Raw genomic sequence first — 56,726 nt, forward strand, 5'->3', positions numbered from 1 at the left:
AGCTGACAAGGGGAGCCGTCGACGCCGGTCGGCCCGTGCTGCACTGCGGTTCACGGATCGAGGTAGTTCGGCGTTGTCCGGCGCCGTTCGCGCTTGTCCGTGTCAGGCGCTGATGTCATGAACAGGGCCGCCCGAGGGGCCTTGGGGCTTGGGCTTCCGCCGTTCCTGCTGCCGGCCGACGGCTCCCCCGCCGAAGGCCACAGCGACCAGACCGAAAATCGCCCCGCCCCGCAGGATCATGCTGGATGCAAAGATCGCCTTGACCCCAAGGTCGATGACCACGGCGATGCCCCCAGTACGAACAACCGGTCCCGCCAAGGCGCACGCTGCTCTTTCGGCATCAAGTCCTCCTCGCGCGCACCTTACTCGACGTCGGCGGGCGACTCTGGCCGGGAGCGCCTAGGTGCCAGGCACAATTCCCGCGCCAGTGTCCCGAGTCGCCCGCCCCGTCCACAGCCACCACTGGGACAGGTCGAGTCCGTCCCGGACGAACAGCGCGTCGTAGCCCAGCTCGGCGGCCAGCTGTGCCTTGGTTCCGGAGCCGACCGTGCCGAAGACTCGCGCGGCGCCGTACGCTCACGCCATCCGCGCCGTGGCCGAACCGACTCCACCGGCCGCCGCGTGGATCAGGACCGTCTCGCCCTCGCACAGGCGCCCCGCCTGCGTCAGCACTCCGTAGGCCGTCGGATACACGCACGGCACCCCGGCCGCGTGCGCGAGCGGGAGTTCACCGACCGGCCGGAACGAAGTCCGTGCCGGGGACGGCGAACTCCGCATATCCGCCGAACGCCGGAAGGTGGGCGGCAACCCGTTCGCCGACCACCGGTTGCGTCACCCCGCTGCCGAGCGCCGCCACCGGGCCGACGACCTCGAGCCCGGGCACGTCATATCCGCCGGGACCGTCGGGATCGCCGAACTCACCCCGGCGATGCTGCACCTCGGCGAAGTTCACCCCGGCGTACGCAACCTCGATCAGCACCTGCCCCGGGCCCGGCCGCGGGGTCGGCACCTGGATCTCCTCCAGGACTCCCGGTCCGCCGTTCGCCTTCACAATCCCCCTGACGATCCGAAACTCTCCTGCGACAACAGCACCACGCGCCCCGCCACGCTGGTGTCCGCCTCCCGACCCCGTGCGCAGTCCGCCCAACGGCGCTCGCTCCGCGCAGAATGAAGCCCTCACATGGCAACCATGTTGTCTCCCCGAGGAGATGGAGACCCCGCCATGGTTCGGATGTCACGTATGGCGCTCACGCTGACCGTCGTGATCGCCGCGTTCGTCGCCTTTCTGGCCGCCGTGGTGACCGCAGTCCTGTCGCGGCTGGACGGCAGCCAATGGCCGGCCGCGGTCCTGCATGGCGGTGCCGCCTTCGGCGGCACACTCACGCTCGGCGTGTTGCTGATCGCCCTGTACCGGTCCGTGTGAGCGGCGGTCCGGTCACGGCCACAGCCTGCTCACGTCCGCGAGCGCCCGGCACACCTCCGTCGCCGCCGCCGGGCCACCGGCCGCAGCGACCAGAGGTGCCAGATTTCCGATGTCGTCAAGGAGTTCAGAGCGGGGCCGGCGGGAACCGGCGGACATGAGCGCCGTCCACTCGGCCCCTGCCGGATACCTTGGTACCTCCGATACGGCAACGGCCAGCCGCACGAGGCACGTGGCACGGTCGTCGGGATCGTTCACGGTCGCCGCCTCGGTCAGTCCCCGGGCAACGAGATCCGGGCGCATCGCGAGGGGCGCCGACTCCGCCAGCGCCGCGAACGCGGCCGCGCGCGTCGCGGCGTTCCACTGCTCGTCGACCCCGTCCACGAGCCGCTGGACGAACTCCTCCAGCGGCGGGCGGACCCAGGGCAGCAGCCGTGCCGTCGACACCAGGTGTCCGTAGTCGGTGAGACCGGGTCGGCCGAGCACGGAGCGCACGATCATGTCGAGCGACTTCTGTCGTTCCTCAGTCCCGAGGTGCGGCAGGAGGGCCACGGCCGCCTCGGCCCGCAGGCCGCTGGCCCGCACCGTGTGGGCCACCATCATCGCCTCGTGTACGACCTCAGGGTCGATGCGCACCAGCTCGGCCAGGGTTTCCGGAATACATCGCCCGTCCTCGTACGTGCCGTCCGCGGCCTTCCGCAGGAGGCGCAGGGCATGGCGGACCCCCCACCGGCCGGCCCATCCGGGCAGGAGGGGTCTCAGGACGGCCAGGCACATCGCCGTCTCCACCGGATCCAGGGGCCCGACCAGGACGGTCGCAGCCGTCCGCAGCACCGACACGGTGGACCGTGGTCCGGGGGCACGACACGCAAGTGCCGCCGTACCACGTGCCCTCGGCACACCGGCGCGGCAGCGGTCGAGAACCCGCCGAGCCCGGGGCAGCAGACCGGTCGGCACCCGCGGTACCAGCGCCGCGCATGCCTCGGCCACGACGGGCGGCAGCTCGGGACCGTCCGGCCGGGGGTCGCTCACCCAGGTGTCGCGGGCGAACGATTCGACGGCCTTCCATGCCGACGCCGCCTGCCCCGGGTCGAGATGGTCCCCAAGGACGGTCAGGACGCGGCACGCCGCTTCCGGATCGGCCCCGCTCGTGGCCATGACCCGGTCCAGTACCAGCGCGGTGTACGCAGAACATGCCTCGGCATCCATGTGGGGGAGGAAGCGGGCGATCGCCATGGAGATCGCGGAGGCGTCGGCGCGCGTCTCCAGGAGCCGGACAGCCCGTGCCAGAGCCTCGTCCGGCAGGTGCCCGGCGATGTCGGAGAGCGCGCGCAGTCTGACGTCGTGTTCCAGCGAATCATCGCCCTCGGCGGCTTCGAGGCGGGCGAGCACGTCCAGTGCTTCGGCCTCGTTCCGGACCTCGCGGGCCACCGAGGCCCGCAGCAGCACGTCGATGCCGCGAGCCTCGGTGTCGAGCGCCCCCTCCCGCCGGATCAGCCACGCGGCCACCCAGGACATCACCCGGCGGGCCAACGCTCTGCCGAACCTGGGGAGTCCGCCGAGCACTGTCGACAGCGCGTGCCGCAACTCGATGTGGGCCATCTCGGGGAAGCTGTCGTACGGGAAGGCGTCCCGGAAACGGTCCGGCGCGGCGATGGCACAGGCGACCGCTGCCACACGCACCTGCCGCGGAGGCACCCTGTTCCCGGCCGCGACCGTGACGGACAGGGGCAGGAAAGCCCGTTCGTACCAGTACCGTCCTGGAGATTCCAGGCTCCACCCCAGCAGAAGGCCGGCGAGTGTGGCCGGTACGAACCGGCTCACAGCGATCCGATGCGACCACAAGGCCACCGCGCGTTCGAAGGCCGACGCACCGCCGGCGCGCGGCACGCGGTGGCGGGTGGCGGCGAAATCGCACAGCCGCTCCCGGGAAGGGCCGTCGGTGTGATCGAGGAGCGTCAGCAGGGCGGCAGCAAGCACCGGAGAGGCGTCAGGTGCAGCCGCCCGGAGCAGCCGCGGAAGTACCGGGGCACGGTGCTCGGGCGCCAGCACCGGATACAGCAGAGCCCAGGCGGTGAGCCGTTCGTCCTCGCTGAGCCGTGCCGTCCGGTCGATCAGCGCCTCTGCCTCCCGCACATGAGCCGGTGCCAGACCGGCGGCATACCGGAGGAGACAGGCGAGCCGCTCGCGGCCCGCCCCGCGGTCAGGGCCGGGCAGTATGCGTTCGACCAATTCCTCGCGCGCCTGGGTACTCAGCAGGGGCAGAGCGACCGAGAGGGCCCGGCGGTCCGCCGCGTCGTTCGAAGCGCATCGCGCGGCGGCCTCGTACAGATCCTCGGCGAGCTCGTGGTCATGCGGGAAGCTACCGACCAACTCGGCCAGCCGAAGGACGCGCACCCGCGGTTCGACGACCTGGGCGACCACCAGGCGAGCCCGTTCGGCGTTCCACACACCGCGGTCGAGCAGCCGGCGCAGCAGCCCTGAAGGGAAGTCGGCGAGAGCACCGGGCAGAGAAGCGAGGACCAGGGCGTACCGGACTTTGGCCCCCACTGCGGCCCGCTCCTGCCCCGGACGGGACGCGGCCAGCGCGCTGCGCAGGGTGGTCGGCAGCGCCGAGGCGTGTTCGTCCTGCTCCAGCCGCTCCAGCAGGGACATTCGCGGTCCCGAACCGCCATCGGTGATCTGCCGGAGCATCCTTACCAGCACAGCGTGGTCGACGCGCCTGCCGGAACGCAGTTCGAGGGCACTCAGCAGTTGTTCGGTACGGAGCCGGTCGAACTGGTTGCTCACTCGTCGTCCCATTCGACGGCGTCGTCGACGAAGTCGAGAAACCGGTTCTCCACCACGTCGATCCCCGCCGTGGTCAGGAGAAAATCGAGAAACGACTTGTGGTAAATGCGGTACCTGGAGCGTCCGTGGACGTCGGGCTGGGCCCGGTTGAGGAATTCCCGCCACGTCTCCACCGCCCCACGGACCCGCTCGACGGGCAGGTCCCACGTCTCGGCAATGGTCTCGGCCGTCGTCTCGTGCAGGACGGCGAAGCCTTGGATCACCGGCCGGTGCACCTCGTCGAACAGCTCCGGATCCCCCGCGCGCATCATCCCCCAGTGCCGGCGGTAGTACTCGCGCAGACCCAGCGGCAGATCGTCGACGTGTCCCCGCCAGGGCAGCCCGCCGCGGGCGATCTCCGGCAGGACCCGGACGGCGTACAGGAAGTTGCCCTCGCTGCGCTCCAGGAACCGCTCCACGAAGTCGTATCCCTCCCGCTCGGCGGACCGCAGGACGGCCGCCATGCGTTCCGCGTTCTCCTCGACGAACGTCTCGACGTAGAGGAGCAGGTCTGCGCGGTTGAACTCGCTGTCGTCCTCGATCTCAATGTGCCGGATCCGGTCCGCGTCAAGTTCGTAGGCATTGCGGCCGCGGGATGTGACGACGACGTACACGTTGTCCGGGAGCTGACGGGGCAGGGAGAGCCGGTTGGCTCCCGGCGCCCCGTCGTCCGCCGCCTCGTCGATGGCGTCCACCACAATGACGAGCGGGGAGTCCTGACGGGCGGCCACCCTGCCCAGCAGGCCCAGCAAGAACAGGCTGTCCCGCCCGGCACGCGGAGGCAGCGACTTGTGGCCCAGGGAGTACCGGACCACGAGCTGGGCGCAGATGTTGCGCAGGAATGCCTCGGTCGTGGACGCGCCGGAGGTGGCGATGTTGAAGTGGTGGAGCCACTTCCCACGGCGCACCAACTCCGCCATCAACGACGTCTTGCCGATGCCTGGTTCACCGGTGATCAGGATGTACCCGGAGGGCAGCGTGGTGTCCCCGACAGCGGACTCGACGGCATCGATGTACCGGCTGCGGCCGACGAACCCTCGCGCCAGCGGTTCGAGGATCCCGTACGCGAAGTCAGCGACCAGGAGATCTTCCGCAATGCCGGCCGGCGGCGCGGCGAACTCGGACCACACTGGCGAACCGGGCGGCGCCGAGGCTGCGAGGCGTGCCTGCTCCAGGGCCGCGTCACGCAGTTCTTCGAGCGGCACGACGTCGGCGCCGGTGGCATCCGCGATGCCCTCCAGGGTGCGCAGTGCGGGGACCTTGGACCCCTCGCCGGTGGATATCAGCCGGGCATTGAGGGCGGCGGACAAGGTATTGCGGCTCACACCGACCTCGCGGGCCACTACCTGAACCTGGTATCGGAGTCCGAACTTCGCGACCACGAGGGCGCGCAGCGTTCTCGACAACAATGCGAGTGGATCGACTTCCTCCGCCACACCGCTCCCCGTCGGCTTGTCGGCGGGCCGACCTTGGTGGCCCGCCTTCACAGGCCGACAGTGTCGCGCAGCCCGGCGCGGCTTGTCCGCCGGAGCCCTGATCCTGGTGAGGAAGCGACGCCGTGAACTCACGGTGGAACGCCACAGTCGACAACCTGCCGGCACGCCCTCCCCCTACCTCCCTTCCGCCGGGGCACCCACCCTGCCCATATGCCTGAACGCACGTTCGCAAGGTTGATGAACTCCCGACGTCTCGCCCGGGACTACGAGACATCGTCGGCCGGCAGCGAGGCGGTGATCCGGTGATCCGGTGGTCACGCAGACAAGCCGGCGTCCGGCACGGCCACGGGCCGTCGGCCGGCACTGAACATCACCGCTGCCTCCAGGAGGATCCACCTGCGACCTGCCAGGCCCGTGGCTCCCTCACCCCGAGCAAGACCATGCCTGACCAGCAGAAATCAACGGATCGCGTTCGGTTGAGCCAGGCCTGCTGAAGTCACATCCATGTCGTCGCCAGCCAGATGGTTACGGCCGCTGCGAGAAGGAGCGTGAGGTTGAGGGCGATCTGTCGGTCTCCGCGGGCCAGGTGAACCCTGGTCGCTCCGACCTGAAGGATCGCGAACCCGATGGCCGCGGCCAGGGCCAACCAGGGCGCGATCCCGGTCAGTGGCGGGAGGATCAGCCCGATCGCGCCGAGTACTTCGAGGAGCCCGATGGCCCTGACGGCCGGCATCGGCGCGCTGTCCACCCAGGCCATCATCGGCCGGAGCTGCTCACGGCTCCGGACCATCTTCACCCCGCCTCCGTAGAGGTAGAACAGAGCAAGCAGACCGGCAACGATCCCATAGGCGACGTTCACAATTTCCTTCCACGGGCGAAGTCGGTGGCGGGCTCAGTGGCGTAGCGGCTCATCGTTCGGATATTCGCCCGTGGGGTCAGCGCCTGGCCGCCGGCCGTCATGTCCCGCAGGTCCCGGAAGTACTGCACGTACAGGTCCGGCGTGAAAGTGCCGAGCATGACGGCCGGCTGGTCGGTCACGTTGGCGAACGTGTGAGGGGCTCCGGGCGGGACCATCACGAGCGTCCCGCGGTCGCGTCGTAGTCGTTCTCTCCGACGGTGAACCGCACGGTGCCGGAGATGATGGAGAAACCCTCGTCGTGCCGGGCATGACGATGCTGCGGCGGTCCGGGCGTGCGCGGTGCGAGGAGGGACTCGGCGATCCCCAGGCAGTGCCCCGTGTTGCTGCCGTCCTCGTTGCTGCCGTCCTCGAGGACGCGCATGCGCGTGGTGCCCAGGAGGATCGTCTCCCCGTCGCCCGGACCGACCACCGATACGGCGGGCTCGGCCGTCGACTCACGGGTCTTTGGTTCGTCAGTCATGCGCCGATTCCACGGCCAGGGCGCAGCGGCTGTCCAAGACCCATTCTGCGACCTCGATACCGTACGGGTATCGTCGCACCATGGAGCTACGCACACTGCGCTATTTCGTGGCGGTCGCCGAGGAGCTCCACTTCGGCCGGGCCGCCGCCCGGCTGCACATGAGTCAGCCCCCGCTGAGCCGGGCGATCAAGCAGTTGGAGACCGAGGTCGACGCCGCACTGTTCGACCGGTCCTCCTCCGGTGTCAGGCTCACTCCGGTGGGGGCGGTGCTGCTCGATGAGGCGCGCGCCCTGCTCGACCAGGCCGACCGGGTACGCGCACGCGTGGCCGCGGCGGCCGACGCCGCGACCATCACCGTCGGCATCCTGGGTGACAGCACCGACCCGGGCGCAACCCGGCTGGCCCGCGCCTACCACCGACGGCACCCGCGCGTCGAGGTCCACGTCCGCGAGACCGACCTGACCGATCCCACCTGCGGGCTGCACGCCGGACTGGTCGACGTCGCCCTGACCCGCGGGCCGTTCGACGAGAGGGGCCTCGTCGTGCACGAGCTGCGTGCCGACCCGGTGGGCGCGCTGCTGCGCGCCGACGACCCGCTGGCCCGGTGCGACAGACTGAAGCCGGCCGACCTGGCCGACCGCCGCTGGTTCCTCTTCCCGGAGGGCACCGACCCCCTCTGGCAGTCGTACTGGAATGGCGGGGAATCCCGCGAGGGTCCAGTGGTGCGTGCCGTCCAGGAATGCCGACAGGCCGTTCTCTGGAACGGCACGGTCGGCATGACTCTCCTGGACCACGATCCGGGAGAGGGGCTCGCTGTGGTACCGCTGATCGACATGCCGCCGAGCCGGGTGGTGGTGGCATGGAATGAGGGGGACACCAATCCGTTGATCCGCTCGTTCCTCCGGACCGCGATCGCCGCCTACCGTAACTGAGCGCCTTGCGCGGCCCGTTGTGCGGCCCGATCGGCGGTCAGCAGGACTCCACGTCGACGGGCGAGACGTAGATCGCGGACAGCACCCCGTCTCCGTCCACCGTGACCGGGACGGGGGCTGTCGTATCGGTCAGCTCCAAGTCGTACGGCAGGGATCCCAGCGGAATGTCTTCGCCGAGGTACACCACCGAAACCGTGCCCTGGCAGCCGTTGCCCCCCGGCGGCGCGGTGTCGGGGACTCGGCCATCCCGCGGGCCGGCTTTGTAGGCTTTGGCGTTGAACAGCGTGTACTGGTACTCATAGCGGGCTGGGGTGACGGCAGTTGCCTCTCTCGTCTTCTCGACATCGACCCAGTAGTGGGCGAGCTTCACCGTGAGTGCCTCGCACGGCCTCTGGGTCGCCTCCGGAGTGAAGTTCAGGCCGGAGGAGTCCAGGATCAAACCCTTGGACTGGTATTCGCCGCTGCCGCTGCGCAATTCCTTCAGATAGCCGGTCAGCTGCGCAACGCTCATGCCCTTGGTCTTCACGCACTCGGTCGCGGCCGTGGTCGGGCTCCGCGTCGGAGTGGCTGAGCCGGGAGCAGCCGTGTAGTGAGCGAGCTCAGACGGGGAAGCCTCGGCTGCCGGCTTGTCCTCAGAACACCCCGAGACTGTGAGCAGCGCCGCTGCGGCGGCAGCCGATATGCAGAACTTACGTGCACTTCGCATGAGTTACCTCGCCTGCTTCGAGACTTCTTCTCCAACCGAGCAGCCCACAGTACGAGTTCGGTGAACAGGTCCACCGGCGACTCGGTGATCTCCGTCTGTCGGTCTCGGCACAGAGCAGCCGACTGAAGTGAGCCGCCGTGGCAGCAGCGGAGGGCGGCGGCGAAGCCGAGTAGGGCCGGACATTTGCATGGATGGCGTTCGTGGTGGTGGTTGAGTCGGCGGTATCAGGTGAACCAGGACATGGCCCGATCGTTCACCCACCTGCGCCGCCCGATTCGCATGGAGCAGTTCCGTTCCCGTCGGCGACTGCCGCAGCCACTCGCCCCACTCCTCATCCCACACCGCCGGCTCCTCCTCGCGGGCTTCCCGTCGCCCGGCCCCGCCAGAGACCCGTTACCAGCGCCGCCCCACCCCACCGCGTCGATCATCGGAAAGGCCAGGGTTCCAGACAGACGCCGTACCGGCGAGCAGGGAGGGCACCTTCGCCAGGACTGGAGGGCAGGGTTGGCAGCTCGTCCGGGCACTGATGCCGGTTGTGCCGTCGCGGTCGAGACGGCGGTTCTCCCGTAACAACCGGCCTGTGGTTCACCGACGTTGAGTGTCCGCGTCGCACAGCAGCGTGGGGAGTCAATTGACCTTGATCTCGTGGGGACTTGAGTGGGGCATAGTTGATCCACAGCGGCTCGACGGCTGCTCACCACCACCTCCCATTCCACTGCTCCAAAGGGGCTGCTTCGTCATGACTTCCCTGCGTGCCCGTTCCGTCCTGATCGCCGCTACCGCCGTGGCGGGGACGCTGTTGATGACGGCATGCCAGAACGGCGACACCGCCCAGGACTCTTCCTCGGACAGTGCGTCGACGGCGCAGGCCGCTGCGGGCAAGGGCGGGGTGAGCGGCACCTTCACACAGGGCACGGTCACCTACCTGGCTCCGGGCAAATACACGGTCACGACCGGCGGTAAGACGCAGCAGTTCTCCCTGGCGGAGGACACGAAGATCTGGGGCGCCGGCAAGATCTGCGGCGATGCCGACGGGCAGGCCGCCGAGCAGTGCACGGAGGCGGAGCTGGAGAAGGCCACGAAGACCGGCGCGGTGCCGGCGGACGTGGTACTGAAGGACGGCATAGCCGTGACCGTCACCGAACGGCCCGCCGACGATTCCGGCACAGGCGCATCCTCCACCACCGGCGGCTCGTCGACCGGCGGTTCGTCCTCTGCTTCGGGCGGTTCGTCCTCCTCTTCGGGCGGTTCGACCTCGTCCGCGAGCGGCGGTTCGAGCAGCGGCGGGAGCGGTTCGTCCGGCGGCGTGAGCGGGACCTGGCTGGGAACGGTTTCGTACCTGGCGCCCGGTAAGTTCACGGTGTCGGACATGAAGGACACCCAGCAGCAGTTCTGGCTGGCCGAGGACACCAAGATCTGGGGTGTGGGCGGGATGTGCGGCGATGCCGACGGGCAGGCCGCCGAACAGTGCACCGAGGCCCAGCTGGAGAAGGCCGCCAAGGCGGGCACCCTGTCCGCCACGGTGAAGATCACCGACGGCATCGCCACCAGCATCACCGAGGAGCCGTAAGCCGTCGATCAGGTGCCTGTCACGGGGTCGCCGACGGCCGGAGCGGGGCGCGAGGCCGTTGGCGATGTCCGGCGGCAGGTGTGCTGGTGGAGGATCGCGCCGTAGAAGTCGCAGGGAAGCTCAGGTCGTCCCGGCAAGGGTCGGCCGGGGAACTGGACAGCATCGCCGCTTGGACCGGCCGTTGGTCGCGCAGCCGGTAGGCGATGACTTCACCCGACGCGGCACGGTGCTTCCTGTCGGCGGTCAGCGCGATCTCCTCATGTTTTCGGGCCCGTTCACCGTGAGGTGGACGGGCCCGTTCGCGCGCTGCGCATGCTCATGCGCGGGTTGCGTGTTCACGCGGCATCCGCGTTACTGCTGGGCGGCCTTCTTTGCGCCGGAGAACGCGGCGAACGCGCCAATGGCGAGAAACAGGAAGGTCATCGCGTCGGCCGTCTCGCTCCAGCCCTCGGTCAGCAGGTCGAAGTGCTCGGTGAACAGCGAGGTCGCGGAGACGTCGAGCTCGTCGGCTCCGATCATCGCGATGCCGACGAGCTGGCCGAGGTAGACCGCGCCCAGCGACAGCACGGCGCTGACCACGGGCAAGACCGGGTTGGTGCCACCGATCTTGCCCGCCGCAAAGCCGATGAGGAAGCCGACGCCGACGGCTGCGTACCCGATCTCGTACTCGGTCGCGCCGACGATCCCGCCGTAGATACCAGCGGTGACCAGGGCTACGACGACGGCGACGACCAGGCCCAGGGCGAGGTTGTTGCGGGCCGGCGCGGCCGCGGGCGCGAACGGGGCCGGGGGCGGTAGGGCGGCACCGGGCTGCTGGGCATAGGGGTTGCCGTCGGTGGGCTGCGGGGCGCCCGGTGCTCCGACGGCGGGCTGCTGGGCGAACGGGTTGCCCTCGGACGGCGGCGGAGCTGACTGGGTCATGACAGGATCCCCCCACGGGACTGATGCGACGAGTGGTGTGGTGTGTGCGCACGATTATGCGGCAAGACGCCGAAGACTAGCAGGCACGGTGACCCTCTTCACCAGGGATTACGCGGGGCATATCGGGTGGGAGTCGGCTGGCGGGACCGCGCCGGAGAGTGCGGGAATCCGTGGGAAATCGGCGCGGCGGTCCGAGCGGAACAAGCTCTTGCCTGCGCGACCGCAGACGGCCCGCCTGCCACATTGTTTCCACAGTTCCAAGTGCCGGGGTGCGGCACGAAAAAAGGGTCTCGAGGGGTCCCCCGAAGCGCCGAGGTCATACTGCACACCGACCGGGCTCGCCCCGAAGGCACCGAAACGAACTCAGTCCGGGCCTGTCCGGGATATTGACGTGCCAGCGACAACGGTGGCTTGATGGACAATACGCAGCATGGGAGCGCTCCCATGCGTGCGTACCGCACTCCCGCTCCCGCCCCACTTCGGGAAGGACACCCGTGCGCAGCAGACGCCACCCCCTCCTCGCCACTTTCCTGGCCGCCCTGCTCGTCTTCGCCGCCGGTTTCGGCCTGGCCGGCGCCCCGTCCGCCGCGGCCGCGACCCCGGTACGGATCATGCCGCTCGGCGACTCCATCACCGGCTCCCCGGGCTGCTGGCGCTCCCTCCTCTGGAACCAGCTACAGAACGCCGGTTACACCGACATCGACTTCGTCGGCACACTGAACGCCCAGAGCTGCGCCCTCACGCACGACGCCGACAACGAAGGCCACGGGGGCTTCCAGGCCACCGCCACCGCCGACCAGAACCTGCTGCCCAGATGGCTCGCGGCGACCCTGCCAGACATCGTTGTCATGCACTTCGGCACCAACGACGTCTGGAGCAGCATCGCGCCGGACACCCTCCTCGCCGCGTACACCAAGCTGGTCAGCCAGATGCGGGCCAGCAACCCGGCTATGAAGGTGCTGGTGGCCCAGCTCATCCCGATCAATCCGAGCAGCTGCGCCGAGTGCGCCGCTCGAACAGTAGCCTTCAACCAGCGCATTCCGGCGTGGGCCCATGGCATCACCACCGCGCAGTCGCCGGTAACCGTCGTCGACCAGTGGACGGGCTTCGACACGGCCACCGACACCTACGACGGCGTCCACCCCAACGCCTCCGGCGACGCCAAGATGGCGGCCCGCTGGTACCCGGCGCTGTCGGCCCTGCTCACCCCGGGTGACCCGGGGGACCCCGGGGACCCCGGGAGCGGTGGCTGCTCGGCGGCCTTCCGGGCGGTGTCAGTGTGGCAGGGCGGCTACCAGGGTGAGGTGACGGTCACCAACACCTCGTCCACGGCGGCGATCTCTTCCTGGGCGGTGACCCTCGTACTCCCGACGGGCAGCCAGCTCACCCAGGTCTGGAACGGCACGCCGACCGGGACGACGGTGCGCAACGCCGGGTGGAACGGCACGATGACGGCTGGGGCGAGCACCACCTTCGGCTTCCTCGCGAGTACCTCGGCTGCGGCGGGCACGCCTTCGGTGACGGCCACGTGTTCGGCGTCTTGAGACCGTCCGGTGGGCAGCGGGATGATCTCGAAGCATCACCGCCACGGTGGCGGTGCCGTGCGCGCCCATCCTGGTATGCGGCGTTGGGGTCCAACGGGGCACGTGCCCCGGGCTCTGAGCGGTCGTTGGATCTCGTTGCAGGTGAGCGGTATCAGCTCGTCGGGTGAGGGATGACGGTCGTGTTCGTTCGCGCGGACGACGGCGAGGAAGGCGTGCGCAAGCATGGCCAGGGTGCCCCAGCGGGACCAGGACGAGCAGCGCCGGACCTGGTGCTCGTCCAAGGCCGCCAAGCCCTTGCCGGACTGGAAAAACTCCTCGACCCGCCACCTTGGTCCAGCGACACGCACCAGGGTGGTCAGCGGCACTGCGGCCGGCGAGTAGCAGCGGTAGTAAGCGAGTTCGCCGGTGCTGCGGTTGCGGCGGTCAGCAACTGCCGGCTCCCGGGCCGGGGGTCGGTGAGGTCGATGACGGCCCAGTCGTAGAAGCGGTGGCCCTTGGCTCCGACCCCTGCGGACAGCTTCTGCCAGGCACTCTTGGGCACCTTCCTGGCCACCGTGTCCGCGCGGAACTTCCCGGCGCCTGTGGTGACTTCGTACGAGCAGGCCACCGCTAGGACGTAGCCGGTGCCGCGTTCCTCCAGCGCGGCGCGCAGCCTCGGGTTGCCGCCGTAGACCTCGTCTCCCGCGACCCATGCGGCCCGGTGGCCGGCGTCCAGGAATCGGGTGACCATGCGGGCGGCCAGCTCTGGCTTGGTCGCGAACTCCGTCTTGTCACCGAGTCCGGCGGCCCGGCAGCGGTCGGGGTCGGAGGTCCAGGAACGCGGAACATAGAGTTCCCGGTCGATCTCCGCGTGCCCTCGCGGGGTCGAGTAGGCGAGGTAAACGGCTACCTGGCTGTTCTCGACGCGTCCGGCGGTGCCGGTGTACTGGTGCTGGACACCGACAGTGTCGGTGCCTTCTTCACGTCGCCGGTCTCGTCGACCACCAGCACCGCCTCGTCGTCGTGCAGATGCTCCACCACGTAGTCACCCACTTCGTCGCGGACCTGGTCGGCGTCGCATTTGGCCCGCCCGAGCAGGTGCTGCATGCCGTCCGGGGTTCTGTCCCCGGCCCACTCGGCGATGGTCCAGCAGTTCTTGCGCGGCAGGTCCGGCAGCAGGCCGAGTACCAACTTCCGGGCTCGGCGCCGGGATTAGACCCGCGTGAACCGTCCCGCTATCCGGCTCATCAGGCCCTCGAACGCCTCCTGCCAGTGGGCAGGGTTTACGCTGTGACCTGCGGCCACCACGTGATCTTCAGTCTTCACACACCGATGATCAACGGTGGCCGCACCCGTCTCCACAGCGCGTCAGGCTCGCGCAGCGTCTGTCTGCCGTCCTGTGTCTGGAGGACTTGTGCAACGTGGCGAAGTCTGGTGGGTCCAGTTCGACGAGCGGAGGTTGGTCGTACTGCTGTCGGAAGACGACGCGTCCGGGATCCGGGTGATGCAGGTCGTCGCTCCGGCGGGCGTCGACATCAGCGGTCTGGGCATCGAAGTGATGGTGGGCGCCGGTGAAGGAGTGCCGTTCGAAGGCGTGCTGCGGCTCGCGTTCCCGCGTCCAGGCTTCACCCCGTGCACGTGGCTGACCACTGTGTCACGGGACGACCTGATAGAGCGGGCGGCCGTCCTGTCCTCGGCGAAGCTCAGCGAGATTGACGATGCCCTCCGACTCGCTGAACAAGCGCAGGAGCATACCCCGGCGACGACCGCGAAGCTCAGCGCGTTAAGGGACGCCCTCCGTCTCGGTGAACTCGGGTAGAGGGAGAAGGAGCCGACGGCGTGGGCGGTCTCGGCCAGGCTTCCGCGAACTGCAGCGCCGATGCGAGCGCATGTCCTCCAGCGTGCTCAGCACCCGCCTCGACGAGCTGACCGGCGCACGCCTGCTCACCCTGCACAGCGACGGCTACCACCTCACACCACTCCCTGGATGTCCAGGACGTCGCTCTTGGCCACGACGACGTGTCGGTCACTGATTACTCGGCCCTTGTAGCGGCTGTCGCGCGCCACAAGACACGCATGCCGACTCTCGCCACGTCCAACCCCGACGCCGCGTGGCGCGCGGCCGCGCTCCTGCACACCATCGTGCGTCTCGAACCGCTCCCCCACCGCAACAGCCTCTTCGCCGGCTTCGTCACCGGCCAATACATGGACCAGTCCGAAGAGGGCATCGACCCTCCCTATGGCGCTCTGTCCGACCTGATCAGAAAGGTCCGCGAGACCCGGCTGAGCACCTACGACGTCGCGGACGCTCTCCGCTCCTGGCGGATCTGAGGGGTTGTCCCGTATCCGTAGTGGGTAGCCAGTTGGACGCGACCGCCGGGCCCGTCTTCACCGTCACGTCGGCGCTCGCTCGTCCCCCATCCAGGGGGTGAAGAGTCTCTGTGCAGCTCAGAAGCATGATCAACCGTGCAGGCAGGTAGGGCACGCGAAGCGGCCCGGCGAGCACTGGGACGCAGCCCTTCGGACGACATCACGGGGGTGAGCCTATGAGCCACTGGGCGCTGCCGCATCCTGCCCACTACACGCCGTCCATGCCCCGGCAGCAGGACCAGGAATTGGTGAGCCCACGGGACCACAAGGTCCGCGTCCACCGGCACTGGCCCGACAGTCTGCTCGACGGGACCGGTCCGGCACCCTTCTTCCTGGTTGACACCTGGCGACCGTCTGACAATGCCGGACACCTCGCCTCGTGCACGCCGGAGACCTGCCGTCGTTGGGTCGAGGCCGCCCTCGCCTACGCCACCGCCGTGGACGAAGTCAGCGCTGAGTTGACCGCAGCCCACCAGGGCGCGGGGTCCGTCCCGCGCTGGAGGTACTTCGCCGCGCGCCGCGCCCTGCACGACTGGGAAAAGGCCCGAGAGCGCTACGAACAGACAGTGCGGGAAGCCGGCGAGGCCTACCAGCCGATCTGCCGGGAAATCTGGCATGCGGTGTGGGCCGAACACGACCGGGCGGGCTTACGGGCACGGGAAGAGGCCCAGGAGAAGCAGGAAGACGCCCGGGTGGAGGCGCAGGCCCGACGGCGGGCAACGGAGCTGGCCGAACGGCCGATCTGGGGCTGGTCGGTGGTGACGAGGAAGAAATGGAGCATCGCGTATGTCTTCCGGCACGACGTCCCCCACAGCGACGAGCGCGTGTCGGCCGCCCGACAGGACAGGCCGTGTGTCAACCTCCCGGAGCTGCGGCAGGCCCTCAGGGACCTGAATCCGGACCGGCTGCACTGGGACGACGCCGCGCTCGCCGAGACGGGACGCGAGTTGGACGGTGCGAGCTTCGGGCGCTGCTGGCGGGAGCTGTTCGGCGAGGATCACGGCACCTTCACGTCGATTTCGCCGTATTCCCCGCCAACCCGGCGCCCCACCGACCGGGACAACCCGAGTGGCGGCAGCGCCACCAGCGGCACGGGCGGCTATGGCAGCGGATTCAGCTGTGGCAGCTTCGGCGGCGGGTACTGACGCAGACACCGGATCGCAGCAGCGGCAACCGTTCGCATTCGAGCGGGAGGTCACCACCGCCCACTCTCCCGGACGGCTCCCCGGGCGCGTCACCGCTTCATGATCGCACCCTCCGCCAGGCCGGACAGGGAGTGGAGACCCTGGAGATCGCGCCGCGCCGCCCCACGCGCGTCGGGTAGCCGCACCTCGTTCCCCACCACGTCGCCGGCGAGGATGTTTCGCGAGTTGCCCGCGCCGACCTGCCTCCGGCCAGCCGTTGCCTGGAAGAGTCACCCCCTGCACGCCATGCGCCGCCCGCTGGGCACCGGTCCACGCACCGCTGCTGACCGTGACCTTGAACAGCACCCTCACCCACTGCGGGATGTCGTCGCCCAGGCTGTCGGTCACCAGTTCGTCGGCGGCGCCGAGGTGCTTCTCGGCCTGGCGCTCGTCGCCGAGGGCCGCGTGGACCCGCCCGGTCTGGGAGGCGACCAGCGGCCTGGTCGCGGGCAGGCCGGCCTTCGCTGCGGCGGCGCCCAGCAGTGCGAGCGGCGAGCGCTGCGATGCCTGGTCAGGCAGAGGCGAAAGCCTCCTCGGGGGCTTCGTCGAGGACGAATCCGTTGTCGAGCCGGACGCGGACCGTGACGCGAAGCATCCGTCGCTGGTAGGCGGCCCAGTGCTCTTCCAAGGCCCCCACCTGCTCCTCCAGTTGCTTTCTGCTCTCCGACGGCATCTGGTGGCCGAAGTCGTCGAGGAGCGACTTGAGGCGCAGGTACTCACGGGCCTCGTGGCTCTGCTGCCGGTGATGCTCGTCCACGCGCTCGACAGTGCCTTCGATGCCTGCTGCCAGTGCCACAGAGGCGGCGAAGGCACCCGTCTCCTCCGGGGGCTCCTCGGCTGGGGTCACCGACCCGGCCAACCGGAGGTCCGCCGCCAGCCGCACCCGTTGGCCCACGTTCAGCGTCATCGATCCTTCGTCTTCCTCGTCGGTCACCGGCCATCCGGTAAACGTGGCGATGCCAGGCGTACCGGAGAGGAAAGGATCATCCCACCCTCGCCGACCATCGCCTGCACACCGCGCGACGGGCAAACAGGAGCCCGAGACGGTCTGTCGGACCTGGCGAGAGCGGCTGAGCCTGTTCGTTGACGTGTGCGTAACCGAGTTCGCAACGGGCTCCCGGTGGACTGGCCTCTGTGGGAGGCCGACTTCACAAAGTGCGGGCCGTGCCGGCCGGGTGACAACTACCACTGATCCCGTGGGACCACGCACAGCTCGGACCGTCACACGATGGCCCGAGCTGTGATTTTTCATGGCCTTTGCGGGCTTTCATCTATTTCGCATACGGCGCAGGAAGCAGCCGGGTAGCTTGGCGCCCCTCAAGCCCGCTCTGCTTGTGAGGACCGATGTCCAACGCCACCCCAAGGCCCCAGCTGAGTACTGGGACACTTACAGGCCGCATCGCGGCCAGGACCTCCAGCCGCGCCCGGCGGCGGAACGCTTCGAGTGGACGGGCATTGCGGGGCACGGGCCTGGTTCGGAGTTCCTCGGATCGCCGACAACCGCCGTGGACTTCTCTCCCGTCCAGGTGAACAGAGCGCGGAGCTTCTAAGCCGACCTCCCCGGGCCGGAATTCGTCCACGCCGAGGCCTGCGCATTCCTCCGTGACGACCTGCGCCAGCGGGACGCCATCTACTCGACGTGGGGCGCTGTGAGAGACCTGCCGCCGTGTGGCCAGGCCGGTCATTCCCGCTGAGGTTCCGAGCCGCCGAAGTCCGGGCTGGTGTAGTCCGGGCTGGTGAAGCTCGGACGTGAGCCTCCCGGGAGGCCGTCGTCGGGGCTGCTGAAGCCGGGACGCTCGTAGCCGAGGTGCGGGATGCGGCCGGTCCGGTCCGGCTGGGCGGATTCGGAGCGCAGTGCCGCAGCCGCGCCGGGCTCGGCGAGTGCCTCCCGCAGAAACGGCAGGATGCCGCGCTCCATCAGCGCCTCACGCCACGCCTCCTTGGCCCGTGCCACATCCTCGCTCAGCGGGTCACCAGGGTCGGCGCCCGATGAGGTGGACGCCTCGCGCAGGGCGGTGGCGATCAGCCGGATCACTCCGCCAAGGCTCACCAGGATCATGGTCCCGCCCAGGACAAGCCCTGGGACGATCAGCCGGTCGGCCGCCACGGGTGCCGTGCCGAGCCACTTCAGGCCGTATCCCATCACCAGAAAGAGCAGGCCGAGCGCGCCGAGGAAGAGGGACGTGGTGATGGCGAGGGCAGCGGCCCTGCCTGGCTCCGGTGCGCTCCTCGCCGGGGCAGGTCCACGGCTGCGCGCAACGGGACGCGGGCGCGCGCCAAGGACAACCGCGGCGAGCCGCAGCCGGAGAGGCAGTCGACGGAATCCGGCCCTGCCCGGCTGTCTGCCCGCCCGGTGCTCGACGCCCAGGACGCCGGCGAGCACACGCCGACCGATTCCCGCGGTGCGGCGTGGCAGGCCAGCGGCGACACGCCGGCGCGGGATCGCCACCGGGTCGGCGGGATCGCGCAGTTCTTCGCGGACTTTCACGTAGTGCTGGTACTCGGCCGCCGCCGCCGCCGTGATGAGCGCGGTGGCGTTGAGGGCCATGGTGCGCAGCTGTTCGGGGTTGAGCCGCTGCCCGACGGCGGCCAGTTCCGGGTGGTGTGGGGCCAAGCGCAGCGCCTCGTCGAGGATCCGCTCGTACTCCTGGCGGTCCTCGGTGTTCAGGTGCTGCGGAACGCTGTTCACCATGGTTCCACCACCAGCCCGCACGGGGGCCGCAAGAGGGGCCGGGTCACGACGCCTCCTCGATCCGGCGGTCTGCGGCCGAGGGTTGCCCGGGCAGCGGGAGCGTCTCTGCGGTTCGGCTGCCGGGCGATTGCGCGGCGCCCAGAACGGCGTCGCTCACCGACTGCGCCTGGCCCAGCTGGGTGAGCAGCAGCGGTGCCGACATCCCAACAACCAGAGCGGCGTACGCCCCGCTGATCTGGCCAGTCGTGCCGAAGAGGACGGCGGCGCCGGCCCCCAGGGCGCTGTGCACGACAGCCGCCACCGAGTCGGCGACGGGATCCACGTAGTCCTGGAAGACCGGCACCTCGGCGTCCGGGCCAGCGGTCCCCTGCCGGTGCTCGCGGCGGGCCGCGTGCCACTGCGAGAACCCGGCGTAAGCGTCCAGGAGCCCGCGTAAGAGACCGCCGGACGCCCCCAGCAAGATCAGCGTTCCAACATCCATGGTCTCCCCCGGCTTCCGGACACGGCACGAGCGTAGGGCCGGCGCATTCCTGGGGGAAGCAGGGGGCACGGACGCTTGCCGGCGCCCGCCGTCGGTCGGTCGAGGGTCGCTGGTTTTCTCCCGACCCACGGGCCCGGCAGACCGGGAGGCGAGGGCCTCTCACACACCTACGACGGCTGATGTGCCGATGCAGGTCGACGAGCGACTGAGGGGGCTTCGGATTGGACACTTCCCTGAACCAGACCGGCCCCGATCGTGTCCTCAGTGCCATCTGCTGGGAAAGAGGCTCCCCCAGGGGCCATCTTCGCTGCCGGAACTGACGTGGACCGTTGGTTGGCCCAGATGTGAGGTTAGGCATCGGCGCCGAGGTCTTTACGCATGGCATCCCGAAGGGCCTGATATGCCCGGTCGTAGCGAAGCCGCCCGGTGACGTACTCGTTGCTGTCCCGACTGAATCCGTCAGCGACCACGTCACGCAGGTCACGAAGCCGCCGGAAAGAATCGTTGGACTTCTCGACCACGTAGCGCGGCGCGCAGATCGACAGCTCGTATCGCAGGCTTGTGCAGTGCATGAAGCTTCCGGGCAGGTCGACCGGGCGCCGGCGGCGCTACGCGCGCCGGGGCCCGCCGCGCCGCGTCAGGAGCGTGGTGACACACCCCGGATCCAAGTGGGTGCGCCCGGTTGTCCGCCACACGGTGGGACGGACAATTCGCGGCACCTTTCGGTTCTCCACAGACCACGTCCGGTCTGTGGCGGACCAACTGAAGCTCATTCTCCGCTCAGTGCGGGCGAGGGCAGTGCCCGTCTCGATAACGTGCCCTGTCGGTAAGGCCGTTGCCGTCGCGGGGAGCGCCCCACGGCGCTGCCGCTGTCGCGTCAGCGGCTTTTCGAGCACAGCGGCTGTGCACGCAGTTTCACACCCAGCCTCTCAGGATCCGTATCTCCATCATGTGCCCCACCTCGCTCCGCACGCCTCAGCAGCCCATTCGGGCGATAAAGACGACCGCGTCTCCCCTTCCCCCTGTCCACCAGACCCTTCGCGCTCCCCCGGGCGCCGCACCAGCTCCCATCACCTCGGGGACGGCCGTCGCTGCCACCCCTCGTTCGCCGGACACCGCATCGGAAAGCAGCGCCGAGGTCGGGCTGATCCCGAGGAGCTTCAAGTGATATCCGAAATGCATGAGTTGGCGGGCGATATCCAGTATCCGCTCGATCTGGCCGGGGTCTTCGCCTTCGCCGTCCACGGGGCGCTGATCGCCACACGCAAGGACTTCGACTTCTTCGGCACACTGCTGCTGGCCGAGTCCGCGGGTGTGGGCGGCGGTCTCTTCCGGGACCTGGTGCTGCGCACCCAACCCGTCGCGTTCACCGACCTCGGCTACGCGACCGCCCCTTTCCTGGCGACCCTGTTGGTGTTCTTCAGCTCCCGGGCGCAGTCCTGGAAGCTGGGCTGGCATCTGGCCGACGCGGGCGCGTTGGGCATCTTCTGCGTCACCGGCACCGTCAAAGCCCTGAATCACGGTCTGAACTCCCCCGCCGCCGCCGCTCTCGGGGTGACCACGGCAGTCGGCGGCGGGGTCGTCTGCTCAGTGCTGGCGCGTGAGGTCCCGTCGTCGCTCGTCTGGGACCGCGATCTCTACGTTGTGCCCGCGCTGCTCGGATCCGCTCTGGTGATCATGCTGCACGCCACCTCCACCCTCAGGGTGGCCACCGCGGTGGCGGCCGGGCTGCTCGCCTTCGCGCTACGTCTGTCGGCCGTGCGGCTGGGCTGGCGCACGCCGAGGTCTGCGCTGTGGCGCGTGGGGCGCAGCCCCAAAGTCCGGCACGCTGCCGGACGGGCGGCGGGAGAAGACCGCGCTGTCGTTGCCAGGCGGAGGACGTCTTCATGTGGGACCGGACCGACAACACCTCCTCCGGCCCGATCGAGGGCCCGTCCAAGGCGGCAACACTCGTCCAACTCAGCAAGGACAGCAGCAAGGTCGTCTACCTTTCGGGCTCCGACACCTACGGCCACGACGAGAGCTCGGGCACCGACCAACTGATGCCGAACGTGCGAGGCGTGGCCATCGGTCCCACCGGCCTCTATCCGCTGTACGCCCCGCACGACACGAACGGACCGTCGCTCAACTGCGCGACCTGGACACGGGCACCGACGAGATCGTCTCCGCCCAGCCCGCCTCGGCCGGGACCGACGCGGTCAGCACCGGTGGGCGCGACGGGGTCTTCCACTCCGCGGCCGACGACATCGTGCCCGGCGACGCCAACGGCAAGTCGGCCGTCTTCATCCGCCGCTTTTACTGATCGCCCCGGCCTCCACGACCTTCTCCAGCGCAATGCTGATCAGGTCCGCCGGGCGGTTCTTCGCCGTGGCTTCCTTCCGGATCGACGCCTCGCGGCCCTGCGGGAGTTCTTGACCATTCTCGCGGCGTCCAGGAACACCAGGGACCACGGCCTACCTGATTGCCGAGGCCCTGGTGCGCGGTGTGGCGGCTGGGCAGGCTAGTTTGCTCGGGTGAGTCTCCTTGATGATGTAGCTGAGCGCGACGGCTGGCGCTGCTGGGTGTGCGACGAACCGGTCGACCCCGACAAGTCGGTGAACGACCCGCAGGGGCCCAGCGTTGACAGCCGGACCGCCGACCGGAAGGCCAAGGTCGCCGAGCGGCTCGCGCACCGTGGGTGCAACACCCGCAAGGGCGCGGTCAAGGCGGTCATCGCCTGGCCGGACCGCCTGTACGTGGTCGAACCCGCGCCGCTGATCGCCGTTGCCGCGAGGCTGGAGCGCAAGGGGGGCCGCGAGATGGTGGGCCGTTGCCCGACCAGGCAGGACGCCCAAGAAGCGGCGGATTGGCTGGTGGACCGGTTCTCCCGACTGGTACCGGGACTGCCGGTGACCGCCGGCATCGAGGCGGGCGGCGGCCAGTTCCTCGTCATCCTGGCCACCGGCCACCGCTGACCGAGGATCCCTGGGTCTCATGTGTCACCCGCCCGCTCACCAGAGCCAATCGGCTGCCGTCGGGCTTGACGCTTGCCCAGCCATGAGCGCCTTTTTGACGATCGTCCTTTTGGGGTGACCGGCCGGCTCTGGCGGTACTGGTGCAGTGCCGGATGGCGACCGCCGAACAGATGCACCAGATCATCGCCCCGGGGGGTGCGGATCGAGCACACCCGGCGCAGGTTGGCCGAACTCCGAGCCGAGGGCCTGGTCAACCGCACCCTGCCGCAGGCCGGGCGAACCCGGGTGTGGTTCGCCACCGCGTACGGGGTGCAGGTCGCCGCGGAGTGGCCGGAGCTGCGCGGTCGGCGGCCCCCGAAGCCGGCGTCGGGTCCGGTCGCCACGTGGCTGCGGGTGAGCCACACCCTCACGGTGCATGATCGTCACCCGTCACCCCCGCTCCGGTGAGCTGTCCCTGCCTCGAGACGACGGGCCGGTACGGAGCAGCCGGAACGGCCCGCCTGGCGAGGAATCGCACCCGCTCGGTCTGTGCCGTCTCAGTGATACGTGCTGTCTCCACCGACACGTTGAGCCACCGCTGAGCAATCTTCACCACGGCGTTGACGACAGAGACTGACGGCCTCGGTCACCACCGTTCCGACGATCACAGGCTCCATGCCTCGCTCCTTCCTTTCACAGAAGCGCCCATCCCACTCACTCGCATCACAACAGTGCTTCTTGCGCGGCGTGTTGTGGCCTCTGCCAGGTCAGGCCCAGGTCAGGCGCCACCGAAGCAAGTGGAACCGTCGGCTCCTGACGCGGCGCGGCGGGCCCCGGCGCGCGTAGCGCCGCCGGCGCCCGGTCGACCTGCCCGGAAGCTTCATGCACCTGCAATGATCCGTCTCGGTCCGGGCTGGTAGACATGGTGGCGTGAGCATTCCAGTGCTGCTGCACCGCAGGTTGTACGTGGATCTGGCGCGTGTCGACGCGTCGATGTGTCGCCGCGTCTGACGTCGCCTTCGCCTGTCCAGCAGGCGGCGACCCCGGCATGACATCCCCGTAACGGCAGCACGCAGAGGGAGAGCCATGAGCACTGTCGCGAGCTACGAGATCCGGCGGGCGGGACCGCGGTTCGGTGCGGAGGTGACCGGCATCGATCTGAAGTCGGGCCTCGACGACCGCACAGCCGAGGAACTGCGCCGCGCCTTCCGGGAACACAAGGTGCTGGTCTTCCGCGGCCAGCATCTGACTGCCGCTCAGCACGTCGAGGCGGTGCGTGTCTTCGCGGAACCGTTCGACCACCCGACCGCCGTGAAGGATCCCGCCCATGCGCTGGTCTACCCCTACGACGTCCGGAAGACGGGCAAGGCCAGTACCTGGCACATCGGCGGTCTGTGGCGGCAGCCCGTCTTCGCGATCGAGTCGCTGACGTACGAAGTGGTGCCCGAGCTGGGTGGGCACACACTCTGGGCCGATCTCCAGGCTGCGTACGACGACCTGTCCGAGCCGTTCAAGGTGCTGCTCGGATCGGTCGGCGCGGTCTACGACGGCAATGCGGGGAATTACGCGCAAGCCAGCAAGCGGACCCCGGTCGGGGAGACCGTCGAGCATCCGGTCGTCCTCGAACACCCCGAGACGGGCCGGAAGGGGCTGTTCATCAGCACGTCGGCGATCGGCCTGACCGGCCTCACGCCGTCGGAGGGGAAGGTGCTCCTCGACCATCTGCTGCGGCACGCGTCGTCGCCCGACTACACGATCCGGTTCGGCTGGGACCCGGGCGACTTCGTGCTCTGGGACAACCGGGCGACCTGGCACTACGCCGTGGACGACTACGGCGACGGCGCCCGCGCCTACCGCAAGGTCATCGGAGTGGAGCCGGTCCGGCAACCCGCAGTCTGACCAGGGGCGGTGAAGTCCTCGCCATCACCGAGGACTTCGCGCCCATCCGTACCAGCCTGGGCGCCGCCGCCCACTAGATCGCCTTCGCCCGCGCGACCGCTGACCCGATCGTCTTCATCGAGGCGGCGAGATCGTCGATCTTGCGCCCCCTCCGTGCCCTCGGCAAGCCCGAGCACGAGCGGACCAAGGACCTCAAGAGCAAGGTCGTCCGACCCACCGCAGTCCACCGCGACCCCACGGCGCATCCACGATCTCCCCCACTCCACCACCTTCTCCCTAGCGACAAGGAACGGCCATGTCCGGTCGCTGCGCCCCATGACCGGCCCCCTCATGGTGGAGGCCGCCTCCACCACGGCCTACGGCGTCGTCTTCACCTTCCTGCCGCTGACCGCCTCGGCCGCACCCGGGGCGCTGCTTGCCGCGCAGGCCCCCACCGTGCTCTCCCGGCTCGGCGCCGGGTGGCTCATCGACAGGTACGGCGGCCGCCAGGTGCTCTTGCCCGCCGTTCTGGCCACGACGATCGGCACCGCCTCGGCCGCGGCATCGCACGCGCCGGCTCTGTTGCCGGCCGGTACCGCCCTGTTCGGAGCGGGCTTCGGCGCGGTCCAGAGCGCCACCCTGGTCCTCGCCGTGCAGGTGGCCGGCGACCGCCCCGGCGGCCTCGGCGTGGCCGGGGTCGCGTGGAACGTCGCCTTCGACGGCGGTACCGGGATCGGATCGCTCGCGGGCGGCCCCCTGCTCTCCCTCGGCGGCCCGTCCGCCCTCTTCCCGGCGACGGCGGCCGTGCTGGCCGCATTCTTCCTCCTGGACCTTCGCAGAGCACATCTGCCGGATTCGAAAAATTGCGGTTCATCTCAGGACAACTGACCGACCGCCACTCCCCGTGCATTCGCTCCACCGGAAGCCTCCGACAACTGCACGCCGTTGAGCCCCAGTTGCTAGTGTTGGGTCATGCGGATCGGTGTGAATGTCCCCAACTTCGGTCCGGGTGCGAACCCGGACAACCTGGCCCGCTGGGCCAAAACCTCGGAGGGTCTCGGATTCGACCTGTTGATGCTCTCCGACCATGTGGCGATCACATCGGATGTCGCCAGGCAATATCCCGCCCCATTTTACGAACCTTTCACAACTCTCTCCTGGCTGGCCGGAATCACGACGAGGATAGAGCTGGGCACGACGGTGCTCATCGCGCCCTACTGGCCCCCTCTGCTGGTCGCCCGCATGGCCGCCAACCTGCAACAACTCAGCGGCGGCCGACTGATCCTCGGCGTCGGGGTCGGTTGGGCACGGGAGGAGTTCGAGGCGCTGGGCGTCCCGTTCGAACGGCGTGGTGCTCTGACCGACGAACACCTGCGGACCATACGCGCCGCATGGGAAAACGACGACGACTATCGCTGCGGACAGATTCCCATCTGGGTCGGCGGCAACAGCGACGCCGCAATACGGCGTGCCGTTCGACTTGGCTCTCCATGGCATCCACTGCGGTTCACGATGCCCTGGTTCAGGGACGCTTTGGATCGGCTGAAGGATATTTCGGCCGAGCTCGATCAGCAGGTACCGGAGTTGGCGCCGCGCATCTATCTCCGGCTCACGGAAAAGCCGATCGCCGACCCGGATCGCCGGGCCGGCGAGGGAACCCTCGAGCAGATTCTCGAGGACATCGAGGAATTGCGCCTCGCCGGTGCCGAAACCGTGCTGCTCGATCCGTACCACGGCGATCCGAACGAAACCCTGCGGCCCGAGGCGGCATGGCAGGCACTGGCGACCGTGGCCGCGCACCGCCCCTAGCCGACACCCCAACGAGACGGAGCAACAGTGGCCCTCAACGACCACGACCTTCCCGCGAGCGGCGCCGACCGCTCCACCACCGTCACCGAAGCCGAACTGCCCTATCTGCGCCGCTGCATCGAGCTGGCGGCCGAGGCGGTGGAGGCCGGCGACGGGCCGTTCGGATCCGTGCTCGTCGATGCGGACGGCAAGATCCTTGCCGAGGACCGTAACCGCGAGTCCACCACGGGCGACCCGACCCGGCACCCCGAATTCGAACTCGCCCGCTGGGCCGCGACCCACCTGAGCGCAGAGGAGCGGGCCACGGCGACCGTGTACACCTCGGGTGAGCACTGCCCGATGTGCGCGGCCGCCCACGGGTGGGCAGGACTGGGCCGCATCGTGTACGCCAGCTCGTCCCAGCAGGCTCGGGACTGGAAGGCGGAGTGGGGCGTCCCCGTCACCTCGCCCTTGAGTCCGCTGTCCATCCAGGACGTCGTGCCCGGTCTCGAGGTGGCAGGTCCCGTCCCGGAACTCGCCGAACAGGTACGTGAGTTGCAATGGCGCTTCCGCACCGGGAGCAGCGCGAGCGGCTGACGGTGGCACGAACACCGGGGCCTGGCAGCGGAATCGCTGCCAGGCCCTGTTCGTTGCCGTGGGTTCGCGGGTCAGACCATGCACCGGTCGTACTTCGCCATGTGCTCCTACAGTTCCTCCAGGCTGGGGTTGCGCCCGTTGGCCGTCAAGCGCCCCAGGCCGCGGAAGTAGTCCTCACGGTTGCAGATCGGGTAGAACATGATCAGCAGCGTGGCGTCCTCGTTGCCCCTGTTCGTGAAGCCGTGCGGCTCGCCCTTGGGCATGTGGGCGAACGCGCCGGGTTCGCCCACCACCTTGCGGTCGCCGATGGTGAACTCGATCTCGCCCTTCACCACGCAGAACGCCGTTGCGGGCAGGCCCGTCTCCACATGCGCCTTCTCACGGGCGGCCTGCTCTCCGCCCTCCCCTCGGGAGCCGACCACGACAACCTGATGTCCCTACCATGCGGCTGCATCGACGCGGCGACAGGGAAACCGGCATCCGAGACTGAAATCAGGCAGTGCACAACCTGGCAGCCCGACCGGCTGTCGAACCCCGCCCAGCGGCCCCTGCTCCCGGTCTAGGTCAACGCGTGCTGTTGGCGCGAGGCGAAGTCGGATGACTTGGTGCAGCTCAGTGCTGGTGTCGTCGACAAGCGGATGCGACATGTGTGGTGCCGTCGCCGGATCGAGCGAACGGGGTCAGGGCGACCAGGCGGTGCACGTCGGCTCGTGGTCGGTCCAGATCCCGAGACTCGGAGCCGGCGAGCGTTCGTGGTCAACGCACTGGCCGAGCTACAGGAACTCGCTTCGGTAGGTCGAGGCCAATTCGGCAGCGCGGCGGCGGCGTTCCGCGAGCTCGCTCTCCGACAGCTGCGGCGGCGGCGCGTCCTTGCCGGCGACGACGTCACCGATGCGCATGAAGTACTCGTCCTGGCCGGCGGGGGTGCACATGCACAGCATGCGGGCCGGTGCACCCGATGCGTTGCGGAAGTTGTGCGGCGCGTTGGCCGGGATGTTGATCGTGGACCCGGCCCGTACGGTGTGCTTCTCGCCGCGGAAGGTGAACTCGATCTCGCCCTCGAGGAGCGTGAACATCTCCTCGAAGTCGTGCCGGTGCGGCGGCGGGCCTCCGCCGTCGGGGACGCGCATGTCGATCAGGCAGTATCGGCCGTTGGTCTGCTCACCGGTGACCAGCATGGCGTACGTGTTGCCCACCAGCGAGACATACGTCGTGCCGGGGTCGTCGGGGTTCGCCACGGTCAGCGAGCGCGACGGATCGTCGTCGGGGATCATCGTGGTCGTCTCCTTCACAGGTCGGTCGGGTGGGCGTCAGGCGCCGGGCGTGACGACGACCTTGCCGCTGGGCAGTGCGCCCGCGGCGGCGTCGGCGTGCAGGGCCGGCAGCTCGGCCAGCGGCACCCGCCGGGCGACCTCGATGCGCAGCTCGCCGCCGTCGATCAGCTCCGCCAGGTGCGACAGCTGCTCCGCGTCGCTGCGGACGAACAGGTCGATGCCGCATACGCCGCGCTCCTCGTCGGTGGGCGCGGGCATCCACACGGTGGTGTTCACCAGGACACCGCCGGGGCGGATCAGGCCGAGGAGCGCATCCAGCTGTGCCGGTTCGACCGGCGCGAGGTTGAGCACGACGTCGACCGGCCGGCTCACCGCCGCGACGACGTCGGCGGTCGTGTGGTCGATGACCTCGTCCGCACCCGCGGCCGTGACGCGCCGGCTGCTGCGCGGACCGGCCGTGGCGATCACGAAGGCGCCGGCCTGCTTGGCCAACTGCACGGCGTAGCCGCCGACCGCTCCGCCCGCGCCGTTGATCAGCACGCGCTGCCCCGTCGTCAACTTGGCCTGCTCGAACAGCGCCTGCCACGCGGTCAGGCCCACCAGCGGCAGCGCGGCCGCGTCGGACAGCGCGACGCTCTTGGGCGCCGGCGTCAGGGCCTCAGCCGGTGCCAGGACGTACTCGGCGGCGGCGCCGGGTCCCTCCATCGGCAGGAAGCCGATGACCTGGTCCCCGACCTGGATGCCGGTCACGCCCTCGCCGAGCGCGTCGACCGTGCCGGCGACGTCGATGCCGGGTGTGTGCGGCAGCGTCACAGGGATCGGCCCCTGCATGAAACCGGCGCGGATGTTGGCGTCGACCGGGTTGAACGACGTCGCCGCAACACGGACCCGCACCTGCCCGGCGCTCGGAACCGGCTGCTCCGCGTCCTCGTAACGCAGGACATCGGGGTCACCGTACTGGTGGAAACGCACTGCTTTCATAGTTTCTTACTGCTTTCACCGGAGGGGTCGCGTCAGTATCGCTTCGCATGCGAAGCAAGGCATGGTGCCTGTGGCGCCGGGTGCAGCCGCCAGGCGGTAGATCGTTATGGGGGTTGAAGCGCAGCCAAGCGTAGGAACGGTCGTGCGTAGAAAGCGTGTACCTTCGCGACACGGGATGGGATTCCGGCGACATCCTCATCAGGGCGGAGGACACATGACGAGCAGGCCGCGTTTCCTTGGTCCGGGCGGCAAGGTGGGCACATTCAAGGTCGACGCCGACTCCACCGGCACCGGTCGCGGAACGTGGGAACCGTTCATCGACACCTGGAACGAGCGTATGGGGGACCTGTACCCGCTGCCGGAATTCAGCGCTCCCACGGTCGACGGCTTCCGGGGAACGATGCGCTCGGTGACCCTGGAAGACACCGCCATCAACGAACTCTGGGCATCCTCACCCGTGAGCACCCAGGCAGTCGGAACGCACGAGCACGATCAGATCAGGTTGTACGTCGGGCTGCGCGGCGCGGTGGCCCTCCAGGACCCGCACGATCAGGGCGGTGACGCGTACGTCTCGGCCGACACCTACTTCATGCACCATGTCGTGACGGAGAATCACTTCCACACCACGCCCGTGATCGGCACGCGCATCTTCATCTTTCCCGGCGACGCTCTGCGCTCCCTGGTCGCCGGTGAACCACGCACCGGTCAGGCCACCTCGCCCGCGTCACAGATGCTCATGGCACACACCAGCATGGTGCAGCGGACCGTGAGCGACCTCAGCCCGGCGGGAGCGCACGCGTCCCGCAACGCCCTGCTCGAACTCGCCAAAGGGCTGATCCTCGACCACTTCGACGACCGCGAGCCCACCTTCACCCCGGCGCTGGCGCAGGCGGCCAAGGACCTGGCCGAGGCCCGGCTCACCGACGCCGAGTTGTCGCCAGCCGCGATAGCCGCGCAACTGCACGTATCAGTACGCACCTTGCAGCGGGCCTTCGCGAGTCTGGACGAGTCGTTCAGCGCCTACATCCGCCGCCGGCGCCTGGAGGAAGCGGCCGAGGCGCTCACCGCCTCCGGATCACGACTCAGCGTCTCCGAGGCCGCCGCACTCTGGCATTTCACCGACAGCAGCCACTTCATCCGCGCGTTCAAGAAGCAATATCATGCGACACCAGCGCAATTCGCACGCCGCCTGACGTGACGACTCAGCCGGCCGCCGCGCGGAGCAGCGCCGGGAGGGTCGCGAGGCTGTCCACCACGTGCCCCGGTGTGACCACGGTTGCTGCCGAGCCCGCGGGGTCCAGTGTGTTGCGGCTCCCTTCTGGTTCAGGGCACGGGTCAGCTCGCGGTTGGCCGCTCGGGCAGCTTCCAGCTCCGCGTCCCTCTCCTCCAGCCGCGTCGATGGCGCAAGGTTTCCACGGGCGCTCGTGGCCACAGAAGTGCGCTGACCGACACGCGGCTCCCGCTACCAGCCCGACGCCGGCCAGACGGCCAGACGGTCAGACGGTCAGACGGTCAGACGGTCAGACCACCGTCCACCGCTCGTAGAACGGCGTCCCGGACCACCGGGGCGGGGCGCAGGCAACTCCTTTCCTTCCGGTTCCAGACCGGGTGCCGGGCCCGCAGCGGCGAAAACGCCCTCCCCCGCGGCTGGTTCAGGCGCAGACTCTCGGACAGGACGGGTCCCGCGTCCCTACAGATCCCACCACCAGGTTTCCAGGTCGCCGTCATCGGCGAACTCCACGGGAACCGCATAGGGCGATCGTCGGGCAACAGCCAGGGCGTCCGTGCGGCGGACGACAGCGCGGAGGTCTTGCACGGCAGGCATGTCGGCGAGTTCGGCGACGTCGAAGGGGCAGCCGGCAGGGCCGCCGAGGAGGGCGCCGCAGCCGAATCCGTACCACGTTCCGATGAGTTCGGGGTCCCGCTCCTTCTCGGCGGCGACGGCGACCTCACGCACGACTTCGATCAACCGGGCGGGGCGGGGCAAGGCGGTGTCGGGGCCGTCGAGTTGGCCGGCGGCGGCCAGGCGCCGCCACAGTGCGGTGCCCGCGTCGCAGTAGAGGAACGGCGGCTCGACGTAGCCGTCTTCGAGCCAAGACGTGTAGCCGTCGAAGTCGGGGGCGTCCTCGTCGAAACTTCGAAGAGCGGTGAACTCCGTCAGCGCGTCGAAGTACGCGGACCGCTCGGCATAGTCGGGATGCCGGGAGACCGGCATGCGGTAGGTGTGCCCACGCCGCAGCAGGACGTCCATCACGCGGAAGTTCGTGAACGAGCAGTCGTACCCGTCCTGGAATTCGTACAGGGCCGCGAACCAGTTCCGCACGCGTGGGTCGCCCGCCTCGGCGTGGCCGTCCAGGACGCGAACCGAGTCCGCGACCAGATCCTCGATCGTATGCTCGGACATCGACTGTCCCTCCTTGAGCCGACGACAACCTACATGCCCCGGCCGGACTCCGGTGCGACCGGACTGCCGCACGAAGAGCTCTCGCCGCGGGCCTTCACGACGCTCACGTGCACGGGCACTCCGCACTCCGCACTCAGGCAGTCCCTACTGCAACATCCCTCACCGACGGCCCCGGGGACGCGATCGCGCAGTCGGGTGACCATCGGCGGCACAGCACGCTCGGGGTGCCGCACATCGACGGATTCGTCTGTTCCCCAGTTGGGCAGTGGACTCTAAGAATGTCATGAGCACGACTGCCCTTCCCCCACAAGGAGGTCGATCATGCACGTCCGTACGCTGACCGGTGGCCTGGCCGCTGCCTGTCTGATGTCTTTGGCCCTGGCAGGCGGTCAGGCCGCGGCCACCCCCCAGGCGCAGAACGCCCCGGCAGCCGCCCGTGTCCTGATCTATGACGCCGGCGGCTCCGCGGAGTTCCGCAGTGCCGTCGACCGGGGCGCGGCGATCTGGAACGAGAGCGTCGACACCGTCGAGCTCCGACCCGCCGCCGCCGGGCAACGGGCGAACATACGAGTCCTCGCGGACAACGGCTGGCCGCGCGCCCTGCCCACCACACTGGGCAGCGGCACCGTGTACATCGGACGCCAGGCCGTCGACCAGGGCTATGACACGGTCCGCATCTCCGCCCACGAGCTCGGGCACATCCTGGGTCTGCCGGATCGCAAGCCCGGTCCCTGCTCGAGTCTGATGTCCGGTTCCAGCGCGGGCACCGCGTGCACGAACCCGTACCCGAACTCCGCGGAGAAGGCGGAGGTCGAGGGGAACTTCGACGGAGCCCTCGTCGGCCGGACCCCGGCGGAGCGCGCCGAGGTGATCGTGGACTGACGCGTGCCGCGCCGCGGACGCCGGGTGGTGGTTCGAGACAGGGCGTCCGCCTCCGATCCGCAGGACACCCGCCCTCTGGCTGGACCGCGCTCTCATCGGGACGGTCGCATCACAGGCCATGGGCCTCACGGACTCACCGTCGGGGCGTCTGCGGCGCGGGCTCAAACGAACCTCTACCCGCCACCTGGCCGTAGCTGTACGAGCGCATCCCCTCAGGAGGCCGCTCTGGAGGGCTACAGCGATCTGAGCGCGTCCGTGCAGCTGGAGCACTCCCAGGGCCTCATGTTGGGTGGCAGCCACGACGCCCCCGGCTCCGGAGGCTGGTAGTCCACCCGTTCCATGTCCAGTGTCGGCTTGCCGCAGAACGTGCGGTCGCCCACGTCGCCGAGGGCGTCCGGCTCAGCCGTTGCCGCGTGTACCGCCGCGATGCGCGAGACCGCATCGCCCGGGCCGAGGTCAGTGGAGAGTTCCTTGCGCAGCTCGCGCAGCACGACGATCGCCATGTGGCCACTTTCGGTGCTCCCCGCCGCGGCCGCATCCCGGGCACGGCGGACGACTCCGCCAGGCCCACGGTTTCGCTGACGTCATGATCGGCATGCTTGAGGCGATGTCCGCCGCATCCGCCGGCCGGAAGACTCCCTCACCCAGGGTGTCGCATCCGATTGCGGGGTCCTCGCGCTGGATGCGACTCTCTAGCCCGCCAGCCAGCGCATCGCCTGGGCCGGCCGGCAGCGTCCGCCCTGTGAAGCGCGGGTTCGGAGCAGCCGCTCGACGACTGCTCCGAACGCGCGGGCCGGTCAGTTGACGGTCAGGGCCGCCGTGTTGTTCGTGAGGTCCGGGTCGAAGTCGAAGGGGGACTCGCCGAACTCGCCGAACGGGGGATGGATGCTCACGGCGCCGGTCGCGCCGGGCACCACCGTGTCGACGCGCACGGAGAACGCGAACGTGCGCTGGGTGTCCTCCAGCACCCAGTACGGCAGGTGGCAGTCGTAGCGCGGCGCGCCCGCCTGCCTCGGGTAGTAGCCGCCGGAGAGGGTGTGTGGAGAGCAGCCGGACGGCACGCCGGTGACCTTGGTGCCCGCGGGAACGATCAGCCGGACTGCGGCGACCGGGTCGCCGGAGCCGAGGTTGCCGAACCAGGCCGGGCCGTTGTTCTTGAACGTGAGCTCGGCCGTGGCCGTCTCGCCCGCAGCGCCGGAGATCGCGTCACCGGTCACGGAGAAGTCCGCGGTGTTTTCCGCGCCGATCTGGACGATCACGTAGTCGTTCTGGGAGTCGATGTCCTGGGCGCCGCCGCCGGGCTCGATGCCGATGTCGAGCCGCTCGTTCAGCGCGTGCGGGGCGAGTCGCACCGTCAGCGGCTCGGGCAGCTCGAAGGAGTCGCCCGGCGCCAGCACCTGGTCGAACGTGCAGATTGCCGTGTTCAACGGTGCGTAGTCGTCGCCGTCCGTCGTGGTGTAGGTGCAGGCGTCGTACCGGCTCAGGTCCGTCAGGCCGTACGAGGTGTACAGCGTGACGGTGAACCCGTTCGCGCTCTCGTTGCCGTTGTTGGTGATCTTCAACGGGATCGTCCGCTCGTCACCGGGCTGAGCGTCCTCGATGTCGGCCAGGGGGTCGATGGCGAGGTCGGGCCCGGAGCCGACGGTGAGCGTGGTGGCGTAGCTCTCGTGCGGCGCGGTGAGGGTGCCGTCGGGCCCGCCGGTGGCCGTCGCCTCGTAGGTGATCCTGCCCTGTGCGCCGGCTTCGGCGCCGTCGGCCGCGCGCACGGTCAGGAGCACCTGGTGGGCTCCGGTCGTGGGAACCACGGGGATGTCGCAAACGGCGCTGGTGCCGCTCGGCGTGCAGTTGTCGGGCCAGGTCACCTCGGCGACCCCGGCGAGGTCGGAGACGTCGACGGTGAGCCTGCCATCGGTCACCGTGAAGTTCTCGTTGTCGTGGTAGATGCCGACGCCGAGGATGAGGGACTGCGGCTGACCCCCGTCGGTGCCGAGCGGCAGCGTTCGCTCGGTCGGCTCGCTGATCGACAACTGGTCGGTCTGTGGCGGGTCGTCGGCGGCGAACGCGGGCGCGGCGAGACCGGCAGTCAGCAGACCGGCCACCACCACGGCGGCGCCGGATCTGAGGCGTAACGGGCGTCCAGCGGAGATCAGTCTCATTGCTATCCCCCAAGGGTGTGATACCGCGACTGACGCGCCGGCAGCCCCGGCGCACCGGCAGGATCATCACATGGCACGGCAGCCCGCCGCTCCCGGGTTTCCCGGCCCTGTTGGAGAACACCCGGCTGCCGGCCCGCCCGGACGATGCATCAGGCCCTGGCGAGCCGGTCCACCAGCAGTTCCACCCTCCGCTCGGTGTCCCCCGGCGGCAGCCGTCCCGCCCGGGTCAGGGTCGCCAGCCCGTGCAGGGCCGCCCAGAACACCTCGGTGAACAGCGCCGGATGGATGCCGTCCCCGGCGACCTCGCCGAGGCTCTCCAGCAGGGCGGCGAAGGCGTCCTTCAGAGGCTCCGGGGTGTCCTCCTTCGCGAACGCCAGGCCACCGTCCAGCTGGAACATGGCGTCGTAGACCGCCGGGTTGCGCTCGGCGAAGTCGAGGTAGGCGCGGGCGAGGGCGGTGACACGGGCGTGCGGGCCGTCCACGGCGGAGGCCGCGGCCCGCAGTGCCGCGGCCATCTCGGCGGCACCCTCGAGGGCGACGGCGCCGATGATCTCGCGCTTGCCGCGAAAGTGGCTGTAGAGGACGGGCTGGCTGTACTCGATGCGCTCGGCGAGCCGGCGGGTGGTGACCGCGTCCCAGCCCTGCTGCTCGGCGAGTTCGCGTGCCGTCGCCACGATGAGGCGCTCGCGGCCCGCCCGTTCGCGCTCCTTGCGTTCCTGTACCGACATGACTCGATTCTAGCATCGCTAGACAAGCGAGCGGCAGCAGTACTAGCGTTGCCTCATCATCTAGCAACGCTAGATCTCACGAGGGGTCATCATGCTCAATGCACTCGAGGTCTTCACCACCGTGGTCGTCGGCGTGATGGTGGGGGTGGAGTTCTCCGTCGCCTTCTTCGTCAACCCGATCCTCAACGGCCTCCCCGGCGACAACGGCCTGCGCGGCCGCACCCACGGGGCCCGGCTGCTCGGCGCCGTGATGCCGTTCTGGTACATCGGCTCGCTCGCCCTCAGTGCGGTCTGGGCCATCGCCGGATGGCACCACGACGGCGCCGCCCTCGTCGTCACCGCCGCCGCGCTGCTGATCCTCAGCGTGGTCATGTCGATCCTGCTGCTCGTCCCGATCAACAACCGGGTCAGGACGTGGACCGCCGACGGCCTGCCGACCGACTGGAAGCAGCAGATGAACCGCTGGGACCGCTTCCACTACGTCCGCGTCGCCGTCATCGTCGCCGCCTTCGCCCTGCTGGTCGCCGCGCTCGCCTGAGCCCACAGGCCGAGACCGCACAGGTGGCGCACACTCCCCCTACTTCGCAGACGGTAGCGGGCCGCCGAGATACCGCTCCTCCGTGAGACGCGCCGGCTGGTGTTCGATCTGATGAGCACCCTCGACGGGTGACTCACATCTACCGAAAAGACGTTGGGACTGTTCAACCACTACGACCTCGGCAGCAAGCAGCCGCTCGTCGGCCGCACCACCCCCGTCTTTGGCCTCGGGGACGGCACCCTCCCGGGCAACCTCAAGACCATGTTCCGCGAGGACGGGCCGGAGAGACGCCGGCCTTCTTCAACAGCGGCCCAGGCGACCCGTGTACACCCTGCTCGCCCTGGAACTCAGCATCGGTACATAGGATTTGGCGTCGTCCGGGCTGGACCACGGCGGCCGATCCCTCGCCGGTCAGCATCTTCCGCAGCCAGGTCAGCTCGTGCTCGCCGCCGATGAAGACCCCCGACGCAGAGGCCGGCAGGAACCCGGCATGGGCCGGGCCCGAACGGTGTGCGCCCGGTGCACGGCCTTCATCGGCAGCACCACGATCCGCGCGTCGTCACCGCTGATCGCCGCACCGATCGACCCGGCCCCCACCGGCCTGTCATCGGTCACCGGTCACCTCCACCCGCACCCGCTCCTGCGGGCCGTGCTCGTTCACTGCTGTGACGGGTGGATGGTGGTGTGGTCGCCAGAAGCCGAGCAGTGCCGGCACCGCGCCGCCTGATCGACCTCACCACCCGCACACCATCGTGCCGACCCGGTGAGCCATGCTGAGGGCGGGCCCTTCGAGCATTATCCAGGTGTGGGCCGGCACGAGAAGGTGCCAGAGTCACCGTCGTGACCTTGATGAACGTGCTCGTCGACTTCGCCCGGACCGGCCGTATCGGCCCGCTGCACTGCGGCATGCCTCTCGCCGAGGCCGAGGACCTCCTGGGCCCGGGACGCCCGCACCCCGCCATCCGGATGAGACCGGACATCGACGGCTACCCCTATGCCTGGAACGGCCTGGAGCTGGTCGTCACCCGGCGCCTCGTCAGCGGAATCTCGATCAGGCTCCGGCCGGGCTCGACGACCAAGTTGCCGCCCCTGGTCTTGCCGGACTCAGAGTCCTACCCGTCCACAGTGCTCCGAGAGGACCTGATCTCCGGCCTTGACGCCGCCGACTGCCGCCACGACGTCAACGACCGCCTCACCTTCGGAGAGCAATCCAGCATCCTTGCCCAACCCGCGAACGTCTGCGCGGTGTTCTTCCCGCCTGGCCGTGACGACCACGTGCCCCACCGTGAACGCCTCTACCTCGGCGTGATCCATAAGCACACCGCCTGACCGTGGGCGTGGCCGGCCCGGTGCGGCGGAGCCACTACGTGGGCTGCGCGTCCCGGTGGAGGGCCTTGTTGACGCCGGTGATGACCACGGTGATCAGGCAGAGGGCGATGACGGTCTCGGCCCACAGGAAGGCGAACCAGTCCAGCACGCAGCCGATCGGGGGTGTGCCGGGGGCGGTGTTGCGGAACGCGGCGAGAGCGAACAGGGTGGCGGCCATCCAGGCGAGGCCGGGCCAGACAAGGCCCTCGCTGCCGGTCGTCAGGTACCAGGCCCCGATGAGCACGGACGCCGCCAGCGCCCACATCACCACCATCATGAAGACCGCGAAGACGAGCAGGCTGCCCGATCGCGCCAGCTCCAGCGCCATCACGGCCTCCTGCCGGGAGGGCGCAGGTTGCGCGGAGATCGAGAAGAGCGTGTCGTTGTTGGAGAACAGCATCCGTACGGGCACCTGCTTGCCGCCCAGCTGCGCCCGGAACGCGATGTCGGTCTCGTAGGTGTCGAACGGGTAGTCACTGATCGATCCGCCTGTGAGCGCAACCTGGACGTCTCTCGTCGCGAGCCGCTCATGCGCCGTGAACTCCAGGTCGCTGAGGGTCGCCCCCGAGGTCTGGAGGCTGAGATCGGCCACCGGGGCCGCCCCGTCCGCCTCGCCGAGAGTCCCGCGCGGGGTCACCCAGACCCGCAGTACCAGCTCTCTGCCCGCGGCGTCGACACTTTGGACGACGGCCTCCACGTCCACCCGGTCGGCGGCCGAGGATCCGGCGGTGTGCACCGTGTCGACCGCCTGCCGCTCGGTGAACTGCAACCACGAGCCAACGGCCACCGCGACCACGATCAGGAACGCGATGGGGATGAGCACGGGCAGGATGGACCTCCCGGAACGTCGTGGGCGAGGCGAGTCGGCAGGTGCCGGACGGCCCTGACGCATCACTTGGTCCAGATACCCAGCAGTCGGTTTGCCGCGTCGGGGAGAGGGAGGATTCCGGCCCCGTAGCGCCCTTGCTCGATGCCCCGCGGGCGCAGGGCATCGCCCACACTCACCGCTCCGTCCGTGACGCCGGCGAGCAGTTCGGTTCCGCCGATGCGACCAGTGCCGTAATGGCCGGCCCAGCGGACGAGTGCCCCGGGGGCGGTTGGGACGGACCCGTCTCCGTACCGCTTCCAGGGGGAGGAGTCGGGAGTGCAGGAGCCGTCCTTCTCGTCGTACGACTTCGCCTTTCCGGGAACGTCCACTGCCGGGGACAAAACCATGCGCAGATCCAGCGGGGAGAAGAACTCCTGCTGGATGAAGGTCGGGAACGGCTTGCCGGTCACCCTCTCGACGACATGCGCCAGGAGGACGTAGTGGGAGTTGGAGCAGGAGAAGCCCTCCCCTGGCGAAGCCTGTGGCTGTGAGTCGAGGATGGCCGCGATCGCTTCCTCCTGGCCGGCCGGATCTGTCAGCTCGATGCCCTTGGCCTCCAGCAGTTCCTGGTGGTCGGGAATGCCGCTCGTGTGGCGCATCAGGTCGCCCGGCGTGACGTCCCGCGCCCAGGCCGGAGGGTTGTCTAGGTAGTCGGACAGGGGCTCGTTCAGCGCGAGTTGGTGCCGCCCGGCCAGCAACAGGACCGCGTCTGCGGTGAATTGCTTGGAGTTGGAGGCCATGTCGAAGACCGTCTTCGAGGTGATGGCGCGCCCTGTCGTCAGATCGGCTTTCCCTCTCCCCGCCTCCCGGACAACGCTTCCCCGTACGCCGACAGCTGCCGCACAGCCCGGGCCGTCGGGGGAAGGCACCAGCTCGTGGAGAACCTCCGCGCCGCGCGTTTCCCGGTCATCGCCGCTCGCGTAGGCGTGCGGGTTCGCGACACCGGCCACTACGACCACAGCCATGGCGCCCCCGGCGGTACCCAACGCCGCCATCGGACTCACGGACACCACCTGCTTTCGCCACCTGGAACGAGATCGGCTCGGTGCCATCTCGAACTTCGGAGGGTTGAGGCCATCAAGTCCGCTGCGGGTGCGCCGCCACCGGTGCGCCGTGATGCGGCGCCGGCCGACACCGGGCCGAGTTGTCAGGAGAATCAGGACACCCTGGCAGCCGGCGCCCCGATGCGGAAGCTGCGCTCTGCCATGTGATCCCGTTCCCCTACCGACAGCCACAGGGCCTCCTGGGCGACGCCGAGGCGGTGTTGGCGGAACGCACGTAATCCACGCTACGGGGTGGTCCGAGGACGTGCATGCGGACGACGTGGCGGCAACAAAGCGTGCGCCGCCTGCCTCGGGCATACGGCTGGGTGACCACCGCCGGAGCGGGGGCGGCTCCGGCCCCTGCCGACCGAGCGACCGGGGTCAGCCCCCAGTCCGAGGTGGGGCTGCTCCAAGTGGAGGCGACGAGTGGTGGAAGCCCTTGCCCGAACGCAGGCTGACGTACGCGCCCTGCCCGGCCATGCGGCGCGGCGCAGCCATGCCAACCGTCCCCCGACCGGAGTGGCCAGGGACGTCAGAGAGACGAGATCACATGGCGGAACACGACATCGGTCCCGGGCCCCTGCCCTCCTTCTCCGGGACCGGGACACCTGTACGGAGCCGGGCTCGACACACCCCTCCACGACTCAGCCGGAGGGCGCGTACGAAGGCGGCGCTCCTCGCCGCCTGTCTGGGTGTCCTCGGTACGGTCGGGACCGCGCCGAGCAGCGCCCAGTCGACGCCCGCCGGCGGGCCGCCGCCGCGGCATCCGGCGCGCTTCGTGCCGGGCCCCTGCCCACAGACGCCCGAGCCCGTTCCCGGGCGGTGCGGGTTCCTGGAGGTCCCCGAGAACCGCGAGCGCCCCACGAGGCGGACCATCCGGCTGGCCGTCGCCATCATCCCGGCAGCGTCGAAGACGCGGGCCGCGGACCCCGTGGTGTTCATGGAGGGCGGTCCCGGCGGAGACGCGTTCGGAGCCATCCCCTTCCTGATCGACTCCGACGTGAACCGCGACCGCGATCTGATCGTCGTGGCCCAGCGCGGCGCCCTCCACTCACAGCCGAACCTCGCCTGCCCGGAGATGGACCGGTTCAACGCGACCGCCGTCGGCCTGCCCTACGACGCGCCGTCCACCGGACGAGGGCTGGTACGCGCGGCGAAGGCGTGCCGGGACCGTCTGACGGCCGAGGGGAACGACCTCACGGCCTACAACACCACCGAGAACGCCGCGGACTTCGCCGCCCTCCGCAAGGCCCTGGGCATCAAGAAGTGGAACGTCTACGGCTACTCCTACGGCACCGACCTGGGCCTCACCTACCTGCGCCGGCACCCCCAGGGCATCCGCTCGCTGGCGATCGACTCGGTCGTGCCGCCACAGATCGTGAGCCTGCCGTGGGCCTGGGACAGCGCCCAGGAGGGGATCAACGCGATCTTCGCGGCATGTGCGGCCCAGCCCGCGTGCAGGTCCCGCTACCCCCACCTCTCCCGCACGCTCACGCAGCAGGTCCGGCGGCTGGAGGCGAACCCCCTGAGGCTGACCGTGCCGCCGCCCGGTGGCGGAACCCCGGTGAAGGTCGTCCTCGACGGGGGCACGCTGGTGAACCTGCTGGTCACCAACGGCCAACTGGTTCCCTCCGTCGACGTCCCCGCGGCGCTCTACGAACTCGCCGCCGGCAATCCGGAGCGCCTCGCGCGGGCCCAGGCCGCCGGCGCGACGCCCGCCATCGGCGAGTTCGCCCACGGGCTGACACACTCGGTGGCCTGCGCCGAGTGGGTCCCGGGCTTCTCGAAGCGCGACGTGCTCGAGGCGGGTCGCCGGGCCTTCCCCGGATGGCCGGACTCGGTGCTGGCCCACGCACCGCAGCTGCCCTTCGAGCACGACCTGTGCCGCGTCTGGAACGTCCCGGACCGCACCGCGGTCCAGCGGGTGGCCACCCGCAGCAAGGTGCCCGCGCTCATCATCACCGGAACCTTCGACGCCAAGACCGGGGCGAGCTGGGGGCCGTTCACCGGCCGTACGCTGCCCCGCTCGACCGCGGTGGTGATTCCCGGAATCACCCACTGGGTGGTGCCGCAGAACCCCTGCGCCGCGTCGGTCCTGCGCTCCTTCCTGGCGCGGCCGACCGCGCCCGACACCGGCTGCGTGCCGGGAGTCCGACCCAAACCGTTCACCATCGTCCCCTGACCGGAGTACGCACGATGTCCCCTGGTACGACCCTCAGCCGGCGCCCCGCTCGACGGCTCCCGGCAACGCTGGCCGGAGCCACGGTCGGCGCCCTCGTCGTCGGCCTCGCCGCGATGCCCGCACAGGCCGAGTCCGGCACCGACGGCCCGATCGGCACGGTCGCCCGTACGGTGGGCGACGCCCACTTCGAACCGGGCCCCTGCCCCAGGACGGCGGACCCGATCCCCGATCTCGCGCGCGCCCGCTGCGGCACCCTCACCGTGCCCGAGAAGCGTTCCAAGGCCACCGGGCCCAAGGAGCCCAAGGGGTACGGGGGCGACGACGGACGCGAGATCACCCTCGCTGTCGCGATCATGCCCGCGGAGAGCAGCAGACCCGCGCCCGACCCGATCGTGTGGCTCGCCGGCGGCCCCGGCGACGACGCGGTCTCCGAGATCCCGATGGCGCTCGCCGGCAACCTGAACCGTGACCGCGACGTGATCTTCATGTCCCAGCGCGGCACCTACTCGGCCGACCCGGAGCTCACCTGCCCGAACATCGACCGGTTCAACGCCCGCGCCCTCGGCCTCGTCTCCAACGCGCCGTCCACCGGGCGCCTGCACGTCGAGGCGACCCGGGCCTGCCGCGAGCGCGTGGACGCCCAGGGCGCCGATCGCAGCACCTACAACGACATCGAGAGCTCGGCCGACTACGACGCCCTGCGCAAGACGCTGGGTGTCAAGAAGTGGAACGTCTTCGGGATCTCCTACGGCACCCACCTGGCGCTCAACTACATGCGCCTGCACCCGAAGGGCATCCGCTCGGTCGGCATCGACGGCATCCTGCCGCCGTCCATCGCCGGCGGGGCCGTGACCTGGAAGGCCGCACGAGAGGGTTTCGACGGCCTGTTCAAAGCCTGCGAGGAGCAGCCCGCCTGCAACACCCGCTACCCGAACCTGAAGGCCACCTTCCTCCGCCTCGTCAGTGAGCTGGAGGCCGACCCGATCACCACCACCGTCACGGTCCCGGTCCACCCGGAGCCGGTGAAGGTCGTGCTGGACGGGGGCAACCTGGTCACCTGGCTGACCTCGGCCACCCACGTGGCGGCCGGGGTGCCGCGTTCCATCGACGAACTGGCCCACGGCAACCCGCAGCGGATCGCCGAGCAGCTCGCGGGCGGCAAGTACAGCCCGCAGGCCATCGGCAGGGTCGCCCACGGGCTGGTCTACGGCGTCTTCTGCCGCCAGTGGACCCCGTACGAGAGCCGGGCCGACATCATCCGGGGCGGGCGCCGCGCGTTCCCGTCGTTCCCCCGATCGATGCTGGCCAACGCCCCGCAACTCGCCTGGCTCCACGACGACTGCCGTGCCTGGGACGTCCCCCCGGCGCCCCCGTCGGTCCGGGACGTGACCCGCAGCGACATCCCGACCCTCGCCCTGTCCGGCGGGTTCGACGCCCAGACGGCGCCGAGCAACGGGGCGTACGTCGCCCGTACGCTGAGTCGCTCCACCGCCGTCACGGTCCCCTACGTCGCCCACGTGGTGTTCGCCGACTCGCGGTGCGCGCAGACGATCACCACGTCGTTCTTCGCCCGTCCGACCGCGCCGGACACCAGCTGTCTCGCGGGACTCCAGCCGCCGCAGTTCGAGATCGCACCGTAAGGCGCTTGCCGACCACCGCCACCCACGGTGCCGGAACCGCCGGGGCCCGCATCCTCCATGGTGGTGGATGCGGGCCCCGACGGATTCGAGCGGTTGTGGAACGAGAGTTTCGACCGACTGGAGGACCGTCCGGGCCGACCCGCCCCCTCCCACCCGACGCGACACCTACGTGCAGGACCTCGAGCAGACACGGCAGGAGGAACGACCGATGGCAGCAAGGCAGGAAACGCGGGCGGAGCCGGCGACGGCCGACCCGCGGCAGCCGGTGTTCGAGGCGTTCACCGAGGTCCGGCACCTGTCGCGGTGGTGGGGTCCGGAGGGGTTCACCACCACCACGCGGTCCTTCGAGTTCAGCGCGGGCGGGGAGTGGGACTTCGTACTGCACGGGCCGGACGGGACCGAGTGCTCCGAATGGATCGTGAGCAGCCTGGCGGCCTACGTCACCGACCTCGCGCGGAAGGGAGTTGAGGACTGATGGCCGCAAAGGTGTTCTTCAGCGTGACGATGTCGCTGGACGGCTTCATCGCGCCCGAGTCCGTGCCCGTTGAAGACGAGCTCTTCGCACCCGATAAGCAGGACGACCCGGACGTTCAGCGCTGGATGGCGCAATGGGCGCAGCTGCAACAGTGGCTGTTCCCGCTGCGGTTCCTCCGGGAGAACCTGAAGCTGGGCGAGGGCGGCGAGGAGGGCCGCGACAACGACGTCGCGCGGGAGACGTTCGAGCGCACCGGCGCGAGCGTCATGGGCAAGCGCATGTTCGACCTCGGCGAGCAGGCATGGCCGGAGGAGGCGCCCTTCCACACCCCGGTCTTCGTCGTGACGCACACCGAGCGTGACCCGTGGGAGCGGCCCGGCGGCACCACGTTCCACTTCGTCAACGACGGCATCGAGCACGCCCTCGACCAGGCCCGCGAGGCCGCCGGCGACCGCGACGTCCGCATCGCCGGCGGCGGCGCGACGATCCTGGAGCACCTGAACGCCGGCCTGGTCGACGAGTTCTCGATCACGCTGTCACCGGTGCTTTTCGGCGCCGGCACCCGCCTGTTCGACGGCGTGGACGCGTCCAGGGTCGCGCTGGAGCAGGTCCGTTCGGAGCCGTCGTCGCGGGTGACGCACCTGACCTACGCCGTGCACCCACGCTAGCCGCGCCACCACTCCACCCTGGCGACCCGAGCACCCATGGTGCGGACTGCGCCGCCCAAGCACTGCGAAGCCCGGCAGGGTATGCCCCCCGCACGACATCCCAGGTATGACGCAGGTCACATTAGCCGAGTGTCACGCCCTGGCGAGCCGGTCTGTCCCATGGACGTCATCGGGACGAGGGAAGCCCGGAACAGCAAGACGACAGGAGTCACGGCGATGAGGGTTCTGCTGGCGGGTGCGAGCGGCGTGCTGGGCCGGAAGATCGTGCGGGAGCTGACTGCGGCCGGGCACGAGGTGGCCGGTCTGGGGCGGGGTGCGGAGAACACCCTGCGCGCCGATCTGCTCGACCGTGAGGCGGTGCTGCGCGCCGTCGACGGGCACGGCTTCGATGGTGTTGTGCACGCAGCGACCGCTCTGCAAGGCAAGTCGCTGATGCGTCACCAGGACATGGAGCCCACCAATCTCCTGCGCACCGAGGGCACCGCCAACCTGCTCGCGGCGGCGCGGGAGACCGGCGCGCGGCGGTTCGTGGCCGAATCGATGGTGTTCGGCTACGGCTACGGGGACCACGGCGACGCGAAGCTGACCGAGGCAGACGCCCGGTTCGGTCCACGGGACGCCAATCCGTGGCTGGAGCGGCACGTCGGCGCGATGCGGACCAAGGAGGAGCTGGCGTTCGGCGCGGACGGAATCGAGGCGGTGAGCCTTCGGTTCGGCCTGTTCTACGGCGCCGGGGCCACCGACACCACCGTCCTGCCCATGCTGCGCCGGCGCGCGCTGCCGGTGGTGCCGGACAAGGGCCGGGCGCTGGCCTGGGTGGACGTCGACGACGCGGCGCGCGCTGTCCTCCTCGCACTGACCGTCTCCGGTGCGGCCGGCCAGGCGTACAACATCGCGGACGACGCCCCGCTCGGCTTCGGCTCACATGTCCGTGCGGTCGCCCAGGCCTTCGGCGCCCCGGCCCCGCTGACCGTGCCGCTCTGGCTGCTCAAGCCCGCGCCGCTGGCGCACACCATCATGTCGAGCAATCTGCGGCTGGCGAACGACAAGGCCCGGCGCGAGCTCGGCTGGGCCCCCACCCACGCCGGGTGTGCCACCGGGCTGCAAGCTCTCGCCGACCATCTGGCCCTTGCCGAAGCGGCCGGGCCACTGGCAGCCTGACGCATCATGATCGAATCGAAGCCCGATCGCCCTGACACCCAGCCCGACCCCTTCACCGAGCACCGTCGGCTGCTGTTCGCCACCGCCTACCGAATGCTGGGCAGCGTCGCCGACGCCGAGGACCTCCTACAGGACGCCTGGCTCACCTGGTCCGGGGTCGACCGGTCGCAGGTCGGCAACCCGCGGGCCTACCTGGTTCGTGCGGTCACCAACCTCGCCATCAACCGCCTGACCTCCGCCCGGGCCACCCGCGAGTCCTATGTCGGCCCGTGGCTGCCGGAGCCCTGGCTCACCACCCCCGACATCGCTGAGGAGGCAGAATTGGCCGACAGCGTCTCCATGGCAATGCTGGTGGTCCTTGAAACCCTCGGCCCGGTCGAACGGGCCGTCTTCCTGCTGCGCGAGGTCTTCGGCTACTCACACGCCGAGATCGCCCAGACGCTCGACCGGCCGGAAGCGACAATCCGTCAGATCGCCCACCGCGCCCGCTCACACGTCCAGGCCCGCCGCTCGCGCTTCGACACCGACGCGGCCGCACGGCAGCAGGTGACCGAACGCTTCATGGCTGCCTGCGCGGGCGGCGACCTCAACGCCGTCATGGCGCTGCTCGCCCCCGACGTCGCCGCCTGGTCCGACGGCGGCGGCAAGGTCACCGCAGCTCTTCGCCCCCTGCACGGGCCTGATGCGGTGGCCCGTTGGATGCTGGGCGTGCTCGCCAAGCCCAGACTCCACGGCGTGGCCATGGAGTCCGCCGACATCAACGGCGAGCAGTCCGTCCTGTTCACTCTGCACGGCCAGCCCATCGGCACGCTCTGCTTCGACCTGGTCGACGGACGCCTCCAGCATCTCCGCCTCCAGGCCAATCCCGACAAGCTCGGCGGCCTCACCCCCCGCCCGTGACACCGCCCCGCAAAAGGCCGCCGAGACGCGGGGCCGCACCGTGAAACTGCGCAGCGCCAGTGACACCCGCAGTTCCAGCGGTGCGGTTCGGAAGGCCAGGGGGTGACCAGCAAGGTCCATCTGCTGTCCGACGACCCGGGGGCCCGCCCCTGCACCACACGACTGCCGATCACGGGCGGATGACATCGCCTCCCACGAGTGATTGCCGAGCGGCGGCGGACCAGGCTCAGGGGCGTCCCGCGGCGTCGGGGCTGCGTGCGTCACGGCGCGTGGTTCCCGTCCCTTGGTGCCAGGGTTCTCGCGGGGCCTCGGAACGGGTGCGGCCGATGAGACCGAGCAGGAAGCCCGCGGTGATGGTGATCAGCCCCGGGGTCTGGAGCGGGAACCAGTGGAAGTCGCGGTCGGGGAAGAGCGCGATGGGCGTGCCCGAGACGGCGGGGGACCCTGCCAGGAGCAGTGCGATCAGCGGCAGGGTCCCGTAGACGGTCCAGCGCGCCCCGGTGGCGGTGTGCCCCGGCAGGAAGAGCGCGTACAGCAGGACCGGAGCGAGCACCGAGGCCGCGACGGTGAACGACAGCGAGATCAGTGTCAGTCGGCCGCGGTCCTGGACGATCACGGCCAGCACGACGGCGGCGGCTCCGACCAGGACGATGCCGATCCGGGCCCGGCGGATCTCGCCGCCGGGCGAGCGGCGCGCCGTTCCGTGGACCGGCCGGCCGCCGAAGTCGCGGACGAGGCTGGAGGCGGCCGCCAGGGTGATACCGGCGACGGCCGCGAGTGTGGTCACGAAGACGGCACAGGCGACGGCCGCGAACACCATGCTGTGCCGGACTCCCCCGGCGACCGGGTCGAGCGCGCCCGTCAGCATCAGCAGCGCGGTCGCGCCCCCGGGGTCGGCGGCCCGCAGCAGGTCCCGGCCGATCAGGGCGCAGGCGCCGAGTCCGGCCACCACCACCGCGGCGCACACCACCGTGACGGGGCCCACGGCCCAGCCGACGGCACGGCGAGCGGTACGGGCGTCGCGCAGCGGGTGCAGCCGCATGGTGAGGTGCGGCAGACAGGCGGCGCCGAGCAGGAGGGTGGTCTCGAAGCTGATCAGGTCGAGGCGCCCGGCGAAGGAGTGGCCGAAGTGCAGTCCGGGGCGCGCGTAGTCGGCGCCCGCCTCGGAGCGGTCCCGGGCGGCGTGGAAGAGGCCCGCCGGTGACCATCCGTACCGGGCCAGGACGAGCCCGGCCACCAGCAGCACCGCGGTCAGCACGACACCGACCTTGAGGACCTGTACGTAACCGATGCCGCGCATCCCGCCGAAGGCGGCGTAACAGACCATCAGCGTCCCGGCAGCGATGGTGCAGCCGGTGAGCGCGCCGTCGGGGAGGCCGAACATGGCCACCATGATGTGGCCCGCGGTGGAGAGCTGCACCAGGAGCAGCGGGGTGAGGACGACGAGGGTGGCGACGCCGAGAGCGCGGCGTACGGAGGGGTCACCGAGCCGGTCGGCGAAGAAGTCCCCCAGGGTGAACACGCCGCCGCGGCGCAGGGGTTCGGCCAGGATCCGCATGACCAGGTAGAGCGAGACGACGGTGGCGAAGGCGAAGAGCATGCCGTCGGCGCCGTCGAGGGCGACCGAGCCCGTGGTGCTGAGCAGGGTGGCCGCGGAGATGTAGTCGCCGGCGATGGCGAGTCCGCTGCCGACCGGGCCGAATGCGGCGCTGCCACCCGCGTAGAAGTGCTCGGGGTCGTCCAGGTCGGCCGCCGCCAGCCCACACATCAGCAGGGACACCGCGACGAAGACGAGGAAGACCACGACGGCGAGCGAATGTCCGTCGCCGGTGCTCATGCTCGGCGCTCCGGTGCCGTTGCCGCGTACGAAGTCGTCGAAGCGGACGGGGCTTTAGGCGCGGACGGGTCCTTCGGTGCGGATGGGTCCTTCGGTGCGTACGGGCCTGGCGGTGGAGGGGATGCGGAAGACATGCCGGTCATGCCATCAGCCGGCCGGGGCCGCGTACAGCGGGCGGGGCACGCGGGAGGCGGTGGCACAGCGGGGTCGCGGCGGGGATGTGCGGTGGCACAGGCTCGCGTCGACAGCCCTCCCCCGCATCCGCACGCGGCCGCGTTCACGGCCGACTTCCGCACGTGGCCGGTCAGGGCACGGCCGCGGTTCCGGCTTGGTCAGAACAGCTCGTCCTGCTCCCCGGGGCCGGACCGGCACCCGGCGCGCCGGACCGGTTGCCGGGCGGGCGGCTCCTTGCCGAAGAGGGGGACCGTGCCGTACTCGTCGGGTTCGGCCGGCACGGGGATGGGTCCCGTCCCCACGTTCAGACGCAGCGGGACGTCCCGGTCGAAGTCCGACGGCGTCATCGCCGGCCACTCGCGGTCCTGACGTTCACTCATCGACACCCCTCCGCCCTTGCACCTTCTCCTTCTCCTACCCCTGACCCTCGGCCGGCACGCCCGGGCGATGATCAAGGACCCGTACGGCCGGACGTCCGGCGATGTCACCCGGCCATGTCGTCCCGCTGCGTCATGGCCTGCCCGTCCGCGGCGGTTGACGAGCACGGCGCTTGCGGCAGACAGCAGTTGACCGAGTGTCAGCCCCCGTTGTCCGACTCCTGGGCGGCGGTGGAGGCCGTGGTCGCGTCCTCCGGCAGGGGTGCCGGCCACTCACCGATGTCGCGCAACGGCGGCCCCTGCCACCGCGTCGTGCGTGGCGGGTTCGGCGGCGCGACCGCTCCCCCGCCCCCGTCCGCTACGGAGTCGCACCTCGTGGCCACGTTGACCCTGCACGCCCAAGGCCTCGCCCCCGTCGACGAGGTGTGGTCGCGCTACGTCGCCCCGCCGCGCTGACCCTCGTGGTCGCCGCAGATCCGCGCCTTACGCGCGGGAGTGGACCTGGCGGGTACGGCTGGGCCCCTTGCGGCCGCGTCTGCACCACAGCGTTGGCCCGCGCGGGAACAGGACGGTGACGACCTTGCGGCAAGGACGGATTCCTGCGACTGGGACCGCCCCGGCAGGACGGGGCCGGGGGCGTACTCGCGGGCGTTGGTCACCAGCTCGCCGACGACCAGCTGGGTCAGGTACCTCGTACGGGCGGGTACCGGCAGGTGATGGGCGCGGCTTGGGCCGCGTGGCGTGGTGGCGGGCGTCGGCGGTGCAGCCGAATCCGTGCGCGGCCGGCACGACCAGCGGGTTGTGCCCGTCCCGTACAGCCACAACAGATCGAACGCGACGAAGTGGGCCGACCGCTCCGCTCCCCCGCGGCCCCGCGTGCCGCGCCGACAGTCCCGGTGCCGCCATGCGGGCGTGCACTGCTTGACCAGGCGGGTCGTCGCTTGCAGAGTCGAGATGCGGCACCACAGCAGCGCCGCCTCACTCTGCCGACCGGTTCGCCCGTCCGCAAGGCGGCCCGACGGTCCTGACACCCAGGAGCGGCTGATCCGATGGTCCTCGACCTGGTTGTGATCGGTACGGCCATCACCCTGGGGCCCTTGCACAACAGCGCCTTCATCCTGCTGCTCTCCTCGCGGCACGGCGTTCGCCAGGGCCTGGCGTTCCTGCTGTCGTGGCTGGCCAACCTGGTCGTGGTGATCGCCTGTGTGATGCTGCTGACCGGCGGTCAGCCCCCGGCCCGTCACAGCGTGCCCTCGACCGCCGTCATCGTGGCGAAACTCGTCATCGGCCTTGCACTGGTGCTGTACGGCGCACACCGGCACCGCCGACCGCCCCGCCCGCACGGCCCGCCGCGCTGGACCGCCCGGATCGACAACGCCTCCCCGGTCGCGGCAGCCGGCCTGGCATGGCTGCTCCAGCCCTGGGCACTGGTCGGCGCCGGCGCCGCGACCACCGTCGACGCGAACCTCTCCACCCTCGCCGACTGGCTCGCGCTGACCGGCTACTGTCTGCTGGCCACACTCAGCCTTGTCGTCATGGAGATGTACGTGGTGTGGGCGCCCACAGTCGCGAACGCCCGGTTGAACGCCCTGCGGAGGTGGCTGGAGCAGCACCAGGAGCAACTGATCGTCACGCTCTCCCTGCTCCTCGGCCTGTGTCTGACGGCCCGGAGCATCGCCGAGCTGGTCACCTGACAGGGACGGCCCCGGCGGCGCGCCCCCTACATGTGTCCCGGTGGTGGGCTGACATTCCGGGGTATCTCCGGGAGGGCTTCGGTCGGCTGACCGTCTTGACCATGAGGGTGACGGCAGCGGCTGCGCGCCGGAGGTTGGCCTTGCCCAGGACCTGGCGGCGGGTCAGTCGGCGGCTTCGGCGTTGGTCACCAGCAGCACCTTCGTCCGGTGGCCCACTGCTCATAGGGGGCGAATGCCGAGCGTCGGTACTCAGTCGCACGGAACTGCCGCTCCGTCCCAGTTGCGTCAGTAGCCGGTGCCGCGCTTGACCTGGGTCCGCTCGATCCCGTGGGTCGCGCCCTTGTCGTCCAACGTGCGACACGCGTCGGCGATGTCCTGGCTCAGGCGATCGATCTGCTCACGGCTCAGAGTCTCCTTGACCAGGGCGCGCAGGATCTTCACCCGCTCCGCGTTGGGCGGGAGCGTGTATGCCGGCACCATCCAGCCCCGCTCGGCCGAGAGCTGCCAGGCGATGTCGGACTCGTCGTAGGCGTGCTTGCCGGCGAGACGGAAAGCGACGAGCGGCAGCTGCTCGACGTCGCTCCCGATCACTTCGAAGCGGCCGCTGCTGCGCAGGTTGTCCGCCAATGCGCGGGCGTTCTCCTGCATCATTTTCATGACGTAGGTGTAGCCCTGGCGGCCGAGCCTCACGAAGTTGTAGTACTGCGCGAGCACCATCGACGCGCCGGTGGAGAAGTTCAGCGTGAACGTCGCGTCGGTCTTGCCCAGGTAGTTCTCGTAGAACACGAGGTCCTTGGCCAGGTCGGACTCCTCACGGAAGACCAGCCATCCGATGCCGGGGTACACCAGGCCGTACTTGTGTCCCGAGACGTTGATCGAACGGACCTGCTCGAGCCGGAAGTCCCACTTCGAGTCCGGGTAGAGGAAGGGCCACACGAATGCGCCGCTGGCGCCGTCGACGTGGATCGGGATGTCGAGGTCCCGCTCTTTGCGGACGTCCCGCAGGAGCTTGTCGATCCCGACGACATCGTCCTTGTGGCCGGTGAACGTGGTGCCGAGGACGGCGACGACGCCGATCGTGTTCTCGTCGAGGTGGGGCTCCACGTCCTGCGGGCCGATCGTGTACTTGTCCTCGGCGAGCGGCACGATCCGCGGCTCGACGTCGAAGTAGCGGCAGAACTTCTCCCACACGACGTGGACGTCTCCGCCGAAGATCAAGTTGGGCCGGTCGGTCGGCAGGCCGGCCGCCTGGCGGCGCTCGCGCCACTTCCACTTCAGCGACAGCGCGCCGAGCATGATCGCCTCGGACGAGCCCTGAGTGCGGCATCCGGTCGTCCTGCCCGGCGCGTGGAAGAGGTCGGCGAGCATGCGCACGCAGCGCTGCTCGATCTCGGCGGAGATGGGGTACTCCGCATGGTCGATGAAATTGCGGTGGAGGTTCTCGGCGATCAGCCGTTGCGCCTCCGGCTCCATCCAGGTGGTGACAAACGTGGCGAGGTTGCGCTGTGGGTCGCCCTCCATGGCGAGATCCACATCCACGAGCCTCATTGCGTCCGTCGCGGCCATACCTTCCTCGGGGAAGGTCTCCGAGGGAGCGGGCACGGTCAGGAATCGGTTACCGAAAAGAGCCGAATCATCCTTTTTGGTCATACGGCGATTCAAACAGCGCTGGAGCCTGCCGCGGGCGAGGGACACACCGGGACGGAACTGCGCGCCGGTCACGAACGGGCCCCCAAGCACGGAATCCCTGACGGCCCATGGGCCGCGGCGTGAGGGTATGTCCAGGTCGGACCATCCGGTGATCATGCACCTGCCGGCGAGTCGTCGTACCTCGCACAAGCCTGGAACAGCGGTGGCGAGGGACGGCGGGACAGCACGTGGTGCCCTTCCTGCGGCCGCACCTTTCACAACTCCCAGGCGCGCCTCTGATCAGCGGACACATCCAGGGAAGCCTGTGCAGCAGCGGGGACGACACCACCGCGACGGGGTCCACCGCCCCCACTGCCACGGCGTCGACCACACCGGTGTCATCCGCGCCGGCGGACCCGGACGCAGTGAAGGAGACCGCGCTCGAGGTCTACCAGAGTTACTGGGGCGAGACGCAGGAGCGTTGAGCCGGTCGGCCAACGCGTCACCAGGGTGATCGCGTTGGCCGACGACGGCGACGTCCTCCGCGCGGGCGGCGACCGCGGCCGCCGGCGTCGCTGCGGCCGTGGGCCGCGGCCCGGCAGAGTGGCGGGCCTGGGAGGCCGGCAGAGTCGGAGGGGCGTGAGCGTCCTGGGGTCAGTACCGGTATCCACGATGTGCGCGTGGAAGTGACCCGATCCTCATCGTTGAGACGGCACGGCGACGCGTCAGGATTCGAACTCCGAAGTCCAGGTGCCCAGGGCGATCTCGGCCGTGATGCCGGGCCCGAAGCCGGCCATCAGGCCGCGGTGGCCCTCAAGGGTTGATTCCTCGTCGAACATGCGGGCCAAGGCGTCGAGTACCACCGCGCTGGCTATGTTTCCGTACTCGGTGAGCGTGGCGCGGCTGAAGCGGAACGCCTCGGGGGGCACGTCGAGGAAGAGGCTCAGGTCGTCCAGGATGCGCGGACCGCCGGCGTGGATGATGTAGAAGTCCATCTTGCTGGCGTTCCATTGGTGCTGTTCCGCGACGGCCTGCAGCGCCGGGGCGAGTGGCTCCATGGTCCCGGGCACGCGCTTGTCGAGCTGGAAGTGGAAACCTGTGGACCGGACCGCGTAGGAGATCCAGTCCTCGGTGCTCGGGATGATGTACGAGCCGTTGCGTTCCAGGCGGACTCCGGTGCCACCGTTGCCCCGGATCACGGCCGCGGCGATTCCGTCGCCGAACAGGCCGTTGGACAGCAGCGACCCCACGCCCAGATCGGTGGGCTGATAGCACAGCGAGCAGAACTCGCAGGCGACGACGAGCACGTTGGCGTCGGGGTACGCCGTGCAGAAGTCGTGTGCCCGGTTGATGGCTGCGCCGCCTGCTGCGCAGCCGAGTTGGGCGATCGGCATCTGTCGTGTCTCCGGCCGGAAGCCCATCTCGCCGATGAGCCATGCGGTCGGCGGGGGCATCATGAAACCGGTGCAGGAGACGTAGATGATCATGTCGATCTGCTGCGGCTCCAGTTCCGCATGGTCGAGCGCCCGGCGCACCACGGCCGGAACGCGGGCCTTGGTGTGCGCCTCGTAGGTGGTGCTGCGGGCGTCGAAGCCCGGGTGCTCCAGCACCTTCTCGATCGGCTGTATCAGATGCCGCTTCTGCACCCCGGTGTGCTCGATCAGGCTGAGGATCAGATCGAGCTGCGGATGGTCGCCGTGCAACCGTTGCGCCAACTCAAGGGTTTCTTCGTTGGTGATGACGTACTCGGGTACCTGGATTGCCGGCTTACAGAGAACCGCCATGGAATGCCTCCCGCAGACGTGGTCCACATTGAGCCGGGCCCTGGCCGGATGCGGGCTATTCGTCTTCCGGCGGCAGCCACCCGGATCCGTCCGCGCGGAACCGGTGCGAACAGACCTGTGGTGGGCTCCGGCGCCGGTTTCGATACCCCTGGCACGGGCGCGGTCGGGGCAGATGTCGAAGACTCAAGTTCTCCCCGTTGGGGCGGAAGCTGATCCGCCACGGCTTGATCAGCCGTCCGACCCACGCTACGACGGGAGGGTGAGCGTCGCATGTCGGGCGAGAAGCACAACGGGACGGCTCGGATCATGGCCCCGCCTACCAGTGGACGTAGATCTCGGTGATGTCGACCACGACGGAAGTTCTCCTCATCCGGGCAAACCGTCAGGGATGGGGAAGTACATGATCCTCGAACTTGCCGGTCTGCCGCGCCAAGCGGACCCCCGAGGGCCTGATCGACCGCATCACCCTGCCGCAGGCGGGGCGCAGCCGGGTGTGGTTCGCCACCGCGTACGGGGTGCAGGTCGCTGGGGAGTGGCCGGAGCTGCGCGGCCGGCGCCCGCCGCGGCTGGCGTCCGATCCGGTCGCCGCGCGGCTGCGGGCGAGCCACACCCTCACGGTCACCGAGACGGGGCTGCAATTCCTGCTGGACGCGCGCCGTCGTGGGGAGGTGTGTCGGCCGCTGGACTTCCTCCCGGAAGCCCACCACCCCATGGGAGGCGGGGAGGCGGTCATCCCGGACGCATTGATCTACTACCAGCGCGGGAACCGGGACGGTGAGGGGCGTTCGATGCTGCGGGCGTTCCTCGATGTCGACCGGGCGACCATGGGACCCGAACGCCTCGCCGCCAAACTCCGCGCCTACGCCCGGCTCCACCAGTACAGCCCTGCGCCCGTCGGCCGGCCGCACGGCGGAGACGGTCCAGGGAAGCGAGGAGGAGTGGGGGCGGCACTACCCGCTCTTCCCACGGCTGCTGTTCGTCCTGGACGGCACCAGCCCCGTCGGCATCGACACCCGTCTGCGGGCATTGCACGCGGCTGACGTAGACCCGGCGGTGGCCCGCTTCCTGCGGGAGGTGACGGTGCTGGCCGCACCGATGACCGACCTCCTCCAGCACGGACCGGCCGCAGCCGTGTGGCACCCCATACAACGTCGATCACCGGGACACTTCGCGGTTCGTGAGGACGAGCAGGGCTCTGACCAGGGCGGTCGCCCAGGTCGGGTCGGTGCGGACTTTGCCCAGCACGCGCCAGTTTTTGAGGTGGGCGAAGCCGTGCTCCACCGGTGCCCGGACCGCTGCCAGTGCGGTGTTCGACAGCTTCTGTCCTCGTGTCAGGGGCCGGTTCCGGGCGGCCTTGTAACCGGTGATCACTGCGGGGCCGGTGTCGGGGCCGCTGTCGTCGAGCCCAACGAAGCCCAGGTCGGCGATCGCCCCGAGACCGGCCGCCCGCAGCTTGGCGGTGAGCTGGTCGTGTCGACAGGCGGTGATCTCCGAGGTCCGTCCGGGCCGGGCCGCCGAGACCCGGAGCAGCCGGCCGCGATCGTCGGTGAGCGCGATCACGAGCAGGCCATGGCATTTGCTCTTGCCGGAGTAGTTCTTCCGGTTCTCTTTGCCGGAGCGCCGGCGGGTGCGGATCAGCGTGCCGTCCAGCAGCACCATCCCGCCACCCTGGCGGGCGATCTTTTTGAGGGCGCGGTCCAGGCGCGGGGCGCGGGCGGCCAGCAGGCCGACGGCTTCCCTGACCCACCGGGTCACAGTGGTGCGATGTATCCCGTTGCCACCGGCCAGATCACCCGGCCGCTGGTCACAGCGCAGTACGGCCAGCACGAGGGCGGCGATCCGTCCCTGAGGCAGGGCCCGCCACCGTGACCTGATCTTCTTCAGGTGGCCGCGGATCAGGCCGGCGAGCCAGTTCAGGGTGGCACTCGACAGCGGCAGGCGGGCAGTGCAGACAAGGCCGTCAGGGCCCTCGACGGGATGGTTGTTTTTCTTCACACCAAACTCAACTGCCGCCGGGCGCCAGCCAGTTACGCCACGTCGGCGCCTGCCTCCCCACGCCTGGGAGCGTGCGGCGAATCTGCCCTCAGGACGCTTGTGCAGCCAGCCGCGGTCGGCGAGCTTGGTCATCTTCGCCCGCAACGGTTCCAGCTTCCCGCGCACCGTCACCTCAAGGCCCAGCTCCTCGCCGACGGCCCTGACCTGCACCGGGCCGTCGGCAGCCCGCACGATCGCCAGGATCTTGCGGTAGTCAGCGGGCAGCGCGGCCTCATCGCCCGTCCCGCCGCGGTGCGGGATCAGTAAAACCGCCCGTCCCGCCGCCCGGGCCGCCGTCGGGGCGACGGCCGCGGCGGCCTCCGTCACAGCCTGGTCCTGTTCGGTCAGCCGGTGCAGGACCCGCTCGGCGATCACCAACTCCTCCCGCTCGGCCTGGACCTCCGCCAGCTGCTTGGCCAACTCCTCTGCGAGCGTGTCCAGTTCATTCCGGCGAGCCGTGATCCGCTCCAGCTCCAGCATCCCCACGCCCTCCCCGCGCTCTCCCGGCACCGGCCCGGTCAGGGATCGCAGGAGGGGCACGGCGGTCGGCGCAGCAGAACCCGACAACGGCCCTGGCGACAGGTCAGACGATCTTCACCATGGACACCCGCCGACGACCAGCGCGAGTACCCCGCACACCAGACCCGTGACCTGCGTACTTCATGTTGCACAGTCTCATTGGGAATGCGGCACTCTTCGCCCGGATGCCGACCCGCGGCGTGCGTGGTGGTACGTCTTCGATCAGCGGTCGATGGCGGCCATGTTGTCCGCGTCGTAGCGCTCGCCGGAGGCCGGGGGCAGGTCGTTCAGGCGGGCGACGTGGCTGGCGGTGAGCTCGATGTGGTCGGCGGCGGCGTTCTCCTCCAGCCGGGCGATTCGCTTGGTGCCGGGGATGGGCGCGATGTCGTCACCCTGGGCGAGCAGCCAGGCCAAGGCGGCCTGCGCGGGCGTGGTGTCGATCTCGGCGGCTACGGCCCGGACCTCGTCGACGATTCGCAGGTTGCGTTCCAGGTTGCCGTCGGCAAAGCGGTGGTTGGTGCGGCGCCAGTCGTCGGCGTCAAGATCGTTCAGGGAGCGGATGTTGCCGGTCAGGAAGCCGCGGCCAAGCGGGGAGTACGGCACGAAGCCGATACCCAGTTCGCGCAGGACGGGCAGGATCTCGGCCTCCGGGTCGCGGGTCCACAGCGAGTATTCGGACTGGACCGCGGTGACCGGATGCACGGCGTGAGCGCGGCGGATCGTGGCGGGGCCGGCCTCCGACAGGCCGATGTGGCGGATCTTGCCTTCGGT

Annotated in this window: 53 protein-coding genes and 4 pseudogenes (1 of these 57 only partly in view); 28 read left to right on the plus strand and 29 right to left on the minus strand. The window is 69.8% G+C overall.

Annotation, left to right across the window (positions count from 1 at the left end; all coding sequences use genetic code 11):
* Nucleotides 1–727: 727 nt before the first annotated feature.
* Nucleotides 728–1,009: an alcohol dehydrogenase catalytic domain-containing protein gene (locus G9272_RS00795; protein ID WP_171394709.1), complete on the minus strand. Its 282-nt coding sequence runs from the start codon at nt 1,007–1,009 to the stop codon at nt 728–730.
* Nucleotides 1,010–1,240: 231 nt separating this feature from the next.
* Here G9272_RS00795 and G9272_RS00800 point away from each other — a divergent pair, with 231 nt between their 5' ends.
* Complete coding sequence (locus tag G9272_RS00800; protein WP_171394710.1) at nt 1,241–1,423, plus strand: hypothetical protein; 183 nt, start codon at nt 1,241–1,243, stop codon at nt 1,421–1,423.
* A 12-nt stretch (nt 1,424–1,435) separates the two neighbouring features.
* Here the strand turns inward: G9272_RS00800 and G9272_RS00805 are convergent, their stop codons facing one another.
* From G9272_RS00805 to G9272_RS00825, 4 genes and pseudogenes are all read right to left on the minus strand, one after another.
* Entirely contained in the window at nt 1,436–4,210 is a 2,775-nt protein-coding gene (locus G9272_RS00805) for a hypothetical protein (protein ID WP_171394561.1), read from the minus strand.
* Nucleotides 4,207–5,574, minus strand: a complete 1,368-nt coding sequence (locus G9272_RS00810) for an ATP-binding protein (protein WP_171394711.1) — start codon at nt 5,572–5,574, stop codon at nt 4,207–4,209. Before G9272_RS00810 ends, G9272_RS00805 begins: the two co-directional genes overlap by 4 nt.
* 607 nt (nt 5,575–6,181) lie before the next feature.
* Nucleotides 6,182–6,544 carry a DoxX family protein gene (locus G9272_RS00820; RefSeq protein WP_171394712.1) on the minus strand — a complete coding sequence of 121 codons (363 nt, stop codon included), beginning with the start codon at nt 6,542–6,544 and terminating at the stop codon, nt 6,182–6,184.
* A pseudogene (locus G9272_RS00825) lies at nt 6,541–7,064 on the minus strand (cupin domain-containing protein). The gene G9272_RS00820 and the pseudogene G9272_RS00825 overlap by 4 nt, the downstream one beginning before the upstream one ends.
* Before the next feature lie 80 nt (nt 7,065–7,144).
* On the opposite strand from G9272_RS00825, the gene G9272_RS00830 reads away from it, so the two are divergent.
* Nucleotides 7,145–7,996, plus strand: coding sequence for a LysR family transcriptional regulator (locus G9272_RS00830; RefSeq protein WP_171394713.1), 852 nt, complete (start codon nt 7,145–7,147; stop codon nt 7,994–7,996).
* A gap of 37 nt (nt 7,997–8,033) precedes the next feature.
* Here G9272_RS00830 and G9272_RS00835 read toward each other — a convergent pair whose 3' ends face one another.
* Entirely contained in the window at nt 8,034–8,522 is a 489-nt protein-coding gene (locus G9272_RS00835; RefSeq protein WP_171394714.1) for a hypothetical protein, read from the minus strand.
* A 919-nt stretch (nt 8,523–9,441) separates the two neighbouring features.
* On the opposite strand from G9272_RS00835, the gene G9272_RS00840 reads away from it, so the two are divergent.
* Entirely contained in the window at nt 9,442–10,272 is an 831-nt protein-coding gene (locus G9272_RS00840; protein WP_171394715.1) for a hypothetical protein, read from the plus strand.
* Nucleotides 10,273–10,623: 351 nt separating this feature from the next.
* Here the strand turns inward: G9272_RS00840 and G9272_RS00845 are convergent, their stop codons facing one another.
* Entirely contained in the window at nt 10,624–11,193 is a 570-nt protein-coding gene (locus tag G9272_RS00845) for a hypothetical protein (protein WP_171394716.1), read from the minus strand.
* 494 nt (nt 11,194–11,687) lie between these two features.
* Between G9272_RS00845 and G9272_RS00850 the strand changes: the two genes are divergently transcribed.
* Nucleotides 11,688–12,737: a GDSL-type esterase/lipase family protein gene (locus G9272_RS00850; RefSeq protein WP_171394717.1), complete on the plus strand. Its 1,050-nt coding sequence runs from the start codon at nt 11,688–11,690 to the stop codon at nt 12,735–12,737.
* Between the two features lie 35 nt (nt 12,738–12,772).
* On the opposite strand, the pseudogene G9272_RS44640 reads toward G9272_RS00850, so the two are convergent.
* Nucleotides 12,773–13,907 (minus strand): annotated as a pseudogene (locus tag G9272_RS44640) (IS701 family transposase).
* Between the two features lie 223 nt (nt 13,908–14,130).
* Between G9272_RS44640 and G9272_RS00865 the strand changes: the two are divergent.
* From G9272_RS00865 to G9272_RS00875, 3 genes are all read left to right on the plus strand, one after another.
* Entirely contained in the window at nt 14,131–14,535 is a 405-nt protein-coding gene (locus tag G9272_RS00865; RefSeq protein WP_171394719.1) for a type II toxin-antitoxin system PemK/MazF family toxin, read from the plus strand.
* A gap of 164 nt (nt 14,536–14,699) precedes the next feature.
* A complete protein-coding gene (locus tag G9272_RS00870; protein ID WP_171401760.1) occupies nt 14,700–15,047 on the plus strand; it encodes a toxin Doc in 348 nt (115 codons plus the stop codon).
* A 215-nt stretch (nt 15,048–15,262) separates the two neighbouring features.
* The gene (locus G9272_RS00875; RefSeq protein WP_171394720.1) at nt 15,263–16,231 is read left to right on the plus strand and encodes a hypothetical protein; all 969 of its coding nucleotides are present in this window, start codon (nt 15,263–15,265) and stop codon (nt 16,229–16,231) included.
* A 550-nt stretch (nt 16,232–16,781) separates the two neighbouring features.
* On the opposite strand, the gene G9272_RS00880 is transcribed toward G9272_RS00875, so the two are convergent.
* From G9272_RS00880 to G9272_RS00900, 4 genes are all read right to left on the minus strand, one after another.
* Entirely contained in the window at nt 16,782–17,204 is a 423-nt protein-coding gene (locus tag G9272_RS00880; RefSeq protein WP_253267637.1) for a hypothetical protein, read from the minus strand.
* Between the two features lie 747 nt (nt 17,205–17,951).
* Nucleotides 17,952–18,962, minus strand: a complete 1,011-nt coding sequence (locus G9272_RS44925; RefSeq protein WP_253267638.1) for a hypothetical protein — start codon at nt 18,960–18,962, stop codon at nt 17,952–17,954.
* Nucleotides 18,963–19,005: 43 nt separating this feature from the next.
* Nucleotides 19,006–19,443 (minus strand): hypothetical protein, encoded by a 438-nt coding sequence (locus G9272_RS00895; RefSeq protein ID WP_171394721.1) that lies wholly within the window; start codon nt 19,441–19,443, stop codon nt 19,006–19,008.
* A gap of 350 nt (nt 19,444–19,793) precedes the next feature.
* On the minus strand, nt 19,794–20,015 hold the full coding sequence (locus G9272_RS00900; RefSeq protein WP_171394722.1) for a hypothetical protein: 222 nt from the start codon (nt 20,013–20,015) through the stop codon (nt 19,794–19,796).
* A gap of 604 nt (nt 20,016–20,619) precedes the next feature.
* Between G9272_RS00900 and G9272_RS00905 the strand changes: the two are divergent.
* Nucleotides 20,620–21,231: pseudogene (locus tag G9272_RS00905) on the plus strand (trimeric intracellular cation channel family protein); the annotation flags it as partial.
* 336 nt (nt 21,232–21,567) lie between these two features.
* Here the strand turns inward: G9272_RS00905 and G9272_RS46055 are convergent.
* Complete coding sequence (locus G9272_RS46055) at nt 21,568–21,729, minus strand: hypothetical protein (protein ID WP_171394723.1); 162 nt, start codon at nt 21,727–21,729, stop codon at nt 21,568–21,570.
* 227 nt (nt 21,730–21,956) lie between these two features.
* Here G9272_RS46055 and G9272_RS00915 point away from each other — a divergent pair, with 227 nt between their 5' ends.
* The 6 genes from G9272_RS00915 to G9272_RS00940 all read left to right on the plus strand — a co-directional run bounded on the left by G9272_RS00915 (nt 21,957) and on the right by G9272_RS00940 (nt 26,639).
* A complete protein-coding gene (locus G9272_RS00915; RefSeq protein ID WP_171394724.1) occupies nt 21,957–22,397 on the plus strand; it encodes a hypothetical protein in 441 nt (146 codons plus the stop codon).
* Nucleotides 22,398–22,619: 222 nt separating this feature from the next.
* Nucleotides 22,620–22,844, plus strand: a complete 225-nt coding sequence (locus tag G9272_RS00920) for a hypothetical protein (protein WP_253267639.1) — start codon at nt 22,620–22,622, stop codon at nt 22,842–22,844.
* Nucleotides 22,845–23,462: 618 nt separating this feature from the next.
* Nucleotides 23,463–24,275 (plus strand): TauD/TfdA dioxygenase family protein, encoded by an 813-nt coding sequence (locus G9272_RS00925; protein WP_171394725.1) that lies wholly within the window; start codon nt 23,463–23,465, stop codon nt 24,273–24,275.
* Nucleotides 24,276–24,590: 315 nt separating this feature from the next.
* Nucleotides 24,591–25,142, plus strand: a complete 552-nt coding sequence (locus G9272_RS00930) for an MFS transporter (RefSeq protein WP_171394726.1) — start codon at nt 24,591–24,593, stop codon at nt 25,140–25,142.
* Nucleotides 25,143–25,226: 84 nt separating this feature from the next.
* Nucleotides 25,227–26,063, plus strand: a complete 837-nt coding sequence (locus tag G9272_RS00935) for an LLM class flavin-dependent oxidoreductase (RefSeq protein WP_171394727.1) — start codon at nt 25,227–25,229, stop codon at nt 26,061–26,063.
* A 27-nt stretch (nt 26,064–26,090) separates the two neighbouring features.
* Nucleotides 26,091–26,639, plus strand: coding sequence for a nucleoside deaminase (locus tag G9272_RS00940; RefSeq protein ID WP_171394728.1), 549 nt, complete (start codon nt 26,091–26,093; stop codon nt 26,637–26,639).
* Between the two features lie 107 nt (nt 26,640–26,746).
* Here the strand turns inward: G9272_RS00940 and G9272_RS00945 are convergent, their stop codons facing one another.
* The 3 genes from G9272_RS00945 to G9272_RS00955 all read right to left on the minus strand — a co-directional run bounded on the left by G9272_RS00945 (nt 26,747) and on the right by G9272_RS00955 (nt 28,894).
* Nucleotides 26,747–27,061 (minus strand): cupin domain-containing protein, encoded by a 315-nt coding sequence (locus G9272_RS00945; protein WP_171394729.1) that lies wholly within the window; start codon nt 27,059–27,061, stop codon nt 26,747–26,749.
* Nucleotides 27,062–27,412: 351 nt separating this feature from the next.
* The gene (locus tag G9272_RS00950) at nt 27,413–27,913 is read right to left on the minus strand and encodes a cupin domain-containing protein (RefSeq protein ID WP_171394730.1); all 501 of its coding nucleotides are present in this window, start codon (nt 27,911–27,913) and stop codon (nt 27,413–27,415) included.
* Between the two features lie 36 nt (nt 27,914–27,949).
* Nucleotides 27,950–28,894, minus strand: a complete 945-nt coding sequence (locus G9272_RS00955) for an NADP-dependent oxidoreductase (RefSeq protein WP_171394731.1) — start codon at nt 28,892–28,894, stop codon at nt 27,950–27,952.
* Nucleotides 28,895–29,108: 214 nt separating this feature from the next.
* On the opposite strand from G9272_RS00955, the gene G9272_RS00960 reads away from it, so the two are divergent.
* Nucleotides 29,109–30,092 (plus strand): helix-turn-helix domain-containing protein, encoded by a 984-nt coding sequence (locus G9272_RS00960; RefSeq protein WP_253267640.1) that lies wholly within the window; start codon nt 29,109–29,111, stop codon nt 30,090–30,092.
* A 492-nt stretch (nt 30,093–30,584) separates the two neighbouring features.
* On the opposite strand, the gene G9272_RS00965 is transcribed toward G9272_RS00960, so the two are convergent.
* Nucleotides 30,585–31,298 carry a hypothetical protein gene (locus G9272_RS00965; RefSeq protein WP_171394732.1) on the minus strand — a complete coding sequence of 238 codons (714 nt, stop codon included), beginning with the start codon at nt 31,296–31,298 and terminating at the stop codon, nt 30,585–30,587.
* Between the two features lie 321 nt (nt 31,299–31,619).
* Here G9272_RS00965 and G9272_RS00970 point away from each other — a divergent pair, with 321 nt between their 5' ends.
* On the plus strand, nt 31,620–32,180 hold the full coding sequence (locus tag G9272_RS00970) for a snapalysin family zinc-dependent metalloprotease (protein ID WP_171394733.1): 561 nt from the start codon (nt 31,620–31,622) through the stop codon (nt 32,178–32,180).
* Between the two features lie 233 nt (nt 32,181–32,413).
* On the opposite strand, the gene G9272_RS00975 is transcribed toward G9272_RS00970, so the two are convergent.
* From G9272_RS00975 to G9272_RS00985, 3 genes are all read right to left on the minus strand, one after another.
* Entirely contained in the window at nt 32,414–32,683 is a 270-nt protein-coding gene (locus G9272_RS00975) for a hypothetical protein (protein WP_171394734.1), read from the minus strand.
* 294 nt (nt 32,684–32,977) lie between these two features.
* Complete coding sequence (locus tag G9272_RS00980; protein ID WP_171394735.1) at nt 32,978–34,336, minus strand: hypothetical protein; 1,359 nt, start codon at nt 34,334–34,336, stop codon at nt 32,978–32,980.
* Nucleotides 34,337–34,485: 149 nt separating this feature from the next.
* A complete protein-coding gene (locus G9272_RS00985; RefSeq protein WP_171394736.1) occupies nt 34,486–35,064 on the minus strand; it encodes a TetR/AcrR family transcriptional regulator in 579 nt (192 codons plus the stop codon).
* 91 nt (nt 35,065–35,155) lie between these two features.
* On the opposite strand from G9272_RS00985, the gene G9272_RS00990 reads away from it, so the two are divergent.
* The 3 genes from G9272_RS00990 to G9272_RS01000 all read left to right on the plus strand — a co-directional run bounded on the left by G9272_RS00990 (nt 35,156) and on the right by G9272_RS01000 (nt 36,931).
* Entirely contained in the window at nt 35,156–35,602 is a 447-nt protein-coding gene (locus G9272_RS00990) for a DUF1772 domain-containing protein (RefSeq protein ID WP_171394737.1), read from the plus strand.
* 490 nt (nt 35,603–36,092) lie between these two features.
* A complete protein-coding gene (locus tag G9272_RS00995; protein ID WP_171394738.1) occupies nt 36,093–36,329 on the plus strand; it encodes a hypothetical protein in 237 nt (78 codons plus the stop codon).
* Between the two features lie 113 nt (nt 36,330–36,442).
* Entirely contained in the window at nt 36,443–36,931 is a 489-nt protein-coding gene (locus G9272_RS01000) for a hypothetical protein (RefSeq protein ID WP_171394739.1), read from the plus strand.
* 34 nt (nt 36,932–36,965) lie between these two features.
* On the opposite strand, the gene G9272_RS01005 is transcribed toward G9272_RS01000, so the two are convergent.
* Complete coding sequence (locus G9272_RS01005; RefSeq protein ID WP_171401763.1) at nt 36,966–37,799, minus strand: DUF4436 family protein; 834 nt, start codon at nt 37,797–37,799, stop codon at nt 36,966–36,968.
* Between the two features lie 62 nt (nt 37,800–37,861).
* The gene (locus tag G9272_RS01010; protein WP_253268150.1) at nt 37,862–38,833 is read right to left on the minus strand and encodes a serine hydrolase domain-containing protein; all 972 of its coding nucleotides are present in this window, start codon (nt 38,831–38,833) and stop codon (nt 37,862–37,864) included.
* 598 nt (nt 38,834–39,431) lie between these two features.
* On the opposite strand from G9272_RS01010, the gene G9272_RS01015 reads away from it, so the two are divergent.
* The 6 genes from G9272_RS01015 (at nt 39,432) to G9272_RS01040 (ending at nt 45,907) form a co-directional block, all read left to right on the plus strand.
* A complete protein-coding gene (locus G9272_RS01015; RefSeq protein ID WP_253267641.1) occupies nt 39,432–41,063 on the plus strand; it encodes an alpha/beta hydrolase in 1,632 nt (543 codons plus the stop codon).
* 14 nt (nt 41,064–41,077) lie between these two features.
* Nucleotides 41,078–42,703 carry an alpha/beta fold hydrolase gene (locus G9272_RS01020; protein WP_171394741.1) on the plus strand — a complete coding sequence of 542 codons (1,626 nt, stop codon included), beginning with the start codon at nt 41,078–41,080 and terminating at the stop codon, nt 42,701–42,703.
* A 208-nt stretch (nt 42,704–42,911) separates the two neighbouring features.
* A complete protein-coding gene (locus tag G9272_RS01025) occupies nt 42,912–43,178 on the plus strand; it encodes an SRPBCC domain-containing protein (RefSeq protein ID WP_171394742.1) in 267 nt (88 codons plus the stop codon).
* Nucleotides 43,178–43,846: a dihydrofolate reductase family protein gene (locus G9272_RS01030; RefSeq protein ID WP_171394743.1), complete on the plus strand. Its 669-nt coding sequence runs from the start codon at nt 43,178–43,180 to the stop codon at nt 43,844–43,846. The genes G9272_RS01025 and G9272_RS01030 overlap by 1 nt, the downstream gene beginning before the upstream one ends.
* A 216-nt stretch (nt 43,847–44,062) precedes the next feature.
* A complete protein-coding gene (locus G9272_RS01035; protein WP_171394744.1) occupies nt 44,063–45,007 on the plus strand; it encodes an NAD-dependent epimerase/dehydratase family protein in 945 nt (314 codons plus the stop codon).
* A gap of 6 nt (nt 45,008–45,013) precedes the next feature.
* Complete coding sequence (locus tag G9272_RS01040; protein ID WP_171394745.1) at nt 45,014–45,907, plus strand: RNA polymerase sigma-70 factor; 894 nt, start codon at nt 45,014–45,016, stop codon at nt 45,905–45,907.
* 226 nt (nt 45,908–46,133) lie between these two features.
* On the opposite strand, the gene G9272_RS01045 is transcribed toward G9272_RS01040, so the two are convergent.
* Entirely contained in the window at nt 46,134–47,744 is a 1,611-nt protein-coding gene (locus G9272_RS01045; protein WP_171394746.1) for a sodium/solute symporter, read from the minus strand.
* 332 nt (nt 47,745–48,076) lie between these two features.
* A complete protein-coding gene (locus G9272_RS01050) occupies nt 48,077–48,298 on the minus strand; it encodes a hypothetical protein (RefSeq protein WP_171394747.1) in 222 nt (73 codons plus the stop codon).
* A 207-nt stretch (nt 48,299–48,505) separates the two neighbouring features.
* Between G9272_RS01050 and G9272_RS01055 the strand changes: the two genes are divergently transcribed.
* Nucleotides 48,506–48,751: a hypothetical protein gene (locus G9272_RS01055; protein WP_171394748.1), complete on the plus strand. Its 246-nt coding sequence runs from the start codon at nt 48,506–48,508 to the stop codon at nt 48,749–48,751.
* Between the two features lie 164 nt (nt 48,752–48,915).
* Here G9272_RS01055 and G9272_RS46330 read toward each other — a convergent pair.
* Nucleotides 48,916–49,117, minus strand: a pseudogene (locus tag G9272_RS46330) (hypothetical protein); the annotation flags it as partial.
* Between the two features lie 227 nt (nt 49,118–49,344).
* Between G9272_RS46330 and G9272_RS01060 the strand changes: the two are divergent.
* Complete coding sequence (locus tag G9272_RS01060) at nt 49,345–49,989, plus strand: GAP family protein (protein ID WP_171394749.1); 645 nt, start codon at nt 49,345–49,347, stop codon at nt 49,987–49,989.
* 285 nt (nt 49,990–50,274) lie between these two features.
* On the opposite strand, the gene G9272_RS01065 is transcribed toward G9272_RS01060, so the two are convergent.
* Both G9272_RS01065 and G9272_RS01070 read right to left on the minus strand, forming a co-directional pair.
* Complete coding sequence (locus tag G9272_RS01065) at nt 50,275–51,639, minus strand: glutamate decarboxylase (protein ID WP_171394750.1); 1,365 nt, start codon at nt 51,637–51,639, stop codon at nt 50,275–50,277.
* Nucleotides 51,640–52,343: 704 nt separating this feature from the next.
* A complete protein-coding gene (locus tag G9272_RS01070) occupies nt 52,344–53,402 on the minus strand; it encodes a type III polyketide synthase (protein WP_171394751.1) in 1,059 nt (352 codons plus the stop codon).
* 413 nt (nt 53,403–53,815) lie between these two features.
* Here G9272_RS01070 and G9272_RS01075 point away from each other — a divergent pair, with 413 nt between their 5' ends.
* Nucleotides 53,816–54,442 (plus strand): replication-relaxation family protein, encoded by a 627-nt coding sequence (locus tag G9272_RS01075; RefSeq protein WP_253267642.1) that lies wholly within the window; start codon nt 53,816–53,818, stop codon nt 54,440–54,442.
* A gap of 115 nt (nt 54,443–54,557) precedes the next feature.
* On the opposite strand, the gene G9272_RS46060 is transcribed toward G9272_RS01075, so the two are convergent.
* Together G9272_RS46060 and G9272_RS01090 are read right to left on the minus strand one after the other, a co-directional pair.
* Nucleotides 54,558–55,397: a transposase family protein gene (locus tag G9272_RS46060; RefSeq protein ID WP_171401765.1), complete on the minus strand. Its 840-nt coding sequence runs from the start codon at nt 55,395–55,397 to the stop codon at nt 54,558–54,560.
* A 780-nt stretch (nt 55,398–56,177) separates the two neighbouring features.
* On the minus strand, nt 56,178–56,726 hold the 3' portion of the coding sequence (locus G9272_RS01090) for an aldo/keto reductase (RefSeq protein ID WP_171401766.1). It continues 423 nt past the right edge of the window; the window shows 549 of its 972 coding nt (coding positions 424–972); its start codon lies beyond the right edge, outside the window — the gene reads right to left on this strand; it ends in the stop codon at nt 56,178–56,180.

It is taken from the genome of Streptomyces asoensis (assembly GCF_013085465.1).
GTDB lineage: Bacteria > Actinomycetota > Actinomycetes > Streptomycetales > Streptomycetaceae > Streptomyces > Streptomyces cacaoi_A.

Bases quoted from the DNA above. Each gene is read 5' to 3' on its own strand.
- G9272_RS00970 (WP_171394733.1), top strand. From the start codon at position 31,620: ATGCACGTCCGTACGCTGACCGGTGGCCTGGCCGCTGCCTGTCTGATG.
- G9272_RS01020 (WP_171394741.1), top strand. From the start codon at position 41,078: ATGTCCCCTGGTACGACCCTCAGCCGGCGCCCCGCTCGACGGCTCCCG.
- G9272_RS00800 (WP_171394710.1), top strand. From the start codon at position 1,241: ATGGCGCTCACGCTGACCGTCGTGATCGCCGCGTTCGTCGCCTTTCTG.
- G9272_RS00830 (WP_171394713.1), top strand. From the start codon at position 7,145: ATGGAGCTACGCACACTGCGCTATTTCGTGGCGGTCGCCGAGGAGCTC.
- G9272_RS01045 (WP_171394746.1), bottom strand. From the start codon at position 47,744: ATGAGCACCGGCGACGGACATTCGCTCGCCGTCGTGGTCTTCCTCGTC.
- G9272_RS01025 (WP_171394742.1), top strand. From the start codon at position 42,912: ATGGCAGCAAGGCAGGAAACGCGGGCGGAGCCGGCGACGGCCGACCCG.
- G9272_RS00990 (WP_171394737.1), top strand. From the start codon at position 35,156: ATGCTCAATGCACTCGAGGTCTTCACCACCGTGGTCGTCGGCGTGATG.
- G9272_RS01050 (WP_171394747.1), bottom strand. From the start codon at position 48,298: ATGAGTGAACGTCAGGACCGCGAGTGGCCGGCGATGACGCCGTCGGAC.
- G9272_RS00985 (WP_171394736.1), bottom strand. From the start codon at position 35,064: ATGTCGGTACAGGAACGCAAGGAGCGCGAACGGGCGGGCCGCGAGCGC.
- G9272_RS01070 (WP_171394751.1), bottom strand. From the start codon at position 53,402: ATGGCGGTTCTCTGTAAGCCGGCAATCCAGGTACCCGAGTACGTCATC.
- G9272_RS46055 (WP_171394723.1), bottom strand. From the start codon at position 21,729: ATGAAGACGGCCGACTTGCCGTTGGCGTCGCCGGGCACGATGTCGTCG.
- G9272_RS00980 (WP_171394735.1), bottom strand. From the start codon at position 34,336: ATGAGACTGATCTCCGCTGGACGCCCGTTACGCCTCAGATCCGGCGCC.
- G9272_RS01060 (WP_171394749.1), top strand. From the start codon at position 49,345: ATGGTCCTCGACCTGGTTGTGATCGGTACGGCCATCACCCTGGGGCCC.
- G9272_RS00895 (WP_171394721.1), bottom strand. From the start codon at position 19,443: ATGGATGTTGGAACGCTGATCTTGCTGGGGGCGTCCGGCGGTCTCTTA.
- G9272_RS01040 (WP_171394745.1), top strand. From the start codon at position 45,014: ATGATCGAATCGAAGCCCGATCGCCCTGACACCCAGCCCGACCCCTTC.
- G9272_RS00925 (WP_171394725.1), top strand. From the start codon at position 23,463: ATGAGCACTGTCGCGAGCTACGAGATCCGGCGGGCGGGACCGCGGTTC.
- G9272_RS01015 (WP_253267641.1), top strand. From the start codon at position 39,432: ATGGCGGAACACGACATCGGTCCCGGGCCCCTGCCCTCCTTCTCCGGG.
- G9272_RS00960 (WP_253267640.1), top strand. From the start codon at position 29,109: ATGACGAGCAGGCCGCGTTTCCTTGGTCCGGGCGGCAAGGTGGGCACA.
- G9272_RS00975 (WP_171394734.1), bottom strand. From the start codon at position 32,683: ATGGCGATCGTCGTGCTGCGCGAGCTGCGCAAGGAACTCTCCACTGAC.
- G9272_RS00935 (WP_171394727.1), top strand. From the start codon at position 25,227: ATGCGGATCGGTGTGAATGTCCCCAACTTCGGTCCGGGTGCGAACCCG.
- G9272_RS01065 (WP_171394750.1), bottom strand. From the start codon at position 51,639: ATGACCAAAAAGGATGATTCGGCTCTTTTCGGTAACCGATTCCTGACC.
- G9272_RS00965 (WP_171394732.1), bottom strand. From the start codon at position 31,298: ATGTCCGAGCATACGATCGAGGATCTGGTCGCGGACTCGGTTCGCGTC.
- G9272_RS00950 (WP_171394730.1), bottom strand. From the start codon at position 27,913: ATGATCCCCGACGACGATCCGTCGCGCTCGCTGACCGTGGCGAACCCC.
- G9272_RS00875 (WP_171394720.1), top strand. From the start codon at position 15,263: ATGAGCCACTGGGCGCTGCCGCATCCTGCCCACTACACGCCGTCCATG.
- G9272_RS01035 (WP_171394744.1), top strand. From the start codon at position 44,063: ATGAGGGTTCTGCTGGCGGGTGCGAGCGGCGTGCTGGGCCGGAAGATC.
- G9272_RS01010 (WP_253268150.1), bottom strand. From the start codon at position 38,833: ATGGCGGCGTTGGGTACCGCCGGGGGCGCCATGGCTGTGGTCGTAGTG.
- G9272_RS00845 (WP_171394716.1), bottom strand. From the start codon at position 11,193: ATGACCCAGTCAGCTCCGCCGCCGTCCGAGGGCAACCCGTTCGCCCAG.
- G9272_RS00955 (WP_171394731.1), bottom strand. From the start codon at position 28,894: ATGAAAGCAGTGCGTTTCCACCAGTACGGTGACCCCGATGTCCTGCGT.
- G9272_RS00995 (WP_171394738.1), top strand. From the start codon at position 36,093: ATGGGCCGGGCCCGAACGGTGTGCGCCCGGTGCACGGCCTTCATCGGC.
- G9272_RS00840 (WP_171394715.1), top strand. From the start codon at position 9,442: ATGACTTCCCTGCGTGCCCGTTCCGTCCTGATCGCCGCTACCGCCGTG.
- G9272_RS44925 (WP_253267638.1), bottom strand. From the start codon at position 18,962: ATGGTGAACAGCGTTCCGCAGCACCTGAACACCGAGGACCGCCAGGAG.
- G9272_RS01030 (WP_171394743.1), top strand. From the start codon at position 43,178: ATGGCCGCAAAGGTGTTCTTCAGCGTGACGATGTCGCTGGACGGCTTC.
- G9272_RS00930 (WP_171394726.1), top strand. From the start codon at position 24,591: ATGACCGGCCCCCTCATGGTGGAGGCCGCCTCCACCACGGCCTACGGC.
- G9272_RS00900 (WP_171394722.1), bottom strand. From the start codon at position 20,015: ATGCACTGCACAAGCCTGCGATACGAGCTGTCGATCTGCGCGCCGCGC.